The sequence below is a fragment of the Proteus sp. G2626 genome, from assembly GCF_009915985.1.
Classification (GTDB): domain Bacteria; phylum Pseudomonadota; class Gammaproteobacteria; order Enterobacterales; family Enterobacteriaceae; genus Proteus; species Proteus vulgaris.
The window spans coordinates 115344-173014 of record NZ_JAABNH010000005.1; the positions used below are offsets into that span (position 1 = coordinate 115344).

The 57671-nt window shown below is 38.8% G+C and carries 54 protein-coding genes and 1 pseudogene (2 of these 55 cut by a window edge); 23 read left to right on the plus strand and 32 right to left on the minus strand.

What is annotated here, in order from left to right; all coding sequences use genetic code 11:
• From GWJ05_RS01945 to GWJ05_RS01970, 6 genes are all read left to right on the plus strand, one after another.
• Positions 1 to 552 carry the final stretch of a glycosyltransferase family 4 protein gene (locus GWJ05_RS01945; RefSeq protein ID WP_123822471.1) on the plus strand. The gene continues 579 nt to the left of window position 1, outside the view, so the window shows 552 of its 1131 coding nt (coding positions 580-1131); its start codon lies off the left edge, out of view; its stop codon occupies positions 550 to 552.
• On the plus strand, positions 549 to 1664 hold the full coding sequence (locus GWJ05_RS01950) for a glycosyltransferase (protein WP_161680995.1): 1116 nt from the start codon (positions 549 to 551) through the stop codon (positions 1662 to 1664). The genes GWJ05_RS01945 and GWJ05_RS01950 overlap by 4 nt, the downstream gene beginning before the upstream one ends.
• Complete coding sequence (locus GWJ05_RS01955) at positions 1664 to 2752, plus strand: glycosyltransferase family 9 protein (protein ID WP_161680997.1); 1089 nt, start codon at positions 1664 to 1666, stop codon at positions 2750 to 2752. The genes GWJ05_RS01950 and GWJ05_RS01955 overlap by 1 nt, the downstream gene beginning before the upstream one ends.
• Positions 2743 to 3831, plus strand: a complete 1089-nt coding sequence (locus GWJ05_RS01960) for a glycosyltransferase (RefSeq protein ID WP_161680999.1) — start codon at positions 2743 to 2745, stop codon at positions 3829 to 3831. Before GWJ05_RS01955 ends, GWJ05_RS01960 begins: the two co-directional genes overlap by 10 nt.
• Positions 3831 to 4793: a polysaccharide deacetylase family protein gene (locus tag GWJ05_RS01965; RefSeq protein ID WP_161681001.1), complete on the plus strand. Its 963-nt coding sequence runs from the start codon at positions 3831 to 3833 to the stop codon at positions 4791 to 4793. Before GWJ05_RS01960 ends, GWJ05_RS01965 begins: the two co-directional genes overlap by 1 nt.
• A 148-nt stretch (positions 4794 to 4941) precedes the next feature.
• Positions 4942 to 5868: a glycosyltransferase family 9 protein gene (locus GWJ05_RS01970; protein ID WP_237585067.1), complete on the plus strand. Its 927-nt coding sequence runs from the start codon at positions 4942 to 4944 to the stop codon at positions 5866 to 5868.
• Positions 5869 to 5889: 21 nt separating this feature from the next.
• Here GWJ05_RS01970 and rfaC read toward each other — a convergent pair whose 3' ends face one another.
• From rfaC to rfaD, 3 genes are read right to left on the minus strand one after another with little or no spacing between them, the layout of a single operon-like run.
• Positions 5890 to 6849, minus strand: a complete 960-nt coding sequence (gene rfaC, locus GWJ05_RS01975; RefSeq protein WP_161681005.1) for a lipopolysaccharide heptosyltransferase RfaC — start codon at positions 6847 to 6849, stop codon at positions 5890 to 5892.
• Positions 6846 to 7895, minus strand: coding sequence for an ADP-heptose--LPS heptosyltransferase RfaF (gene rfaF, locus GWJ05_RS01980; RefSeq protein WP_161681007.1), 1050 nt, complete (start codon positions 7893 to 7895; stop codon positions 6846 to 6848). The genes rfaC and rfaF overlap by 4 nt, the downstream gene beginning before the upstream one ends.
• 9 nt (positions 7896 to 7904) lie before the next feature.
• Positions 7905 to 8843 carry an ADP-glyceromanno-heptose 6-epimerase gene (gene rfaD / locus GWJ05_RS01985; protein ID WP_036933367.1) on the minus strand — a complete coding sequence of 313 codons (939 nt, stop codon included), beginning with the start codon at positions 8841 to 8843 and terminating at the stop codon, positions 7905 to 7907.
• A gap of 265 nt (positions 8844 to 9108) precedes the next feature.
• On the opposite strand from rfaD, the gene GWJ05_RS01990 reads away from it, so the two are divergent.
• Complete coding sequence (locus tag GWJ05_RS01990) at positions 9109 to 10308, plus strand: glycine C-acetyltransferase (RefSeq protein ID WP_036933365.1); 1200 nt, start codon at positions 9109 to 9111, stop codon at positions 10306 to 10308.
• Positions 10309 to 10317: 9 nt separating this feature from the next.
• The gene (gene tdh / locus GWJ05_RS01995) at positions 10318 to 11343 is read left to right on the plus strand and encodes an L-threonine 3-dehydrogenase (protein WP_115351297.1); all 1026 of its coding nucleotides are present in this window, start codon (positions 10318 to 10320) and stop codon (positions 11341 to 11343) included.
• 50 nt (positions 11344 to 11393) lie between these two features.
• Here the strand turns inward: tdh and GWJ05_RS02000 are convergent, their stop codons facing one another.
• From GWJ05_RS02000 to rimO, 3 genes are all read right to left on the minus strand, one after another.
• Positions 11394 to 12359 (minus strand): divergent polysaccharide deacetylase family protein, encoded by a 966-nt coding sequence (locus GWJ05_RS02000; RefSeq protein ID WP_161681009.1) that lies wholly within the window; start codon positions 12357 to 12359, stop codon positions 11394 to 11396.
• Positions 12360 to 12361: 2 nt separating this feature from the next.
• Positions 12362 to 13654, minus strand: a complete 1293-nt coding sequence (envC, locus tag GWJ05_RS02005; protein ID WP_161681011.1) for a murein hydrolase activator EnvC — start codon at positions 13652 to 13654, stop codon at positions 12362 to 12364.
• 215 nt (positions 13655 to 13869) lie between these two features.
• Positions 13870 to 15198, minus strand: a complete 1329-nt coding sequence (rimO, locus tag GWJ05_RS02010) for a 30S ribosomal protein S12 methylthiotransferase RimO (protein WP_036933359.1) — start codon at positions 15196 to 15198, stop codon at positions 13870 to 13872.
• Between the two features lie 359 nt (positions 15199 to 15557).
• Here rimO and GWJ05_RS02015 point away from each other — a divergent pair, with 359 nt between their 5' ends.
• The 5 genes from GWJ05_RS02015 to GWJ05_RS02035 all read left to right on the plus strand — a co-directional run bounded on the left by GWJ05_RS02015 (position 15558) and on the right by GWJ05_RS02035 (position 19045).
• Complete coding sequence (locus GWJ05_RS02015) at positions 15558 to 15995, plus strand: rhodanese-like domain-containing protein (protein WP_087803811.1); 438 nt, start codon at positions 15558 to 15560, stop codon at positions 15993 to 15995.
• Between the two features lie 69 nt (positions 15996 to 16064).
• Positions 16065 to 16535 carry a protein-export chaperone SecB gene (secB, locus tag GWJ05_RS02020; protein ID WP_006534205.1) on the plus strand — a complete coding sequence of 157 codons (471 nt, stop codon included), beginning with the start codon at positions 16065 to 16067 and terminating at the stop codon, positions 16533 to 16535.
• Positions 16535 to 17551 carry an NAD(P)H-dependent glycerol-3-phosphate dehydrogenase gene (gene gpsA / locus GWJ05_RS02025; protein WP_036933354.1) on the plus strand — a complete coding sequence of 339 codons (1017 nt, stop codon included), beginning with the start codon at positions 16535 to 16537 and terminating at the stop codon, positions 17549 to 17551. The genes secB and gpsA overlap by 1 nt, the downstream gene beginning before the upstream one ends.
• Positions 17552 to 17666: 115 nt before the next feature.
• Positions 17667 to 18488, plus strand: coding sequence for a serine O-acetyltransferase (gene cysE, locus GWJ05_RS02030; protein WP_036933352.1), 822 nt, complete (start codon positions 17667 to 17669; stop codon positions 18486 to 18488).
• The gene (locus tag GWJ05_RS02035; protein WP_087803810.1) at positions 18488 to 19045 is read left to right on the plus strand and encodes a serine acetyltransferase; all 558 of its coding nucleotides are present in this window, start codon (positions 18488 to 18490) and stop codon (positions 19043 to 19045) included. Before cysE ends, GWJ05_RS02035 begins: the two co-directional genes overlap by 1 nt.
• Positions 19046 to 19120: 75 nt before the next feature.
• Here GWJ05_RS02035 and trmL read toward each other — a convergent pair whose 3' ends face one another.
• The 8 genes from trmL to cpxR all read right to left on the minus strand — a co-directional run bounded on the left by trmL (position 19121) and on the right by cpxR (position 26764).
• The gene (gene trmL, locus GWJ05_RS02040; RefSeq protein WP_036933349.1) at positions 19121 to 19624 is read right to left on the minus strand and encodes a tRNA (uridine(34)/cytosine(34)/5-carboxymethylaminomethyluridine(34)-2'-O)-methyltransferase TrmL; all 504 of its coding nucleotides are present in this window, start codon (positions 19622 to 19624) and stop codon (positions 19121 to 19123) included.
• A 30-nt stretch (positions 19625 to 19654) separates the two neighbouring features.
• Positions 19655 to 20446: a glycosyltransferase family 2 protein gene (locus tag GWJ05_RS02045; protein WP_156732959.1), complete on the minus strand. Its 792-nt coding sequence runs from the start codon at positions 20444 to 20446 to the stop codon at positions 19655 to 19657.
• A 34-nt stretch (positions 20447 to 20480) separates the two neighbouring features.
• Positions 20481 to 21647, minus strand: a complete 1167-nt coding sequence (locus GWJ05_RS02050; protein ID WP_161681013.1) for a nucleotide sugar dehydrogenase — start codon at positions 21645 to 21647, stop codon at positions 20481 to 20483.
• Positions 21648 to 21685: 38 nt separating this feature from the next.
• Positions 21686 to 22810 (minus strand): DegT/DnrJ/EryC1/StrS family aminotransferase, encoded by a 1125-nt coding sequence (locus GWJ05_RS02055; protein WP_161681015.1) that lies wholly within the window; start codon positions 22808 to 22810, stop codon positions 21686 to 21688.
• Between the two features lie 9 nt (positions 22811 to 22819).
• A complete protein-coding gene (locus GWJ05_RS02060; protein WP_161681017.1) occupies positions 22820 to 23275 on the minus strand; it encodes an acyltransferase in 456 nt (151 codons plus the stop codon).
• 80 nt (positions 23276 to 23355) lie between these two features.
• Entirely contained in the window at positions 23356 to 24225 is an 870-nt protein-coding gene (rfbA, locus tag GWJ05_RS02065; protein WP_161681019.1) for a glucose-1-phosphate thymidylyltransferase RfbA, read from the minus strand.
• Positions 24226 to 24673: 448 nt separating this feature from the next.
• The gene (cpxA, locus tag GWJ05_RS02070; RefSeq protein ID WP_036933327.1) at positions 24674 to 26053 is read right to left on the minus strand and encodes an envelope stress sensor histidine kinase CpxA; all 1380 of its coding nucleotides are present in this window, start codon (positions 26051 to 26053) and stop codon (positions 24674 to 24676) included.
• Positions 26054 to 26065: 12 nt separating this feature from the next.
• Positions 26066 to 26764 (minus strand): envelope stress response regulator transcription factor CpxR, encoded by a 699-nt coding sequence (gene cpxR, locus GWJ05_RS02075; protein WP_023583423.1) that lies wholly within the window; start codon positions 26762 to 26764, stop codon positions 26066 to 26068.
• A gap of 186 nt (positions 26765 to 26950) precedes the next feature.
• Between cpxR and cpxP the strand changes: the two genes are divergently transcribed.
• Positions 26951 to 27484 carry a cell-envelope stress modulator CpxP gene (cpxP, locus tag GWJ05_RS02080; RefSeq protein ID WP_036933324.1) on the plus strand — a complete coding sequence of 178 codons (534 nt, stop codon included), beginning with the start codon at positions 26951 to 26953 and terminating at the stop codon, positions 27482 to 27484.
• 143 nt (positions 27485 to 27627) lie between these two features.
• Here the strand turns inward: cpxP and fabG are convergent, their stop codons facing one another.
• Positions 27628 to 28383, minus strand: a complete 756-nt coding sequence (fabG, locus tag GWJ05_RS02085; protein ID WP_036933318.1) for a 3-oxoacyl-ACP reductase FabG — start codon at positions 28381 to 28383, stop codon at positions 27628 to 27630.
• Between the two features lie 533 nt (positions 28384 to 28916).
• Between fabG and pfkA the strand changes: the two genes are divergently transcribed.
• Together pfkA and GWJ05_RS02095 are read left to right on the plus strand one after the other, a co-directional pair.
• A complete protein-coding gene (pfkA, locus tag GWJ05_RS02090; protein ID WP_036933316.1) occupies positions 28917 to 29894 on the plus strand; it encodes a 6-phosphofructokinase in 978 nt (325 codons plus the stop codon).
• Between the two features lie 259 nt (positions 29895 to 30153).
• A complete protein-coding gene (locus GWJ05_RS02095; RefSeq protein ID WP_161681021.1) occupies positions 30154 to 31155 on the plus strand; it encodes a sulfate ABC transporter substrate-binding protein in 1002 nt (333 codons plus the stop codon).
• Positions 31156 to 31260: 105 nt separating this feature from the next.
• Here the strand turns inward: GWJ05_RS02095 and tpiA are convergent, their stop codons facing one another.
• Both tpiA and GWJ05_RS02105 read right to left on the minus strand, forming a co-directional pair.
• Positions 31261 to 32031 (minus strand): triose-phosphate isomerase, encoded by a 771-nt coding sequence (gene tpiA / locus GWJ05_RS02100; RefSeq protein WP_161681023.1) that lies wholly within the window; start codon positions 32029 to 32031, stop codon positions 31261 to 31263.
• 106 nt (positions 32032 to 32137) lie between these two features.
• Positions 32138 to 32773, minus strand: coding sequence for a DUF1454 family protein (locus tag GWJ05_RS02105; protein ID WP_036933310.1), 636 nt, complete (start codon positions 32771 to 32773; stop codon positions 32138 to 32140).
• Positions 32774 to 32870: 97 nt separating this feature from the next.
• Between GWJ05_RS02105 and GWJ05_RS02110 the strand changes: the two genes are divergently transcribed.
• Positions 32871 to 33302: a DUF805 domain-containing protein gene (locus GWJ05_RS02110; protein ID WP_036933309.1), complete on the plus strand. Its 432-nt coding sequence runs from the start codon at positions 32871 to 32873 to the stop codon at positions 33300 to 33302.
• A 70-nt stretch (positions 33303 to 33372) separates the two neighbouring features.
• Here GWJ05_RS02110 and fpr read toward each other — a convergent pair whose 3' ends face one another.
• On the minus strand, positions 33373 to 34119 hold the full coding sequence (fpr, locus tag GWJ05_RS02115; RefSeq protein WP_036933307.1) for a ferredoxin--NADP(+) reductase: 747 nt from the start codon (positions 34117 to 34119) through the stop codon (positions 33373 to 33375).
• Positions 34120 to 34453: 334 nt separating this feature from the next.
• On the opposite strand from fpr, the gene emrD reads away from it, so the two are divergent.
• On the plus strand, positions 34454 to 35638 hold the full coding sequence (gene emrD, locus GWJ05_RS02120) for a multidrug efflux MFS transporter EmrD (RefSeq protein ID WP_036933305.1): 1185 nt from the start codon (positions 34454 to 34456) through the stop codon (positions 35636 to 35638).
• Between the two features lie 101 nt (positions 35639 to 35739).
• On the opposite strand, the gene glpK is transcribed toward emrD, so the two are convergent.
• Together glpK and GWJ05_RS02130 are read right to left on the minus strand one after the other, a co-directional pair.
• Complete coding sequence (glpK, locus tag GWJ05_RS02125) at positions 35740 to 37272, minus strand: glycerol kinase GlpK (RefSeq protein ID WP_036933303.1); 1533 nt, start codon at positions 37270 to 37272, stop codon at positions 35740 to 35742.
• A 42-nt stretch (positions 37273 to 37314) separates the two neighbouring features.
• A complete protein-coding gene (locus GWJ05_RS02130) occupies positions 37315 to 38130 on the minus strand; it encodes an MIP/aquaporin family protein (RefSeq protein ID WP_036933300.1) in 816 nt (271 codons plus the stop codon).
• Between the two features lie 294 nt (positions 38131 to 38424).
• Here GWJ05_RS02130 and zapB point away from each other — a divergent pair, with 294 nt between their 5' ends.
• Positions 38425 to 38667: a cell division protein ZapB gene (zapB, locus tag GWJ05_RS02135; RefSeq protein WP_036933299.1), complete on the plus strand. Its 243-nt coding sequence runs from the start codon at positions 38425 to 38427 to the stop codon at positions 38665 to 38667.
• Between the two features lie 82 nt (positions 38668 to 38749).
• Here the strand turns inward: zapB and rraA are convergent, their stop codons facing one another.
• The 7 genes from rraA to priA all read right to left on the minus strand — a co-directional run bounded on the left by rraA (position 38750) and on the right by priA (position 46779).
• Positions 38750 to 39253, minus strand: coding sequence for a ribonuclease E activity regulator RraA (rraA, locus tag GWJ05_RS02140; RefSeq protein WP_036933297.1), 504 nt, complete (start codon positions 39251 to 39253; stop codon positions 38750 to 38752).
• Between the two features lie 109 nt (positions 39254 to 39362).
• A complete protein-coding gene (locus GWJ05_RS02145) occupies positions 39363 to 40280 on the minus strand; it encodes a 1,4-dihydroxy-2-naphthoate polyprenyltransferase (protein ID WP_036933295.1) in 918 nt (305 codons plus the stop codon).
• Positions 40281 to 40377: 97 nt separating this feature from the next.
• On the minus strand, positions 40378 to 41712 hold the full coding sequence (hslU, locus tag GWJ05_RS02150) for an HslU--HslV peptidase ATPase subunit (RefSeq protein WP_036933293.1): 1335 nt from the start codon (positions 41710 to 41712) through the stop codon (positions 40378 to 40380).
• A gap of 12 nt (positions 41713 to 41724) precedes the next feature.
• Positions 41725 to 42255: an ATP-dependent protease subunit HslV gene (gene hslV, locus GWJ05_RS02155; RefSeq protein WP_036933292.1), complete on the minus strand. Its 531-nt coding sequence runs from the start codon at positions 42253 to 42255 to the stop codon at positions 41725 to 41727.
• Positions 42256 to 42367: 112 nt separating this feature from the next.
• Positions 42368 to 43168, minus strand: a complete 801-nt coding sequence (ftsN, locus tag GWJ05_RS02160) for a cell division protein FtsN (RefSeq protein WP_036933290.1) — start codon at positions 43166 to 43168, stop codon at positions 42368 to 42370.
• A gap of 70 nt (positions 43169 to 43238) precedes the next feature.
• A complete protein-coding gene (gene cytR, locus GWJ05_RS02165; RefSeq protein ID WP_036933288.1) occupies positions 43239 to 44270 on the minus strand; it encodes a DNA-binding transcriptional regulator CytR in 1032 nt (343 codons plus the stop codon).
• A 307-nt stretch (positions 44271 to 44577) separates the two neighbouring features.
• Positions 44578 to 46779: a primosomal protein N' gene (gene priA / locus GWJ05_RS02170; protein WP_036933286.1), complete on the minus strand. Its 2202-nt coding sequence runs from the start codon at positions 46777 to 46779 to the stop codon at positions 44578 to 44580.
• Between the two features lie 203 nt (positions 46780 to 46982).
• On the opposite strand from priA, the gene rpmE reads away from it, so the two are divergent.
• Positions 46983 to 47195, plus strand: coding sequence for a 50S ribosomal protein L31 (rpmE, locus tag GWJ05_RS02175; protein WP_006534140.1), 213 nt, complete (start codon positions 46983 to 46985; stop codon positions 47193 to 47195).
• 135 nt (positions 47196 to 47330) lie between these two features.
• On the opposite strand, the gene metJ is transcribed toward rpmE, so the two are convergent.
• Complete coding sequence (metJ, locus tag GWJ05_RS02180) at positions 47331 to 47648, minus strand: met regulon transcriptional regulator MetJ (protein ID WP_036933283.1); 318 nt, start codon at positions 47646 to 47648, stop codon at positions 47331 to 47333.
• A gap of 283 nt (positions 47649 to 47931) precedes the next feature.
• On the opposite strand from metJ, the gene metB reads away from it, so the two are divergent.
• Together metB and GWJ05_RS02190 are read left to right on the plus strand one after the other, a co-directional pair.
• Positions 47932 to 49092, plus strand: a complete 1161-nt coding sequence (gene metB, locus GWJ05_RS02185; protein WP_103005221.1) for a cystathionine gamma-synthase — start codon at positions 47932 to 47934, stop codon at positions 49090 to 49092.
• A gap of 9 nt (positions 49093 to 49101) precedes the next feature.
• Positions 49102 to 51540: a bifunctional aspartate kinase/homoserine dehydrogenase II gene (locus tag GWJ05_RS02190; protein WP_036933280.1), complete on the plus strand. Its 2439-nt coding sequence runs from the start codon at positions 49102 to 49104 to the stop codon at positions 51538 to 51540.
• Between the two features lie 408 nt (positions 51541 to 51948).
• Here GWJ05_RS02190 and GWJ05_RS02195 read toward each other — a convergent pair whose 3' ends face one another.
• Positions 51949 to 52686, minus strand: a complete 738-nt coding sequence (locus GWJ05_RS02195) for a cyclase family protein (protein ID WP_036933277.1) — start codon at positions 52684 to 52686, stop codon at positions 51949 to 51951.
• A 657-nt stretch (positions 52687 to 53343) separates the two neighbouring features.
• Between GWJ05_RS02195 and ppc the strand changes: the two genes are divergently transcribed.
• Complete coding sequence (gene ppc / locus GWJ05_RS02200; protein ID WP_036933274.1) at positions 53344 to 55980, plus strand: phosphoenolpyruvate carboxylase; 2637 nt, start codon at positions 53344 to 53346, stop codon at positions 55978 to 55980.
• Between the two features lie 97 nt (positions 55981 to 56077).
• Here the strand turns inward: ppc and GWJ05_RS18490 are convergent, their stop codons facing one another.
• The 3 genes and pseudogenes from GWJ05_RS18490 to phrB all read right to left on the minus strand — a co-directional run.
• The gene (locus GWJ05_RS18490; RefSeq protein WP_224215415.1) at positions 56078 to 56440 is read right to left on the minus strand and encodes a hypothetical protein; all 363 of its coding nucleotides are present in this window, start codon (positions 56438 to 56440) and stop codon (positions 56078 to 56080) included.
• Positions 56441 to 56455: 15 nt separating this feature from the next.
• Positions 56456 to 57019: pseudogene (locus tag GWJ05_RS18495) on the minus strand (glycosyltransferase).
• Positions 57020 to 57058: 39 nt separating this feature from the next.
• Positions 57059 to 57671: the end of a deoxyribodipyrimidine photo-lyase gene (phrB, locus tag GWJ05_RS02210; RefSeq protein ID WP_161681024.1), read on the minus strand. It continues 818 nt past the right edge of the window; the window shows 613 of its 1431 coding nt (coding positions 819-1431); the start codon falls outside the window, past its right edge; it ends in the stop codon at positions 57059 to 57061.

Below are 57671 nucleotides of genomic sequence, written 5' to 3' on the forward strand. Positions count from 1 at the left end.
CAATTACGCCAGCAATACCATATTCCTGTTGAAGCAAAATGTTTTATTTATGTGGGCTCTGGGTTTGAACGTAAAGGCTTAAAAGCGGCCATAGAAGCAATCAGTTGTACAAGTGTACATTTGATTGTGGTTGGGCAAGATAAAGAGCAGAAAAAATATCAGCAACTTGCTTATCAATTAAAAAGTCATGATCGAGTTCATTTTTTAGGTGTGCAAAAAGACACCTTACCTTTATATCAAATGGCAGATGGTTTATTGTTGCCTACTTTATATGATCCTTTTCCTAATGTTGTTTTAGAAGCAATGGCATGTGGTTTACCAGTAATCACTAGTTATACTTGCGGTGGCTCTGAATTTATTGAGCAAGGTGTTAATGGTTTTGTCACTGATGCACTAGATATTTCGGCAATGGTAAGTGCAATAGAAACAATTTCTGCCGATAATCTTGATAATAGAATGTCTAAAGCTGCCCGAAATAAGATATTGCCTTATACGCCAGAGCATTTATCTCAACAACTGATTGGGCTTTACCAAAAGGTTCTTAGTTTATGAAGGAACATATCCTTTTTATTATTGATGGATTACCTGGTGGTGGTGCTGAAAATGTCACTATAAGGTTATGTTATGGTTTAAGCCAACGTGGTTATACCGTTACGTTACTCTCTTTAGCAGAAAAATGTGATTATTCTATTCCCGCTAATATTGAGTTATTGATTGATGCAGATAGTTACCGTGGGTTGTTTCATCGACAAACTGAACTGAAACGTCGGGCAAAATCAATGGATAATACGCTAAAATCGTTATTTGCACGTAAAGGTATTCCATCTCTTGTTGTTTCGAATTTACATAAGACAGATAGGATTGTTGCTTTATCTAAAGAGCTAGCAGATAAAAATACGTGGTATTGCATTCATGGTATATTTTCTCAATCTTATTTAGGTAATAAAACCGGTTTTTCTCGTTGGCTAAAACAAAAAAAGATCCAAAAAGTATATCAAGGGAAAAATATTATTACGGTTTCTAATGCGGCAGGGCAGGATTTGATCCAAAATGTGGGAGTATCACCACAACAATTAAAAACAATTTATAATCCGTTTGATATTCAAGAAATCAGAAATCTGGCTTTAGAAAGTAATTCTTATCAAGGGCAAGATTATTTATTGCATATCGGTCGTTTTCATGAAGTTAAACGACATGACAGGTTGTTAGAGGCATTTGCATTAGCGAATTTACCTTGTAGATTATTTATTGCAGGGCAAGGCTCTTCTGAAGTGACAACTAAAATTAAAAATAAAATAGCAGAGCTTAATTTAGAAGATAAGGTGAGTTTAATTGGTTTTTTAGCAAACCCATTCGCTGTTATTAAAGATGCAAAAGCGGTTGTTTTAAGCTCTGATAGCGAAGGTTTAGGCAATGTGTTGGTTGAATCTTTGATTTGTAATACACCAATTGTGAGTACCAATTGCCCCGGTGGTATCGGTGAAATTATGGAAGGTGAGCTTGCTAATTATAAAGCAGAACTAAATGCAGCATCGTTAGCAGAAAAGATGCGATTAGTTTATTTTACACCACCTAAAATCATACCAAAAATGTACCAAAAATTTGATATTAATGAAGTAATTGATCAGTATATTGAACTTATAGTTATTAGAGCGCACCAATAATGGGAAGTAAAAAATTCAGTACGCTTAGGCGATTAAATAGACAAAAAAATTACTTTTTTAAGCGAGTGAAATTTGTGATTGCCAAGTTTTTTATTGATTCTATTTATCGTAAGAGTTTTTCTTTAAAAAAAGATCCTAAAGTACTTTTTTTAAGAGATGATAATAAAATTGGTGACATGGTTGTTTCAACATCAATTTTAAGGCAACTAAAGAATAATGGGTATTCTGTAGATATCGTTTCTGGAAATAATAATTTTTGTGTTATTGAGTACTCTGATTTATATAATAAAAATTACACATATGAAGAAAATTTTTTTTCTATCATAAAATTAGCACTCAGATTAAGAAAAGAAAGTTACGACTTAATTATTGATATGGGAGAGTTACTCCCAATATCTTATTTGTTATTTATAAGAATAATTAATGCTAAGAATGCTGTAGGTTTTAATAAAAAAAGTATTAAAGTTTATAATTTAAATATAGATTATAATGAATATCGTTCTCATATTATTGAAAGATATAAGAAAATGCTTAATGTTCTTAATGTGCCTTTTGGTGAACTTAAATATGAGATTACGATCCCTTATGTAGTTGATGATAAGATAAAAAGTTTTATTAATAATCTGCCGTATAAAAAAACGGTAGTAATCAATCCATTTTCTGCATCTAAAAAAAGAGATATATCAAGAGAACAATTATTATTTATAATTTCTTATTTCAAGGAATATAAAGTAAATATTATCTTTATTGGGAAGCAGAGTGATTTAAAAAGTCTGCAATTCGAAAACATTTTGAGTAATCCCATTGGGAGCTTTATTAGTGCATCAGCAATTATAAAATATGCTGATTTAGTGATAACGCCAGATACATCCATTGTTCATGTTGCTACAACTTTTGATAAACCGACACTTGCATTATATGGCAATGATTATCATGGTTTATATGTAAATAATTATCAATGGTCACCGAATAATAAAAAGGCAATTCAAGTAACACAAGATAAAATAGACAGTAAAGTCAGTGAGATATCAGTAGATGTAATTAAATCTAAACTAGATATTCTTGTAGGTAAATATTTATGTCAATAAAAAAGATAACAATAGTTGGTATCGAGTTACAAGGTTTAGGTGGTATGGAAGTTGTTTTTAATAAATTAAATAATTTATTAAAAGATTTTTATCCTCAAGTGGAATTATCCATTATCCTTTTGAAGGAACGAGATATTTGTATTAATGAAAATTGGTATGAAAATTTAAATGTAAAATTTATTAATTGTAAAATTAAAAACCATAAAGTAAGAAGGTTTATATTTTCATATAAATTATCAAAAATTTTAAGAAAAAAGAACCCAGATGTTATCATTGGTTCAGATGTTATAGGGTGTTATATTGCTAATTTGGCATCTAAGTTCTCACTAAGAAATATTCCAGTTTTTTCTTGGATACATACATCACTGTGGACAGCATATAAAGCAATCTATACATTAAATGCGCAATATCATATACCAATTAGTTCAGGCAATAAAAAATATTTACTGAGTAAGAATGTACCGGAGTCTCGTATTAATGTAATTTACAATCCTGTGGATAGAACGGATAAAACGATCCCACGCCCTCAAGATAAAGCAAGATTTCTCTATATCGGGCGATTATTATCTAAAGAAAGTAAAAATCTTGAATTTATGTTTTGTTCATTAAGTAAGTTAGAAGGAAACTGGGAATTACACCTAATTGGAGATGGTAAAGATAGGGCTAATTTACTTTTGCTTGCAAAAAATTTAAACATTGATAAAAAAGTAATCTTTCATGGTTGGCAAAATAATGCTTGGGATTATGTATTAAATAATATTAAAGAAGTTACCGCCTGTTTATTAACATCAACCCATGAAGGGCTTCCTATGGTTTTAATTGAAGCTCAATCTTATGGAATTTATTGTATTAGCTCTGATTGTTTAACTGGGCCTTCTGATATTATTAATGGAAAAAATGGGCAATTATTCCCTGTTGATGATGAATCATCATTCTTAAAGATATTAGATAATGTTATCAATAAAAGATTAAATTTGCCTGAACATTGTGAAATAAAAAAATCTATTGAGCCATTTTATGGTGATATATATATAAAAAATATGATGGATTTTTTTGAAATAAAGGGTAATAAAATATAATGACTAAACCAGCATTTATTATCACATTAGATACCGAAGGCGATAATCTTTGGGAAAATGAGGGTGAGATTACCACTCAAAATACGCATTTTTTACCCCGTTTTCAGCAACTTTGTGAGCGTTTCGATTTTAAACCCGTCTGGCTAACAAACTATGAAATGGTTATGGATGAAGCTTATATTGAGTTTGCCCGTGATGTTATTGCACGTAATACCGGTGAAATTGGTATGCACTTGCATGCATGGAATAGCCCACCATTGACACCTTTAACGGATGATGATTTACGTTATCAGCCTTATTTAATTGAATATCCCAAAGATCAAATGCGAGAAAAAATCGCATTAATGACGCACTTACTTGAAGATAAACTACAAACTAAAATGTTAAGTCATCGTGCAGGTCGTTGGGCATTTAATGAGATTTATGCACAACTCTTGGTTGAGTTTGGTTATCAAGTTGATTGCTCTGTCACGCCTAAAGTGGATTGGCGATTTACTAAAGGTGATCCAACACAAGTAGGTGGGACAAATTACACTGATTTTCCAAGCCATGCTTATTTTATGGACTTACAGAATATCACTAAAGCGGGAAAATCTTCGCTACTAGAAGTGCCAATGAGTATTCAATATAAGTACTCGCCTTTAATGAATAAATTTAAGCAGGGTTACGATAAATTAAGAGGTAAGCAACGAGCGCCTTCTGTGAATTGGCTTCGCCCTAAAGGTGGTAATGCTCAACAGATGATTGATGTTGCTGAAAAATCTTTGGCTCAAGGTCATTCTCATATTGAATTTATGTTGCACTCATCTGAATTTATGCCGGGAGGTAGCCCAACATTTCGTACTGAAAAAGATATTGAAGGGTTATATCACGACTTAGAAACGTTGTTTAATTTCTTATCAGATAAAGTACAGGGAATGACATTAGCTGAATATTATCAAAGTAAGGTGCAGGCAAAATAAGATGAAGTTGAAGAAATTAAAATGGGTACATAACTTTCTAAATTTTTATAACCCACTTTTTGGCAAGATGAAAAAAATAGAGACATTTTCATCTGATATTCAATTTAACAGTATTCTTATTTTTTCCACGACAGCACTAGGAGATTTTATGTTTAATACTCCCGCGATAAGAGCGATTCGAGCGCACTATCCTGATGCACATATCACCTTGGTTTCAAGTGAGAAGAATAGGTTATTAGTTGAGAATTATGATCAAATAGACAGTGTGGTTTATTGGGATAATAAAATAAAAAATTTACTTCCCATTGCGTTACAAGCAAAAAAATATAAACCTGAATTAGCTATTATTCTACATTCACATCTTCCTTATGATGTGCTATTTGCTGTTATGTCTGGCTCCCAATATATTTTGCGTAATACATCAGACGTCATTCCTGAGTGGTTTCGAAAATGGATTATTGCTGATCATAAACCAGCATCTGGACATGTTATCCAAAGTAAACTTAATATTATTCGTTATTTAGGAATAGATAGTGCTGATACAAGAATGGAAATTCCTTGTAAAATAGAACAATTAGATAAAGGAAATTATCATATTGTTGGATTTCAGATGGGGGCATCAACACAAGAGCGTAGATGGCCTATTAAATACTTTGTAGAGTTAGCTCAAAAGCTTATTGAGAATGACCCATCGTTACAGGTTAAGTTAATTGGTTCACCTAGAGAGTTAGAATTACCCGAAGCATTTTTTGTATTGTTGCCGGAGCAATATCATAACAATATTGAAAACCTAGTAGGTAAAACTTCATTACCTGATTTGTTAAGTCAAATAAAAATAATGGATGTATTAGTCACTGGGGATACTGGGCCTCTGCATTTGGCGATCACACTACAATGCCCAACAGTAAGCTTATTTGCGACAGCAAACCCTAAATGGACGGGGCCTTATCAGGATCTTCATTTACATACCATTATCAATAAAAAGCCTAGTCCAGATAAGGGAATACCCGATTCAATGGAGCTTATTGCTGTTGATGAAGTTTTTAATGCCGTCAATAAAACCCTAAAAGGCTAATAACTTTTAGGGCTTATAAGACTAAATATCGAGAATATTGATAACTTGTTGCGCACTTATCTCCCTAATATCCCCACCTTCTGCTTTTATAGAGGTTTGGGCTTTACCGTAACCGCCTATTAGGCCGGGATCGGTAGGGCCAAATAAGGTGATATTGGGTTTATCTAATGCAGCCGTTAAATGGCTTAACCCTGTATCTACAGATACGACACTTTTGGCGCCCGCAATCACTTGAGCCACTTGGGCTAGAGACATCTTCGGTAACACATCAACGTAGTCAAAATCTTTTGCTAGACGTATTGCACGTTGATGCTCATGTTCGGCACCCCAAGGTAATTTAATCCGCAATCTTGAATCGGCAAGTAAGGCGATTAACGCTCGCCAATGAGACTCCGGCCAATGTTTTTCATCACGTGTTGTTGCGTGCAAGAAGACCAGATAAGGACGCTCATCAAAAGGGGGAAGTGAGAGAAAATGTTGTGCAATGCCATAATCACCTTGAGATTGTGGTATGGAATAACCCAAGCTTAGTGCAAATAGCTGGCGAATACGTTCAACCGCATGCATTTTTCTACTGACATCGTGACGAATATCGTAAAAGAAACTGGCTAAAGGCTCTCGGGCACATTGACGAGAATAGCCGTGTTTAGTGCCTTTGGCGTATCGAGTCACTAAAAATGCACTTTTCAGTAAACCTTGCGCATCAATAACAGCATCATAATGATGGGCTTGAATAGCGCGACGAAATTGCACGCGCTCTGCACGAATAGGCGCACTAAACCAATTTTTACGCCAACGACGTATCGCCACAGGAATAACGGTATCAACCGCTTGATGCCAGCTTGGAATTTGTGCAAAACCCTCTTCAACTGCCCAGTCAAAACGGATATCAGGATACGCATTTATTGCATCAGTTAATGCTGGCAATGTATGTAACACATCGCCCATGGAAGAGGTTTTAACGATTAATACCCGCTTCACGCTGATGGCTCCGTTGACAGTAAATTTTCTAATTCAGCAAAAACCTTCTCTGGCTGAATATCTATTAAGCTTTGGTGATAACCTTGTTCTGCATTCCCTTTACGTACTTTGTGATAGCCCGTAATCAAACGGATCACGCGTGCTTTATGGGATAATGGTGGCGTAAAGTCAGGGCTACTTGGGCCATAAAGGGCAACTAACGGGCGCTCTAATGCCGCCGCCACATGCATTAAACCAGAGTCATTACTGACGACAGCTTTACAAGATGCAATCAAATTCACCGCTTGTTCAAGGCTGGTTTCACCTGCAAGATTAAAACAGGCTTCACGGGCTTCTGGCGTTAAAGCTTGTTTTATCTCTTCACCAGCTTCTTTATCTTTTTGAGAGCCAAATAAGAAGATTTGATAACTTAGTTCAATCAGTTTCTGTGCTAAAGTAGCATAATGATAATGAGGCCAACGTTTTGCAGGACCAAATTCAGCACCGGGGCAAAAACCAATCGCAGGGCGTTGGGTAGATAATGCAAATTGGGTCAATGTGGTAGAGATATCATTTTCAGTAACTGATAACTTAGGCCATAACAGAGGTTGAGGTAAATCAGTCGCTTTTTGCACCTTTTGTTTGTCATAAGCCAGGGCAACATAGCGTTCAACCATTAAAGGAAATGCGTCTTTGTCTAAAGGGCGCAAATCATTTAATAGCCCATAGCGCATTTCTCCATGCCATCCTGTGCGTTTAGGAATATCGGCAAAGAAAGGCACTAATGCTGATTTTAATGAGTTTGGTAATACATAAGCGTGAGTATAACCATTCTCTTTTAATTGTTTTCCTAAACGGCGACGTTCACCAATGGCTAACACACCATGTCCTAATGGCATTGAGATTGCATTATCAACCTCTGGCATTTTTTCTAATAATGGACGGCACCACGCTGGTGCCATCACATCAATCGTTGCCGCAGGATGTAATGCTTTCAATGTACGATAAAGGCTTTGGGACATCATCATATCCCCGACCCATGAAGGCCCTACCACAAAGATTTTCATAAACAGAGATTACTTACCTTGATTTAACCATTGCATATAAAGCTCGACGCCTTCTGCTACCGTTTTAAACGGTGCGGTATATCCTGCTTTACGTAAATTCGTTAGGTCAGCTTGAGTAAAGGCTTGGTAACGGCCTTTCAATTTCTCTGGGAACTCAATATGTTCGATAGAGAGATCTTTATCTTTATGATGAGCAATCACTGCGTCCGCAACAGCTTGGAATGATTCCGCACGACCTGTACCACAGTTAAAAATACCAGATACATTGTTGCGCCAGAACCATAAATTAACCGCAGCCACATCACCTACATAAATAAAGTCACGTTGGAAGGTTTCGCTACCTTCAAATAATTTTGGATTTTGACCTGCATTTACTTGGTTATTTAAATGGAATGCAACACTGGCCATACCACCTTTATGTCCTTCACGAGGGCCATAAACATTAAAATAACGGAAGCCACAAATCATGGAATCAGCTTCAGGTAAAATCTGACGTACATATTCATCAAATAAGAATTTGGAATAGCCGTAGACATTTAAAGGTGCTTCGTACTTTCTCTCTTCAATAAAGTTATCAGTGCGACCACCATAAGTGGCTGCAGAAGAGGCATATAAGAACGGAATTTGGCGATCTAAACAGTAGTGGAGTAGCTCTTTAGAATATTGATAGTTGTTATCCATCATATATTTGCCATCCCACTCAGTGGTAGAAGAGCAAGCACCCTCATGGAAAACAGCATCGATATCACCGAAATCATCCCCAGCAACAATGCTTGCAATAAAATCTTCTTTATCCATGTAATCAGTGATATTTAGATCGACCAAATTTACGAACTTGGTGCCATCTTTGAGGTTATCAACAACCAAAATATCGGTATAACCTTCATCATTTAATGCTTTAACAATATTGCTGCCGATAAAACCTGCACCGCCAGTGACGATAATCATATGGCTACCCCTTCATATAAAATCTAAAAATTAGCTCTGAGTCTATAATAACACTGAACAGCGTTAACGGTAGTATTCATCAAGGAACAACAGACTGAAATTCTCGAAAAAAGCAGTGCATATTAGTGATCTTAATTACACAAATAACATTATTTATTTACATTTGTCGTTTTTAATAGAGTAAAGGCATAAAATAAGAAACAATATGATTATATTATAGTCAATTATAACTATTGCTTCTTTTTGTCTCTGTTTAGGAGAAAGTATGTCCACCCACTCTTTCTATCAACAAATTAATCAACAACTCGAACAAACTCGTCAAGATGGCCTCTTTAAAAATGAGCGCATCATCACTTCTTCACAACGTGCTGAGATTGCCGTTGCTGACGGAAGCCATGTTATTAATTTCTGTGCTAATAATTATCTCGGTTTAGCAAATCATCCCAAGCTGATTGAAGCGGCGAAAACGGGTATGGATAGCCACGGGTTTGGTATGGCATCTGTCCGTTTTATCTGTGGTACTCAAGATTCACATAAAACATTAGAAAATAAAATTGCTGAATTTTTAGGTATGGAAGATGCCATTTTGTATTCATCTTGTTTTGATGCCAATGGGGGATTATTTGAAACATTAATGGGGCCAGAAGATGCGATTATTTCTGATGCCTTAAATCATGCATCTATTATTGATGGTGTGCGTTTATGCAAAGCAAAACGCTATCGTTACGCGAATAACAATATGGCTGAACTTCGCGCACAACTTGAAAAAGCGAAAGCAGAGAATGCTCGTCATATTATGATAGCGACAGATGGTGTGTTTTCAATGGACGGTGTCATTGCTGATCTAAAAAGTATCTGTGATTTAGCGGATGAATTTGGTGCCCTAGTCATGGTTGATGATTCGCATGCCGTCGGTTTTGTGGGGGCACAAGGACGAGGTACACATGAATATTGTGATGTGATGGAGAGAGTTGACATTATCACCGGTACTTTAGGTAAAGCGCTAGGTGGTGCATCGGGGGGGTATACGGCGGCACGCAAAGACGTCGTTGAGTGGTTACGCCAGCGATCTCGTCCTTATCTATTCTCGAACTCGTTAGCACCTGCGATTGTTTCGGCCTCTATTGCCGTTTTAGATATGCTGAAGTCAGGTGATGAGATTAGAGCTCGTTTATGGCGTAACGCTTCACTTTTCCGTGAAAAAATGAGTGTGGCGGGTTTTACATTGGCGGGTGCTGATCACGCGATTATTCCCGTGATGTTAGGTGAAGCTAAATTAGCGCAAGAATTTGCAACTCGTTTACTTGATGAAGGTATTTATGTCACGGGATTCTTTTATCCTGTTGTACCGCAAGGGCAAGCACGTATTCGTACACAAATGTCGGCAGCGCATACTCCAGAGCAAATTGAACGGGCAGTGGCTGCATTTATTAAAATTGGTAAGCAACTTAATGTGATTGCATAAGGCTCTCCTATGAAAGCATTGTCAAAATTAAAAGCACAAGAAGGTATCTGGATGACTGATGTTCCAGTACCTGAACTTGGTCATAATGATGTGATGATCAAAATTCGTAAAACAGCGATTTGTGGCACGGATGTTCATATTTATAACTGGGACGAGTGGTCACAAAAAACAATTCCTGTTCCTATGGTCGTCGGTCATGAATATATTGGCGAGATTGTTGCGATAGGACAAGAAGTTAAAGGCTTTAATATTGGTGATCGTGTCTCGGGTGAAGGACATATCACTTGTGGTCATTGCCGTAATTGTCGTGGTGGTCGTACGCATTTATGTCGTAATACTATCGGTGTGGGTGTAAACCGTCCGGGTTGTTTCGCTGAATATCTAGTTATTCCTGCTTTTAATGCGTTTAAAATTCCAGATAACATTCCTGATGAGTTAGCAGCCATTTTTGATCCTTTTGGTAATGCTGTACATACCGCATTATCTTTTGATTTAGTGGGTGAAGATGTGCTGGTTTCTGGTGCTGGCCCTATTGGTATTATGGCGGCTACCATTTGTAAGCATGTTGGAGCCCGTCATGTGGTGATCACTGATGTTAATGAATATCGCCTTGATCTCGCGAAAAAAATGGGTGTCACTAGAGCTGTGAATGTTAGCAAAGAAAACCTAATAGATGTTATGAAAGAATTGGGTATGACCGAAGGATTTGATGTGGGGTTAGAAATGTCAGGTGCACCACCTGCGTTTCGTACCATGTTAAACACCATGAATCATGGTGGTCGTATTGCGCTGTTGGGTATCCCACCTTCTGATATGGCAATTGATTGGGGGCAAGTTATTTTTAAGGGGCTGTTTATTAAAGGTATCTATGGGCGTGAGATGTTTGAAACATGGTACAAAATGGCGGCACTTATTCAGTCTGGCCTTGATCTCTCTCCGATTATTACTCATCAATTCCCAATCGATGAATTCCAAAAAGGCTTTGATATCATGCGTTCCGGTCAATCAGGTAAAGTGATTTTAGATTGGCAGTAATGAGTGATCATTAAGCAAAAAAGAGCCTTGAAAGGCTCTTTTTTATTGCGTTACTTTTCAATTTCATCCATTGAATTAGGATTAGGAGGGTTGGGTAATTTCTTTTTTTCTGATGAGCTAAATCCATTGGATAACGTATTAATCAGTGTACTTTTTTTTATCGAAATAATCGCTTCTTGTGCGGGTTTTAACCATGAAGCGGGTTTTGGCTCTTGCGGTGATTTTGTAGGTGGTACCACTTTGGGTGGTTCAGGCTGTACTGGTTTTTCTGTTTGTGGTTTTAATAAGCTACTTGGTGCGACGAGTTGAATATCAGCAGGTAGTAAAGGCAGTTGTTGTTGCAATGCTCTGACGGTAGAAGGGTGAGGGTGTCCAATAGCGATGGCTGAGCCATTTTTCCGCGCTAAAGCAATTGCTCGGGCAAGTTGTTGGCGAGTCTCAGCTTCTGTTTGTACGTTATCGAGAAAAACATGGCGACGCAAAGAGGGAACACCCGCGGCTTTAGCAGCAATGGTAGCTTGTGTATTACCAATGGTTACACTATCTAAAAAATAGAGGTTTGAGTGATTAAGTGCTTTTATCACTCTATCCATCGCTTGCCTATCTGATGTCATTGCACTACCCATATGGTTATTCATACCGACAGCGTAAGGAACATTGTTAATAGCATGTTGAATAATACGGTTAATTTCAGCCTGATCCATTGACGGTTTTAGGGTGTCGCGCTCTAGAGGTTGTTTGCTAATGGGCGCCATGGGCATATGAATGAGAATTTCCCGCCCTTGTGCATGGGCTTTATTCGCCACTTCTTTACCATGAGGAGAATCAGGCAAAATGGCGATAGAAACCGCAGTTGGAAGTTGTAAAATTTGGTTATCTTCTTTTTTACGATAACCAAAATCATCAATCACAATAGCTAATTTGGCCGCAAATGCAGGTGTGCTCACAACCAGGCTTAGCAACATTAAACTAAGTAAAAAAGCACTCTTGTGTTGTAATGTGCCAAGTAATTTCAAACCTACCTCCCAAGCCAAGGAACTGGGTTTACCGCTTTCCCTTGACGTCTAATTTCAAAATAGAGTGCTGAACGCTCTTGTCCACCACTGTTACCGACTAAAGCAATAGGTTGACCCGCTTTAACTTGTTGACCGACATTCACTAAAGCACTTTGGTTATAACCGTAAAGGCTCATATCACCTTTACCATGCTCAACCACAACCACTAAACCATAACCTTGAAGCCAATCCGCTAATAACACTCGCCCATCCGCAATTGCTTTGACTTCGGTACCTTGTGTTGCGGGGATGACAATGCCTTTCCAGCGTAATTCTCCCGAGCCAGAAATAGATTCACCAAAACGGTGTAATAAAGTGCCTCTGATTGGCCAAATTGCTTGTCCCGTAGGTTTACCTAAACCGCCTGTACGTGACATCAATGATTGTTCTTCAGCTGTTGGTTTATAGGTTGAACCGCGCTGTTGGGCTTCTCGTTGTTTGGCGGCGATGCGCGCAGCTTCCCGGGCTTCACGCTCTGCGCGGGCTTTGGCTTCTCGCTCTGCTTGAGCGATTTTATTTCTTAATTGCGCTTCGTTAGCTCGCATAGTCGCTAAGTTTTTTTGATCCGCTTTTAAGGTGGATTCAAGTTGGGTCAGTGTTTTTTGTCGAGCTATTAATGCGTTATCAAGCTTTTGTTTTTCTTGCTGTTGTTTAGTTAAGACTTGCTTTTGCTCGTTCTGTTTTGCTTGTTGTGCGGCTTTTTCTGCTTCCAGTTCTTTGGATGTTTGAGCCAGTTCGGCCATTGTTTCTTTACGAGCATCATTAATATAGCTGTAATACGCTAAAATACGCTCTTCACGCTGACCTTCTTCACCACGAAATAGGAGTTCAATACCTTGGTGTTTGCCTTGACGATAAGCCGCATCCATTTGACGGGCTAATAACGCTTGTTGTGAATGATATTGTTTTTGTAGGCGTGCAATATTCGCGGTAATCGTTTTGATCTCTTTACTTAAAGTTTGTAAGCGGTTTTGTGTTTCATGCACAGAACGACCTGCATTAGAGATTTGTGTTTCTTGTGTTTTTAATTGATTAAGCAGTGCTGTACGTTGTTTTTGTTGTTCTTGAACTCGTTTTTCTTTTTCTGCAATTGTGGTTTGTAGATCTTTTAGTTGATTGCGATTATCCGTTAATGAGTTGGCAAAAACAGGGGCAACTGAAAAAAGAGTTGTGCTAATTAGCAACGCGATTAACGGTAAAGAAAATACACGATAAGGCTGAGGTGTTTTTTTTTGAAGATCCATTTTCTCTGCCATCTGACCAACGTACCTTTCATAACAGTTTGTAAGATTATTTCATGCCACAAAACAACTGACCAGCTAACATGAAATAAAGCCGAAATTTCAGATAATACCTAACAGGTAATCTATTCAATTAATAAGAGATTATAAAGCAATAATAGAGGGAAAGAGGAAAAAAGAGACAATCCGTGTGACAGCGCAATAAAATATCACGCTGTCCACGAGAGCGATTATTCGACGATAGTACCCCAAAGGTCATATTCATCTGCATGTTCAATCAGAACACGAACGATTTGCCCTGGTTCAACGTCAAACTGCTCGTTAAGATAAACCGCACCATCAATTTCAGGTGCATCAGCCATACTGCGACCAATCGCACCTTCTTCATCCACTTCATCAATCATAACAAGCAACACTTTGCCGATTTTCTCTTGCAGGCGTTCAGTCGAAATTTGCTGCTGTAATTGCATAAAGCGATGATAACGCTCTTCTTTCACTTCTTCAGGTACTTGATCGGCTAATTCATTTGCTTGCGCGCCATCAACAGGGCTGTATTTAAAGCAACCAACACGGTCTAAACGTGCTTCGCTGAGGAAATCCAATAACATTTGGAAATCTTCTTCTGTTTCACCTGGGAAACCAACAATAAAAGTAGAACGTAAGGTTAACTCAGGGCAAATTTCACGCCAGCGTTTTACGCGCTCTAAAGTTCGTTCAACAGAGCCTGGACGCTTCATCAGTTTTAAAATTTTCGGGCTTGCGTGCTGTAATGGAATATCTAAATAAGGCAAAATTTTGCCTTCAGCCATTAAAGGAATAACATCATCGACATGTGGGTACGGATAAACATAATGCAAACGAACCCAAATCCCCAATTTTGCAAGCTGTTCACATAGACTCACCATACTGGTTTTGACTGGCATCCCATCCCAAAAACCCGTTTGATGTTTCGTATCAACACCGTAAGCGGAGGTATCTTGAGAGATAACCAGCAACTCTTTTACTCCAGCATTAACTAATCTTTTAGCTTCACCTAATACATCACCAATTGGACGACTATCTAAATCGCCTCGCATTGATGGAATGATGCAGAACGTACAGCGGTGATTACAGCCTTCAGAGATTTTTAAATAGGCGTAATGACGCGGTGTTAATTTGACACCTTGTTCAGGTACAAGGCTGAGAAACGGGTTGTGATCAGGTTTAGGGACATAGTGATGAATATGTGATAAAACTTGCTCATAACTATGAGGCCCTGTGATTTCGAGTACTTTGGGGTGCACTTCACGAATTTGGTTCTCTTTTGCACCTAAACAACCAGTAACAATCACTTTACCGTTTTCATCGAGTGCTTCACCAATCGCTTCTAGCGATTCTTGTACTGCGCTGTCAATAAAGCCACAGGTGTTGACGATGACTAAATCAGCATCATTATAGGTAGGAACAACTTGATAACCTTCTGTGCGCAGTTCGGTTAGGATACGTTCAGAGTCCACTAAATTTTTAGGGCAACCTAATGAAACGAATCCGATTTTAGGCACTTGATTTGTTTGCGACATGCTCGTGTTCTCAATACTTTTAAATAAATAACAGACAGTTGTTGTTTCTCAGACAGGTATAAATCTTACGCAATATAGGTGATTTTATACGTAAATAGCCATTATTTGGGATGCTGATTTATTAATAGCTTGCCTGAAGAGGGTTCCTGTAGAGTAAAAAGGTACGGCCTTTTAAATTCATCATTTTTTATGGAACGGATGCTAATGGTACATAAATCCGTCAATAAAAAAAATGATTGTTGAGAAACTTTCCGCAAAAACTGAAAGAGAAACGCAGGAATAGGCTGTAATTGCGCCATGACAAAGGTATACTTTGGCTCTTTGATACTATTTTTAACCAACGAGAGTGATTGCATCCTATGCTGCAAGAAGTAATGCAATTTTTCAACCGGCATACCCTGTTAAGCTTTATCTGGGTTGCGCTGCTGGTGGCGGTCATTGTATTGACCTTTAAAGGACTTTTTTCTAAGACGAAAAATATTACCCGTACAGAAGCGATTTCTTTGATAAATAAAGAGAATGCGGTATGTGTTGATATCCGTAGCCGTGATGAATTCCGTAAAGGACACATCATTGATTCTATCAATTTAACGCCTTCTGAAATTAAAAGTAATAATATTGCTGAGCTGGAGAAATATAAGTCACAGCCAGTGATTGTTGTTTCACCATCAGGTATTGAAGGTGCAAAACCTGCTGAAAGCCTAATTAAACTCGGTTTTGAAAAAGTCTTTATTTTAAAAGAGGGTCTTTCTGGCTGGAGTGGTGAAAATTTACCACTGGCTAAAGGTAAAAAATAACGAGCAGGCAGATTGAGTTCTATACTTACTGCTATTCAATTAATAAGGATATAAAAAGGTAAGATTATTATGTCAGAACAGCAAAACCAAGAGATGACTTTTCAAATTCAACGTATCTATACAAAAGATATCTCTTTTGAAGCGCCTAATGCTCCACAAGTTTTCCAAAAAGAGTGGCAACCAGAAGTTAAATTAGATCTGGATACATCTTCTAATACTTTAGCTGAAAACGTCTATGAAGTTATTTTGCGAGTCACTGTGACTGCAACGATGGATAACGAGACTGCATTCCTGTGTGAAGTACAACAAGCGGGTATCTTTACTGTTGAAGGTATTGAAGGCACTCAATTAGCACATTGCTTAGGCGCATATTGCCCTAACGTTCTGTTCCCTTATGCTCGTGAATGTATCACTAACTTAGTCAGCCGTGGTACTTTCCCACAACTGAACTTAGCACCAGTTAACTTTGATGCGTTGTTTATGAACTATTTACAACAGCAACAAACTGATGCTGCTAATGAAGGGGCTGAAGAAGCTTAATGAACGCTTCTATGACAGTTATCGGTGCCGGTTCATACGGCACCGCTTTAGCGATTACCTTAGCACGCAATGGCCATGATGTTGTACTTTGGGGTCATGATGCTGAACATGTTGCGGCGTTAGAACAAGCACGTTGTAATCAGGCATTTCTGCCCGATGTTTCTTTTCCTGATAGTTTATACATGGAAGCTTCTTTGCAAAAAGCCATTGAAGCTAGCCGTAATATTCTGGTTGTGATCCCAAGCCATGTTTTTGGTGACGTATTACAGCAGATCAAACCCTTTTTACGTCAGGATGCACGTGTTGTTTGGGCGACAAAAGGACTTGAGGCTCATACTGGTCGCTTGTTACAAGATGTGGCGCGTGAAGTATTAGGTAATGAAATCCCGCTCGCAGTTTTATCTGGTCCTACTTTTGCCAAAGAGCTTGCAGCAGGTCTGCCTACTGCGATATCTGTTGCATCAACAGATAATACATTTTCTGAAGAGCTTCAACAGTTGTTCCATTGTGGTAAAAGTTTCCGTGTGTATAAAAATCCTGACTTTATCGGTGTGCAATTAGGTGGCGCGGTAAAAAACGTGATTGCTATTGGTGCTGGAATGTCTGATGGTATGGGGTTTGGCGCGAATGCACGTACAGCACTAATTACCCGCGGACTTGCTGAAATGAGCCGTTTAGGTAAAGCATTAGGTGCAGATGCTGCGACGTTTATGGGAATGGCCGGGTTAGGCGATCTCGTTTTAACTTGTACCGATAACCAATCCCGTAATCGCCGATTTGGTATGATGTTAGGCCAAGGGCTTGATGTTGATACTGCCCAAGAGAAAATCGGGCAGGTGGTTGAAGGTTATCGGAACACTAAAGAAGTTCGCGCCTTAGCAGAACAAGTCGGTGTTGAAATGCCTATCACTGAGCAGATCTACCAAATTTTATACCAACATAAAGACGCGAAAGAGGCGGCACTATCTTTATTAGGTCGCGCAACAAAAGATGAAATAGACAGCACTCTGTTCTAAGTCTATTTTAAATAATCGCTACTTAACGCATTGGTTTAAAGTGTCTGTTTCGGTTTTCAACATAAGAAGCTTAAGTTGTTACTTAGGTTTCAATGTAAAAAGAATGAGAGTGAGTATGTCGCTAGAAGAACTAAAAAGAGTCTGGGATCATATTAAAAATGAAGCAAGATGTTTGGCTGATTGCGAGCCGATTTTGGCGAGTTTCTTCCATGCGACATTACTCAAACATGAAAACTTAGGTAGCGCCTTAAGTTATATGCTAGCGAATAAGCTGGCGACACAGACAATGCCTGCGATTGCCGTTCGTGAGATTGTTGAAGAAGCGTATCGTAGCGATGATTCCATGATCGAATCTGCGGCTTATGATATTTCAGCTGTTCGTTTACGCGACCCCGCAGTTGATAAATACTCCACACCGTTGCTTTATTTAAAAGGCTTTCATGCGTTGCAGGCTTATCGCATAGCACATTGGTTATGGGGACAAGATCGCAAAGCGCTTGCTGTTTACCTACAAAACCAGATTTCTGTTACGTTTGGTGTCGATATTCACCCAGCTGCACGTATTGGCCACGGTATTATGCTTGATCACGCAACAGGCATTGTAATTGGTGAGACAGCTGTTGTTGAGAATGATGTTTCTATTTTACAATCTGTGACTTTAGGCGGAACAGGTAAAACCTGTGGTGATCGTCATCCTAAAGTGCGTGAAGGTGTGATGATTGGTGCGGGTGCTAAAATACTCGGCAATATTGAGATTGGTCGCGGTGCTAAAATTGGTGCGGGATCTGTCGTATTACATGCAGTGCCTGCACATACCACGGTTGCGGGGGTTCCTGCTCGCATTGTTGGTAAGCCGACGAGTGATAAACCTTCACTCGATATGGATCAACACTTTAATGGTGTAGTACCTGGTTTTGAATGTGGTGATGGCATTTAATGGCATTAACAGAAGTTACATTTTCTGAACTTAAGGCTTGTTTACACGCTGAATATATCGGTGATAACAAGCCTTTTAGTTGGATAAGACTTTTTCATCGCGTCTTTTTCTGCCAACGTTCACGTTATCTGTTTTGGTGGCGTGTCGCTCAATTTTTTTATTTCTCTAAAAATCGTTTTCTCAAAAAATTAGGCATTTACATTGGTGCTAAAAACAATCGTAAATATTGCAATGATATCTCATTAAGAACGCGCATAGGAAAAGGCCTTTCATTACCACATCCTATCGGTATTGTGCTGACTAATTACTGTCAATTAGGTGAGAATGTGACGTTAATGCAAGGTGTGACCATCGGAGTAAAAGAAAAGGATGGTAAAGCAGATATTCGAGTCGGCAACCACGTTTATATTGGTTGTAATTCTTCGATTATCGGCGGTGAGATAGAGATTGGTGATAATGCAGTGATTGGTGCTCACGCATTGGTATTGAAGGATGTAGGGGAAGGGTGTAGGTATCTCACGAAGGTTGTTGCTGAAATAAAACAACTCTCAATGTAATAATAAATTAAGTTTTTAGTCATTTGAAATTAAAAAAGCGCTTGCTCATTATTTATGATCAGCGCTTTTTGCATTTCAGTCTCTTAATAACGCACCAGGATAACCAAGTTGACGCCATGCTTCAAAAACCACAACTGCAACGGTATTTGACAGGTTCATACTGCGACTATCAGCAAGCATTGGAACTCTGATTTTCTGCTGTGTTGGCATATTATCTAACACATAAGGTGGCAAACCACGGGTTTCAGGGCCAAAAAGGAGATAATCTCCATCTTGATAGCTTACATTGCTATGTGCTGGTGTACCTTTTGTCGTTAACGCAAATACACGCGCACCCGTTGGTGATTGTGCATTATCAGGGTTTAAACCTTCACTTTCTAAAAAAGCATAGTAATCGTGATGCTGTTTAATATCAGCAAATTCACGATAATCAAGTCCTGCACGACGAAGACGTTTATCATCCCAAGTAAAACCCAAAGGTTGGATCAAATGAAGATGAAAGCCTGTGTTAGCACACAGGCGGATAATATTACCCGTATTCGGTGGAATTTCGGGTTCAAATAAGACGATATTGAGCATATAAAGCCTAAGACGATGTAGAAACTAATATTATTCTAAAAGACCCAGTTTTTTAGCTAGAGAAGGAAATTTAGATCTAAAAAAACCATTAAAAGCATAATGAGAAAAATAATAGGAGGCTGAAAATAGGTTAAGATTCTCTATATCTCGATAAATCCGCCATTGGTGCTTTGCTGCATCAAGTTTATTAGAGGAAATTGAATTTTCTCTTACATTATAAGAACCAAGCGACTCATTTATCCCGTAAGCATACGGTGTTTGTTTCAGTAGTTTTAACCAGAGAGCATAATCCTGTCTTTTTCTTATTGATGGCATTGAAAAATCAGTAAATTTATCTTTATCAAACATTACTGTTAAACAACCGATAGAACAGACCTTTAGCATATCTGAATAACTTACTTTTTCAGGAACCCCAATTTTACAGATAAAAGCGTCATCTTCAGAAACCCTATCATAAGCAGAAAAACAAAAATCTATATTATTAGATAGCATAAAACTAAGCTGTTTTTCTAACTTATCATCTCGCCAATAATCATCGCTATCTAAAAAGCAAATAAAACGTCCATTAGCAAGTGATAATCCTTTATTACGAGTAATTCCTGCACCTTGATTAGCTTCATTTTTTAATATTTTGATCCTCTTATCTTTATAAGAGGATACTATTTCAATAGTATTATCATTAGAGCAATCATCGATAATAATTAATTCAAAGTTTTTATAAGATTGTCTTAGAACTGAATCTATAGACTTACGTATATACTCTCCTGAATTATAGGATGGCATAATGATGGATATTAAAAAATTAGTATTTTTGGATAACATCAGAACTACAGCCTAGTTTGAGGGTAATATATAATTAATCGTTACCAAAGAGGTCGCGAGTATAAACTTTTTCTTCAACGTCGTTTAGTACAGATGACATTCTATTAGTAATAATGACATCAGAGATTGCTTTAAACTCATTTAAATCACGAATTAATTTTGAGTTAAAGAAAGTCTCTTCTTTCATCTCTGGCTCATAGATTACCACCTCAATCCCTTTGGCTTTAATGCGTTTCATAATGCCTTGGATAGAAGAAGAACGGAAATTATCAGAGCCAGATTTCATAATTAAACGATAAACACCTACGATTTTTGGTGATTTAGCGATAATTGAGTCGGCAATAAAGTCTTTACGTGTACGGTTAGCTTCGACGATTGCACTAATAATATTATTAGGCACCGAGTCGTAGTTTGCTAATAGCTGTTTAGTATCTTTTGGTAAGCAGTAACCGCCATAACCGAATGATGGGTTATTATAATGATTACCGATACGTGGATCTAAGCAGACGCCTTCGATGATTTGTTTTGCATTTAAGCCATAAGCTTGAGCGTAGCTATCTAATTCATTAAAGTAAGCAACACGTAGTGCTAAATAAGTATTGGCAAATAATTTAATGGCTTCTGCTTCTGTTGAGTCAGTGAACAGAACATCAATATCTTTCTTTAATGCACCTTGTTGTAAAAGGTTGGCAAATTTTTGTGCTCTTTCTGATTGTTCACCAATAACAATACGCGATGGGTATAAATTATCGTAAAGTGCACGACCTTCACGTAAGAATTCAGGAGAGAAAATAATATTATCCGTATTATATTTTTCTCTCATTTCTTTCGTAAAACCAACAGGAATGGTTGATTTAATAATCATTGTCGTGTTTGGGTTATATTCTAAAACATCACGGATAACAGACTCTACAGAGGAGGTATTAAAGTAATTTGTTTTAGGATCATAATCAGTTGGTGTAGCAATGATAACAAAATCCGCATCTTTATAAGCGAACTCTTTATCTAAGGTTGCAGTAAAATCGAGCTCTTTGGTTGCTAAGAATTCTTCAATTTCTTTATCTGTAATTGGAGAGATTTTTTTGTTCAGTAATTCAACTTTTTCTTTATTGATATCTAACGCAACAACTTTGTTGTTTTGGGAAAGAAGTATTCCGTTAGATAGACCGACATAGCCGGTACCTGAGATTGTGATTTTCATTTTTTTCCTATAGGCCAATATACTAGATTATTTTTATATTATTTTAATGAGAATTTGTTACAAAAATATATAACTGTCTTAATTTCTTCTTCTGATAGAGTTGGATCCATAGGAATACTTAAAACTTGATTATGAATATTTTCAGTTAAAGGTAAACATAGATTATTAAATTCTTTATATGCAAGTTGCTTATGTGGTGGTGTCGGATAATGAATTAAAGTTTGTATATTATTTGCATGAAGATATCTTTGTAACTCTTTTCTATATTTAGTTTGAATAACAAAGAGGTGCCATACATGACTTTCTTTATTTTTCTCATAGTCTTCTAAAGAATTAAAAGGTAGTTTTATAAGTGGATTTTTTATCTCTTTTAAATATCTAGATGCAATAATTTTTCTTACGGTTGTATATTTATCTAAATACTTTAATTTTATGGCGAGCATGGCCGCTTGTATTTCATCAAGCCTACTATTTATTCCTTTATATAAATTTTTATATTTTTCGTGAGAACCATAATTTCTTAGAGCAAATATAGTGTCTGCTAATTCTGTATTATTTGTAGTTATTGCCCCAGCATCACCTAATGCTCCTAAATTTTTTCCTGGATAAAAACTAAACCCTGCAGCATCTCCCCATGCTCCTGTTTTAATTCCATCAATACTAGCACCATGTGCTTGAGCAGAGTCTTCTAGAACTAACAGATTGTGTTGTCTTGCAATTTTCATTATTTCAGGCATAGGAGAAATCCTTCCGTATAAATGAACAGGAAGAATGACTTTTGTTCTATTTGTAATAGCTTGAATTATGTTTTTAGGGTCTAAATTATAACTGTCAGGATTAGGTTCTACTAATATTGGAACTAAATTATTTTCTGTAATTGCAAGTATTGAGGCAATGTATGTATTGGCGGGAACAATAACCTCATCACCGTCAGATATTTTACCTAATTCCCTCCAAGCACGTAAAACTAAGTTTAATGCATCAAGGCCATTTGCAACACCAATGGCATATTTAGTATTACAGTATTTAGCAAAATCATTTTCAAATAGTTCTAATTCTTTACCAGCTATATACCAACCAGAATCAATAACTCGAGAACATGCTTCTTTTAATTCTTTATTGTTTAATCCATTGATTTTTTTTAAATTAAGAAAGTTAATCATGATTATTCTCTACTTTATAAAACGAATTATTCTTGCCGGATTACCTATAACAACGGCATTGGCAGGAATATCTTTTGTAATAACACTACCGGCCCCAATCATGCAATTCTCACCCAATGTTATACCAGCAAGTATGGTTGCATTAGCTCCGATAGAAGCGCCTTTTTTTATAATAGTATTTAAAAATTTTTCAGGATACTGCTTAGATCTTGGAAAGATATCGTTAGTAAAAGTAACTGATGGACCAATAAAAACATTATCTTCTATTCTCATACCATCCCATATATATACACCTGATTTTATAGTTACATTATTACCAATAACAACATCATTCTCTATTAAAGTATGAGCACAAATGTTGCAGTTTTCACCAATCATAGCTCCTTCAAAAATGATGCAGTATTGCCATATTTTTGTATTTAAACCAATGTTATTACTTTTTACATCACTTAATTTGTGTATCATTTATCACCGTATCATTTGTAATAAAATATAGAGTGAAATATATATGTAGTTATATGAGTTTTTAAATGAATTAAAAATTATTAATTTGAAGATATCATTTTTAAAAGATATTTTCCGTAATTGTTTTTTTTGCAATTTTCAATTGATTTATATATTGTCTCTTTTGAAATCCATTTATTTCTATAGGCAATTTCTTCTAAGCAAGCTATTTTATATCCTTGCCTTTTTTCTATTGTTTCGACAAATGTTCCAGCGTCTAGTAAACTATCATGAGTTCCTGTGTCTAGCCAAGCAAACCCACGCCCTAATAACTCAACACTAAGTTTTTTCTTTTGTAAATAAATTTGGTTAATACTAGTAATTTCTAATTCACCACGTTCTGATGGCTTAATATTTTTTGCAATACTTATTACTTCATTATCATAAAAATATAAACCGGTAACGGCATAATTTGATTTTGGTATTTTGGGTTTTTCTTCAATAGAAATTGCATTAAATTGATTATCAAATTCAACAACGCCAAATCTTTCTGGATCTTGAACTTCATAGCCAAATATAATAGCTCCATCAATCTTATTCGCTGCGTTAGTTAGCTTCAGAGAGAATCCCTGACCCCAGAAAATATTATCACCAAGGATTAAACATACATTATCTTTACCAATAAATTCTTCGCCAATAATAAATGCTTGTGCTAATCCTTCGGGTTTAGGTTGAATAGCATATTGAATGGAAATTCCAAACTGTTCTCCATTTCCTAATAAACGATGAAAACCATCTTGATCTTCTGGTGTCGTAATAATAAGTATTTCTCTAATACCAGCAAGCATTAATACGGATAGCGGGTAATAGATCATAGGCTTATCATAAATAGGTAGTAGTTGTTTAGATAAACCCATTGTGATTGGATAAAGCCTTGTTCCTGAACCACCCGCTAAAATAATACCTTTCATTTTTAGACCTTAAGAATAATGTACTCATTCATTCTATAAAAATATTTACTAATTTCGTATAATTTAAATATTTTATATTAAAGATACTATAAATTTTATATAGCCTTTTTTACATAGCTACCGCACTGGGTTTACGGCCCCCAGAGCGCCAAAACTTATCTCGAAAAACCCTTATCTTTTTGTAATATAAGAGTTTTGTTATATAAGCACATTTTAACAATATGCGAAAAACCGCACTGAGAGTAGACTCTTCAAACCAGACGGTCAAGTAATAGCTGGGTATTTTAGCATTGATTGTAGATATATAAATATCGGAATAGCGGTCGATTCAGCCAGATCATTCTGAATTGCATCATTAGATGCTAACAAAAAGAATATGCCACCTATTCTTCAATAGATGGCAGGATATTTTGATACAACAGTTTAATTACTCTATCTAGGCTATTGGCTATTTATTACCGGCACTTCCCCTCGGCAACCAAATCTCTACTCTCAGCCCACCTAATGGGCTGTCATCGGCTTTAACATGGCCTCGATGTTGACTTACTGCTGTCTCAACAATCGCTAATCCTAAGCCTGTACCACCTGATTCGCGATCTCTTGCTTCGTCAGTGCGATAAAACGGTCGGAAGATATGCTCTCTGTCTTCAGGGCTAACACCTGGGCCATCGTCATCAACAATAATGGTGATGCCTTGATTTTGCTCTGTGAATGCAACTTCAATGCGAGAATTTGAATAACGTAAGGCATTACGAACAATATTTTCAAATGCGCTAGCGAGTGAGTAAGGGTTACAGTAAATAGGCCATGCACCTGGAGGTGTTGTCACTTGTAGTGTCTTATTACTCTGTTCAGCCTCAAATTTAGCGTTATCTAAAATATCATCCCACAACTCATTTGCTTTTACAGTTTCTCGTAACAACTCATTTTTATATTGATTACGTGAAAGCACCAATAAGTCATTAATCATCCCATCAAGGCGTTGAGTCTCAGTTTCAATGCGTTCTAATTCTTTACTTTCTCCGTTGCGGCGACGTAACAATGCACTGGCTAATTGTAAGCGTGTTAATGGAGTTCGTAATTCATGAGAAATATCAGAAATTAAACGTTGCTGTGCTTCAACCATGCGTTCGAGTGCGCTTATCATCTGATTAAAACTAGTACCAGCAGCTAAAAACTCTTGTGGGCCGGTTTCTAGCTCTGGATGAGGGCGTAAATTACCTTTCGCAACATCATCAGCTGCGTTTTTAAGTTGTCTTGCCGGTTTTGCCAAGCTCCAAGAAAGCCACACTAATAACGGTGTGCTAATAAGCATAGTGAATATGAGTAGCAATAACGGTTTATCAAATAATAAGTTGATAAAGTCAGATTGAGGGCTACTTGATGGACGTACAAGATAAAGCTGATAATGATCTTCACCATCCCTTACTGAAAATGGCCCTAACATCTCAGAACGACCATATTTTTTCTTTTTAGGATGATCGGCGTTATCAGATTGGCCAATAAAGTTTCTGACAACCTGCATTTCATTACGTTGAGCGCCGATAATACGTCCTTCACTGGTTACGATAATTAAACGCTGGCCAGGAGGGGCCCATTTATCAATGGCACGAATTAATCGACGCCACCAAAGGAGATCGTTAGCGGGATCTTGCGCTAATTCCGCTTCGATATGTTGTTCTAGCATAACACCTTGACGGTACTCACTCTCTAAAAGAGGGGTAAGCTGGCGCGAGTCCAGCTTTGGAACCATCATAACTAGCATAAGAACTAATGCTAGCGTCAGCCAGAATATTGCAAAAATACGCGCTGACAGACTATTTATCATAAAGAATATTTATCAAGTTATTGAAACCATCAGATAACCACGGCCACGTAACGTCTTGAACCACGGTTGCCCATCTGTTCTTTCTGGTAATTTACGGCGTAAATTGGAAATATGCATATCAATCGCTCTATCAAAAGGTGTTAAGCGCTTACCAAGCACTTCTTGACTGAGATGTTCGCGTGATACGACTTGGCCCAAATGCTGAGCAAGAAGATAAAGTAAGGTAAACTCAGTTCCCGTTAACTCTAACGGCTCATTATCAAAACTCGCCTCTTGTCGGCCAGGGTTAAGTTGTAGTTTATCAACCTGTAATGTTGGAGATGTATTACTATCAGTCTGTTTTTGTTCGCTCCAGTTAGAGCGACGTAAAATAGCTCTGATACGAGCAACAAGCTCTCTATCATTAAAAGGTTTTGGTAAATAGTCATCAGCACCAAGCTCTAAGCCGAGCACTCGGTCAAGATCACTGCCTCTTGCCGTTAACATAATGACAGGTGTCTGGAAATTTTGGCGTAACTCTTTGAGTGTCTCAATCCCGTTTTTACGTGGCATCATAATATCCAGTAATAACAGGTCGATAGAAGCATCCAAAAGTTTAAGTGCTTGTTCGCCATCAGAGGCGATTACAACATTAAAGCCTTCCATTTCAAGCAGTTCTTTCAATAGCGATGTTAATTCGCGATCGTCATCTACTAATAAGATTTTATGCATTCGTCAATTCCTCCAAGAGAAAAATACGATAATAAATAGCGCGAATCTATGACTTTACGTTCTTTTACACGCTCTGACGCTAGTTTGCAGCCGTAACGGTATAGTAATCCACATAGCAAAGAATTACACATATTTAGGTAGTATTAATTAGGTCGGTATTAATCGCCGAGTTTAGGAGTAAGAGCAATGCGTAAAGTAGCAGTAGTTGCATTAGCATCAATGTTTTTGGCAGCTCCGACGGTAGTATTAGCTGAAACCGCAAATACCAATCCGCCTACTGAGCAACAATATAATGGTAATTATCACTGCGGTTATGGCTATGGTATGCATGGCGACCGTGATTATAGAGGTCACCGCGGACAACGTGGACATATGATGGATCGCAATTATGGTGAATCTCGTATGTTTAACGGAATTACATTAACAGAGCAACAACGTACTCAGATGCGTGATTTAATGCGCCAGCATCATCAAGACAGATATAACGGAAACTACCGTCAACGTCATGAGAATATGCATAAATTAGTTACTGCACCTCAATTTGATGAAGCGGCTGTTAGAGCACAAATACAAGATATGGACAAACAAGCGATTGAGCGTCATGTTGAAATGGCGAAAGTTCATAATCAAATGTATCAGTTATTAACCCCAGAACAGAAAGCGCAGTTGGAAAAGAATTACCAGCAGCGAATGTCAGATTTTGACCAACAAGGTCAATAGAATCCGTAATGAAGTAAGTAAGAGTGTAGTACAGCAGTACCTAGTTAGAGAGTAAGTAGCAACAACGAAGTTTTTTCCTTGCCATAGACACCATCCCTGTCTTTTGCAGCCCCTCTGGAGAGGGGCTTTTTTTTGTCCAAAATCTACAACAATGCTTCTGGAGATTCAGGTAAAATTTGTCCGCCATCGACGATAATTGTCTGGCCTGTAATATATTTTGCTTCATTGGAGGCAAAGAAGGCGGCGGCGTAGCCGATATCTTCTGGCTCACCTAAAGTATGCGTTGGGATAGAAGCCTTCATCTGATTTAAATAGGCTTCGCCTTGGGCTTGTAAGCCTTCAGTGAGGATATTTCCCGGCATCACTGCATTAATCGTAATACCGTGGCGTGCATATTCTAGTGCTGCGCTACGCATAAAGCCTAATTGACCTGCTTTACTTGCGCCGTAGTGGCTCCAACCTGGATAGCCTGTGATTGCTCCCGTAATGGAGGACGTGATAATCACGCGACCTTGTTTTTGTTTCTCCATGACACGAAGTGCAGCTTTCACTAAAAAGAACATACCTTTAAGGTTAACAGTATGCATTTTATCCCAATCCGCTTCGGTCATCTCTTTAATGGTTGCTTGAGGAAAAATACCCGTATTGGAACAAAGAATATCGAGTTTACCATACTCTTTTACGACATCATCAATCACTGTTTCACAGGCAGATTGATGAGTGACATCAAGGTGCATAAATTCAACATTTAATTCTTGTTTTGTTTTATTGCCAGCAACATCATCAATATCCGCAATAATTACTTTAGCGCCACTATTTTTTAGGGCGATGACAATACCCTTACCAATACCTTTTGCACCACCTGAAACCAAAGCGATTTTACCCGTTAAATCAAACATAAAACCTCCTATGATAGTATGAGTTCTACTGTATCAGTCTAGGTTGAAAAACGGTAAATCAACCAGAAAACTTTGTAGTGGGTCACAAATGTACCTTAGATCATTTTTTTCTTTAAAAGGATGACATCACAAAATAGAGAGATAAATACCAGATAGAACATTGCATCAGGGAAAACGGAATATTTATCAAAATACGCGGATGCTATTTTTTAGCATAAATAGTGTTTTTTTGAGGTGAATGCAAAAAGGCAGTAAATTGTCTGTATAAAAAGTGTTAACTTATTAGTGAAACACATTTGAGATAAGCTAGTCTAAACTTTATACAGGCTATCTGATTAATTTAATGCGCATCAAGTTTATGAAAAAAAATGTACGATAATGATGAACTGGTAAAAAATATGCGTACAATGGTATTGTTGAATCAATTCAGCATTTACAATATCGGAAAATAACACCAGATAAGCCGGTATTGAAATAAAAAGTTATTCCAACAATTTTGCAATAATTACATCGAATAAGAATCAGAGGTAATCATGGTCAATGGGATCAAAAGAATTGGGGTTTTAACAAGTGGTGGTGATGCACCCGGAATGAATGCCGCGATCCGTGGTGTTGTTCGTGCCGCACTAAGTGAAGGTTTAGAGGTTTATGGGATTTTTGATGGCTATATGGGGCTGTATGAAAACCGCATGAAAAAACTCGACCGTTTTAGCGTGTCAGATATGATCAACCGCGGTGGTACGTTCCTTGGTTCTGCTCGTTTCCCTGAATTCCGTGAAGACAATGTGCGTGCTGTTGCTATCGAGAACATGAAACAAAATGAGCTTGATGCCTTAGTGGTTATTGGTGGTGATGGTTCTTATCTTGGTGCGAAAAAACTGACGGAAGCAGGTTTTCCATGTATTGGTTTACCAGGCACAATCGATAATGACGTAGCGGGTACTGACTACACAATCGGTTATTTTACAGCATTAGAAACGGCAGTTGAAGCCATTGACCGTTTACGTGATACCTCAACGTCTCATAAACGTATCTCTATCGTGGAAGTCATGGGACGCTATTGTGGTGATTTAACGCTATCTGCTGCAATTGCTGGGGGATGTGAGTTTGTTGTTCTACCTGAGTCCGAATTACCATTTAATCGTGACGAACTGCTCGCAGAAATCAAAGCGGGTATTGAACGTGGTAAACGCCACGCAATCGTCGCAATCACAGAACACGTTTGTGATGTGCATGAATTAGCTCGTTTTATTGAAGCTGAAACTAAACATGAAACACGTGCAACAGTATTAGGTCATATTCAACGTGGTGGTTCTCCTGTCGCTTATGACCGTATTCTTGCTTCTCGTATGGGGGCTTACTCTGTTCAACTGCTATTAGAAGGTTACGGTGGTCGTTGCGTAGGTATTCAAAACGAAAAACTGGTTCACCATGATATTATTGATGCGGTTATGAATATGAAACGTGTCTTTAAAGCCGATTGGTATGAAACAGCGAAAAAACTGTATTAGTTAATAGATTTCTCGTAATACCCAAGTCTTTCTGAGTGCTATCCTTATTCGCGAACTGCTCTGATACATGATGTGTCAGAGTAGCTTCTCGAGTGAAAACATTTCATTTTATAATCCTATTCTTCTTCAATTCTTTCTAACATCCCTTGTATTAATAGTTATATTCCCGTTGTGTATATCAATCAGTTTTTTGTTATTTCATCGTTATAAAACTTTCTGTCAGCCTAGTTAAATACTTAACGACAGGGGATGGATAGACATGTTTAAACAATGGGGTTTAGTATCAACGACTTTAATCGCATTACTTTTTTCTAATAATCTATGGGCTAAAGATATTCAATTATTAAATGTCTCTTATGATCCGACAAGGGAACTGTATCAACAGTATAATCAAGCATTTAGCCAGTATTGGGAACACAAAACAGGAGATAAAGTCACAGTACGTCAATCACATGGTGGATCAGGAAAGCAAGCAACATCGATTATCAATGGTATAGACGCAGATGTTGTGACATTAGCGCTTGCCTATGATATTGATGCGATTGCACAAAGGGGAAATCTTGATAAGCAATGGATAACTCGATTACCTGATAACTCAGCACCTTACACTTCAACAATTGTTTTTCTGGTGAGAAAAGGAAACCCTAAGCAGATAACGGATTGGGACTCACTGATAAAACCGGGGATCTCCATTATTACACCAAACCCTAAAACGTCTGGTGGTGCAAGATGGAACTATCTTGCTGCTTGGGGATATGGATTAAAAGCCAATCATCAAGATAGCGAAAAAGCAAAAGCCTTCGTGAAAGCGCTCTATCAGCAAGTTGAAGTACTAGATTCAGGTGCACGAGGCGCTACAAATACATTTGTTGAACGAGGTATTGGTGATGTATTGATTGCATGGGAAAACGAGGCTTTATTAGCAATTAATGAATTAGGGGCAGATCAATTTGAGATAGTTACTCCATCCGTATCTATTCTTGCAGAGCCTACAGTATCTGTTGTTGATAAAGTGGTTGATAAACGAGGAACGCGAGAAATTGCAACGGCTTACTTAAATTATCTTTACTCACCACAAGGGCAAGAGATTGCAGCAAAAAACTATTATCGCCCTAGAGACAAAGTGATTGCTGAAAAATACCAAAGCCTTTTCCCAAAACTCGAACTATTTACTATTGATAAGGTTTTTGGTGATTGGCAATCTGCGCAGAAAATACATTTTGCGACAGGGGGGGTATTTGATGAAATTAGTCGTCGTTGATGTGTAATAAAGCGAAAAACAAAAAAATCACCTTCTGGTTTATATTCAGTAAGGTGATTTTATCTATTTTTTATCCTTTAACGGTATAAGCCGGGAAGATAAAAATTATTTTTTCGCTTTCGCTTGTGCTGCTGCTTTAACGATGACGGCAAATGCATCAGCTTTTAGTGAAGCACCGCCGACTAATGCGCCATCAATGTCGGGTTGACCAAATAGTTCAGCTGCATTCTTATCGTTAACAGAGCCACCGTATTGGATAATAACTTGTTCAGCGATAGCGGCATCTTTCTTCGCAATATGATCACGAATAAATTTATGAACAGCTTGAGCTTGTTCTGGAGTAGCAGATTTACCTGTACCGATAGCCCAGATTGGTTCATAAGCAATCACGGCATCTTTAAATGCCACTGCACCGTGTGCATTTAAAACAGCATCGATTTGGCGAGCACAGACTTCTTGTGTTTTACCCGCTTCGTTTTCTGCTTCGGTTTCACCAATACACAATACTGGCGTTAAACCTAACTCTTTCAACACGCCAAATTTTTGAGCGATAAACTCGTCAGATTCTTTATGATAAGTACGACGCTCAGAGTGACCAATGATAACGTATTTAACATCAACGTTTTTCAGCATTTCTGCCGAAGTTTCACCAGTGAAAGCACCAGATAAGTTAACACCTGTATCTTGAGCACCTAATGCAATACGGCTTCCACCAATTTCATGGCGTGCTTGGCATAGGTAAACTGCGGGTGGTGCGATGGCAACATCACAACCTGCAACACCGCTAACTTCTTTACGTAGTGCAGCAATCAACTCATGAACCATATGAATGCTACCGTTGAGTTTCCAGTTACCCATGACTAATGGATGGCGCATAACTTTTCCTCCAACCGAGTGGTTTAAATTTAGTTTGCTAATAAACTTGAATTCTGTTGATGCACAACAGTATAGAGAACATTGAATAGAATAGCTTTGTTTTTTATCACGGAATAGCTGAAACGATCTTGCTATTTAAAGAAAGCTTAATCGGTTCAATGGCGAAGGTCGTTAATTTATCATCTTCATGTGCAATAATGTAACGAATAGCCCCAACGTTATGGCTAATGTAAGCGGGTGTTTGGTTTTTAAATGCAAACAAATCGAGCACTTCTTGAATTTGTGTTGGTGTTATTGATGGGTCAAATTGAGCGACCAAAGTGATAATGTATTGTGTGGTGATCTCACGGTTTATTTTTTCTAATTCAGGTGAGTCTGGTGTGTGGATAAGTGTCAGTTGTAGGCTTTTAATTTTTTCACTACCACGCTCTAATATTGCAGATGAGTAAAGATAAGGTGTGATACGAGTTGCTGCTCTGACAAGTGGGATCGCAATATTATGGTTGGTGATAATTTTATATTCATTAAGAAATAATAACGGATTTTGTTGGTTGAACTTTGCTCGTAGCTCAGGGATCGTTATCTCAAAAACAGGTGCATCTTGTTTAAGATAAGCAATATCATCTTTAGTGGGTTGCTTTTGTGCGACGGACATCCCTGTTGCGAAAACGGAAGTTGGCAAACAAAGAGCAATGCTTATGATTATCAGGTATAACGTAGAAAGTGTACTTTCTTTTATCATCTGTCCTCCGTTTGTCTGTGCTGTTATTGGCTAGTCTGTATTATTTGATACTAAATGGACAGTGTCATTCACACATTAAGTAAATTATTGAGAATTTATGACCTTACAACATTGGGCATTTTCATTCAAAGGGCGAATTGGGCGTCGTGATTTTTGGGTCGGTTTTGGTGTCTGTTTTGCTCTTTTTTTGGGCCTTTTTATTATTAATGAAGTGATTTATCCCTTACCGGCTATCGTAATGTGGATATCGATCTTCTTTATTCTCTACCCTTTTTGCGCGATTTTTACCAAAAGACTCCACGATAGAAATAAAAGAGGAATATGGCTTTTATTGCTTTTACTTGCAGTGATGTTGGGACTCACTGATACAAGTAGTTTAGAACCATTTTGGCAATGGGCGATGGGGCGTTTTCTTCCTTCCTTTATCGGGATGATTATGTTGTTAGATTGCGGTGTGTTTATTGGCAATCAAAGTGAAAACTACTTTGGTAAACACACGGAGCAAGTGAATTACCGTCGCTGGCGTTAATACTTTTTATTAAAATAAATCCAATAAGGGCAAAAGAGAAGATTGCCCTTATTTATTTTGCTTTTTCATATTACCAATACTGTTCGCTGGTGATATGCCCCGGTTTACGTCGTAAATGTTTACGCATTTCTCGTTGTTCTTTTAATAGTTGTTGGGTATCTCTTACCATTTGTGGATTACCACATAACATAAGGTGGCTCTCTTCTGGGGAGATGGTTAAGCCAACGGTTTTTTCTAAGGCACCACTTTCAATTAATGCAGGAATACGACCTGTTAATGAGCCAATATGATTTTCACGGCTAACAATAGTTTGAATGCGTAATTTTCCTGAGTAATGTTCAACGAGTTTTTCCATTAAAGGGAGATAACTTAAGTCATTAGCATAACGAACTGCGTGAACAAGAACGATATTCTCAAATCTATCCAGATCTTGCCCTAATTGTAAAATCGATAAAAAAGGCCCTATGGCGGTTCCTGTAGAAAGCATCCAAAGGGTATTAGCACTAGGTACTTCTTCTAATACAAAAAAGCCGCTGGCTTGCTCGGTGACAAGTAATTCATCCCCTATTTCTAGAGCGCTTAATTTAGGGCTTAATTTTCCTTCGGGTACAGTCACCAGATAAAATTCTAAGTTAGGATCATTCGGTGCATTCACATAAGAATAGGCACGTTGCACTCGTTCGCCATCAATATCTAATGCTAATTTTGCAAATTGTCCCGCTGTAAATTTATCAACAGGGGCATTTACAACAAGACTTATTAACGAGTCAGTCCAGCGATTAACTTGGATAACTTTTCCATTCACCCAATTTGCCATAGAGGTTATCTCCTTACGATAAATGCGTTGATGTCGCTTATTCATTCTAAGTAGGAAGTGATTTTTTATTTATCAAGATGATGTGGTGATATTATTTATCTGAAATTTTGTCAATGAATGACACAATATGTACATTTATATTGACAACTATGGTGTTTTTCTCTGACATTAGGTGTCATGCAAAAATTGCTGGCTATCTCGCAAATTTCTCCAAATTTGTTAACTTAGTCTCATTCTTAAAAGGTGTACATTTTGCAGAGTTTATTTTTTATAAATTCTCTGTGGTGTGCGTCTGTCTGTTAATTTATTTGAAATTTCTGAGCAAAGAAAAGAAATGAGAAAGTTAGAACATGCAAATCTATTATTATTGATAATTGCACTGGTTGCTGTGGGTCAAATGACGCAAACCATCTATGTGCCTGTGATCGCGGATATGGCGGTTTACTTTGGTGAGCCGACCGGTGCAGTACAGCAAGTGATGGGCGCCTATCTTTTTTCTTATGGTTTTTCACAACTCATTTATGGGCCTATCTCTGATAAAGTAGGACGTCGCCCTGTGATTTTGGTCGGGATGACTATCTTTTGTTTATCGACACTAGTGGCGATTTTCTCACAAAATTTAACTACATTGGTTATTGCAAGTACTTTACAAGGTATGGGGACAGGGGTTGCGGGCGTGATGACACGGACACAACCTCGTGACTTATATACAGGTACTGCATTACGTTATGCCAATAGCTTATTAAATATGGGTGTTTTAGTTAGTCCATTATTAGCACCAATGATTGGTGGCATCGTCGCACACTTCTTTGGTTGGCATGCGTGTTATATCTTTTTGTTATTATTAGGAACGAGTGTTCTGTTTTGTATGTATCGCTGGATGCCAGAAACACGTCCTGTACAAGTTGAAAAACGTAACATGCTGTCATCATTTTACTTATTGCTTTCAAACAGTACCTTCAGTGCATTTTTAATTATGCTGATTTGTGCTTTATCTGGTATTGCGGTTTTTGAGGCATCGAGTGGTGTCTTAATGGGCGGGGTATTAGGCTTAAATAGTATTACTATCAGTATATTATTTATTTTGCCTATTCCTGCAGCATTCTTTGGTGCTTGGTATGCTGGTCGTGAAGGTAAAACCTTTGTGCAATTGATGTGGCACTCTGTCTTTTGTTGTTTATCAGCCGGTATTTTAATGTGGATCCCTGGTTGGCTAAATGTCATTAATATTTGGACTTTACTGGTACCCGCTGCATTATTTTTCTTTGGTGCAGGCATGTTATTTCCGCTTGCAACAACGGGGGCTATGGAACCATTTCCTTATCTAGCAGGTTCTGCGGGTGCGCTGGTAGGGGGATTACAAAATGTGGGATCAGGTGTTGCAACGTGGTTTTCCGCTTTATTACCACAACATAATCAATTTAGCTTAGGCATGATTATGTTCGCTATGTCAGTCGCTATTATGCTTTGTTGGCTTCCGTTGGCTCATCGTTTTAGCCATGAAGAACATACTATTTAGATTAGCGATGCCGCAAATTAGATGAAAAATGCCGAGATTTTTATCTCGGCATTTTAGTTTTGTAGCCTAGGCTACTTCTCTCTCAACCTGTTTTACTGCAATTAACCGCGATCTTCCCATTCTTGGGCACGAGCAACGGCTTTTTTCCAACCGTTATAACGATAGTTACGTTCAGTGGTTTCAATTCCAGGGCGGAATTCTTTATCGATAGCGGCTTTGTTTCTGACTTCCTCTAAATCATTCCAGAAACCAATCGCAAGGCCAGCAAGGAATGCCGCACCTAATGCTGTACTTTCACGAACAACAGGGCGTTCTACACGCGTACCCAAAATATCGGACTGGAATTGCATTAAGAAGTTATTGGCAACTGCACCACCATCAACACGCAATGATTGTAAACGTGCGCCTGAATCGGCTTGCATTGCATCCAAAACATCGCGAGTTTGGTAAGCGATAGATTCTAAGGTTGCACGGATAATATGATTACGGTTAGCACCACGGGTTAAACCGAAGATAGCACCACGCGCATACGGATCCCAATAAGGAGCACCTAGGCCAGTAAACGCAGGAACAACATAAACACCGTTTGTATCATTAACCTTAGTCGCGAAGTATTCAGAGTCAGTCGCTTCATCAATGAGTTTTAATTCATCACGTAGCCATTGAATAGATGCACCACCAACGAATACTGCACCTTCTAAGGCGTAGTTTACTTCACCACGCGGGCCACAGCAGATTGTTGTTAACAAACCATGATTAGAACGAACGGCTTCTTTACCTGTATTCATCAGTAAGAAGCAACCTGTACCATAGGTATTTTTCGCCATACCACTTTGTACGCAAAGTTGACCATAAAGTGCAGCTTGTTGGTCACCCGCCATACCCGCGATAGGAATACGTGTACCACCTTTACCACCAATATTTGTTTGGCCATAAACTTCTGACGATGGCACTACTTTTGGTAACATGTTGCGAGGAATATCCAGCAGATCGAGGATTTTCTGATCCCAATCTAACGAGTGGATATTAAATAACATTGTTCGTGAGGCGTTAGTGAAATCAGTAACGTGAACACGACCTTGCGTCATTTTCCAAACTAACCAAGTATCAACAGTACCAAATAATAACTCGCCTTTTTCTGCTCTTTCACGAGCACCTTCGACATTGTCGAGGATCCATTTTAATTTTGTACCAGAGAAATAAGGGTCAACCATTAAGCCTGTATTTTGGCGAATATATTCTTCGACACCTTCTTTATCTTTTAAACGAGTACAGAAGTCGGCAGTACGGCGACATTGCCATACAATGGCATTATAGACAGGTTTACCCGTTTCTTTATCCCACACAATGGTGGTTTCACGTTGGTTTGTGATACCAATACCTGCGACATGATCAGATGGAATATCTGCTTTTGCTAAGACTTCAACTAAGGTTGCACTTTGTGTTGCCCAAATTTCCATTGGATCGTGTTCAACCCAGCCTGGCTTAGGATAAATTTGAGTGAATTCGCGTTGTGAAATACTGACGATGTTAGCATCGTGATCAATCACTACAGCACGAGAGCTGGTTGTTCCCTGATCAAGCGCAACAATGTATTTCTTTTCAGTATTTGATGTATTTGTTTCTGTTGTCATGTTAGTAACCTGTTTTGATAATCAACAATCTTGCTCTAAGTATTATTTATCGTCTTCAATTTTGCAGGTATCGCAAGGTAAGTGACGGCCAATTAATTTACGGTAAGCCAATGCACCTAAGATACCACCGATAAATGGAGCAATCATTGGCACTAAGAAATAAGGAATATCACGTCCACCAGTCAGCGCAATATCACCCCAACCAGCAAAGTACGCAACCAGTTTTGGACCAAAGTCACGAGCAGGGTTTAAGGCGAATCCAGTTAATGGACCAAATGCACCACCGATAACAGCAATTAAAATACCAATCAGTAAAGGCGCTAATGGGCCTTTAGGTACACCGTTACCGTCATCAGTTAAGGCTAAAATTAAGCCAACTAAAATAACGGCGATGATAACTTCAACAAAAAAGGCATGTACAACGGAAATTTGAGCTGCAGGATAAGTCGAAAATACACCAGCAGTGAAGAGACTTTCTTGTGAGCCTCTGACAATGCCATTAACTTGTTCGTAGTCGAGGAAAACATTGTAGTACATAAAGTACACAATGGCTGCGGCAAAGAAGCCACCTAACATTTGTGCAATAATATAAGGGATAACTTTTCTGCGTTCAAAGCAAGCGAATAACCAAAACGCAACAGTAACTGCCGGGTTCAAGTGAGCACCCGAGGTGCCTGCGGTAAGATAAACGGCTAAGGCAACACCCAGCCCCCAGATAATACTTATCTCCCATAGTCCTAGCTCTGCACCTGCAATACGTACCGCAGCTACACAACCGAGGCCGAAGAAGACTAGCAACGCAGTTCCGATAAATTCAGAAATGCATTGACCCATAAGAGAGGTTTTCGTCTGGCTCATATATTCTATCCTGAAAGAGGGTTATTTATTGTTAGTATTCTTTTCGAATTGAAAAGATAACTGTAAATTTATCGTTAATGAGCGTAAACGAGAATAAGCGAAATTGAAATTTGTGTGTCTCATCAAGAAAATGAGTGAAAACGCTCTTAATTAGTGACTTGTTCGACATTTGTAATGTGATCTGACCAGTGTTTTTGATAAATTGAAAAAAGAATGTAATTCCACGGAAGATGCTAGACAGTTGTTGATAGGCTACTTACAATCGGAAGTATCGATTATATGGGGGATTACAGTATGTCATTTGAAGTTTTCGAAAAGTTAGAATCAAAAGTACAACAGGCTATTGATACCATCACGTTATTACAGATGGAAATTGAAGAGCTAAAAGAAAAAAATGATGCGCTGAACCAAGAAGTTCAAGAAGCGAAAGGATCACGCGAAGCCCTTGTTCGTGAAAACGAAGAGCTAAAACAAGAGCAATCAAGCTGGCAAGAGCGTTTACGTGCACTGTTAGGTAAAATGGAAGACGTACAGTAATGGTTTTTTAAGCCAAAAATACAAAAGCCACCAGACGGTGGCTTTTGTGTCTTAAATCGTAAGAAAGCAGATAAAAGTAAAATTAATCTTCAATTAAATCTTCATCTAAGCCTAAAGGCTCTTCTGATAAAATGATCCCTGTGTTATCCGCATAAAGATAATCACCAGAGAAGAATGTAACACCGCCAAAGTTAACGCGGATATCACTTTCACCAATGCCTTCACTCGGGCAACCCGCAGGTATGGCAGCCATCGCTTGAATACCTAAATCAAGTTCTGACAATACATCAACTTGACGTACTGCACCATAAACGACAATGCCTTCCCATTCATTCGATACGGCAAGTTGTGCTAATTCACCATCAATTAAGGCTTTACGTACAGAGCCACCGCCATCAACTAAAAGAATACGGCCTTTGCCATTTTCTTCTAGTAAATCATAAATCAGACCATTATCTTCAAAGCATTTCACGGTGATGATTTGACCACTAAAGGCGCTTTGACCACCAAAGTTTGAGAAAAGCGGTTCTACGACATTGATATCTTCTTGATAGATATCACAGAGTTCAGAAGTATCATATTTCATAGGAGATTACGTCAGGTTGCCACAGGAAGAGCCAGTATATCCCTTAACAGGGGCTGTTGGCAAAAGACTCACTGAAAATTCAGTGAGTCAAATCAACAATCGGACTAAATTATTCTAAAATTAAACCTAAAGAGAAGAGCACGTTAGTGAGTAATGCCGCTTTTACCATATGTTCAAGTAAAGGACGCATCGCTTCGCCAGAGTGGTCGGCATTAACACGTTTAATATGCAGTAAAAGCATGGGGGTGGCGAGTAAGAATAGCCATGCTGTCCAGCGGTGCATATAAAGAAGTGTGAAGATAATTAAGCACGCAATAGAGAGAAAAATAACACACGTATGGTAGGTTCGAGAGCCTGAAGGGCCTAAACGAACGGCTAATGTATTTTTACCGGCTTGAATATCACTTTCTAGATCGCGCATATTATTAATATTTAGGACGGCAACAGAAAGTAAACCACAGGCTGTGGCGGGGAGAAGGGTAACAATATCAAAAGTATTCGATTGTAAGTAATAAGTCCCGATTACGCTTAACCAGCCAAAGAATATTAAGACGGAGATATCACCTAATCCCATATAGCCATAAGGACGTCGGCCTACGGTATAGGTAATGGCTGCAACAATGGCAAGTAACCCCATCACTAAAAAGCCAATGGCGTCTTCTGGTTTTTTGCATGCGACAATAATCAGTGCGATACCTGAAATACATGAGATGATGACATTTAGTATTAAGGCTTTTTTCATTTGAGCTGGCGTTATTACGCCTTTTTGCATTCCACGAAGTGGCCCTAAACGCTCTTCTGTATCCGTGCCTTTTACAGCATCACCGTAGTCATTAGCAAGGTTGGATAGAATTTGTAATGTCCCTGCCGTCAAAATAGCAAGCAGTGCAATAGGTAGCTCAAAATGACCCATCCAATACGCTAATGCGGAGCCAGTCACAATGGCAATTAACCCTAAAGGCAGTGTTTTGGGTCGTAAACTTTCAAGCCAGGCTTGTGTCCGGCTAGTGGAATTTAGAGAGCTCATGCTGAAATTCGATACTCATGTTCATTGTTATTATAAAAATAAGAATGGGAGGCAAGCCTCCCACGTAAATATTGCTGATAAGGATCGCACAAGTTGATTATAAAATAAATCGACTCAGATCTTCATCTGCTACAAGCTCATCCAGATGCTGTTTCACATATTCTGCATCAATCAATATAGATTGACCTTGTCGTTCGCTTGCATCGTAGGAAATTTCTTCCATTAAGCGTTCTAAAACGGTATGTAAACGACGAGCGCCGATATTTTCAGTTGTCTCATTAACACGCCATGCTGATTCGGCAATTTTGCGAATACCGTCTTCAGTAAAGCTAATAGAGACCCCTTCAGTTGCCATTAAAGCTTCATACTGTTTTGTTAGCGATGCATTAGGTTCTGTAAGAATACGCTCAAAATCTTCTGCTGTCAGCGCTTGAAGCTCAACGCGAATTGGCAGACGTCCTTGCAATTCAGGAATTAAATCAGAAGGACTGGAAACTTGGAAAGCACCTGATGCAATAAACAGAATATGGTCTGTTTTCACCATACCGTGTTTTGTTGAAACTGTACAACCTTCGACCAGTGGTAAGAGGTCACGTTGCACCCCTTCACGAGAAACGTCAGGGCCAGAACTTTGACCACCACGTTTACAGATTTTGTCTACTTCATCAATAAAGACAATACCGTGTTGCTCTACTGCATCAATGGCTTGTTGCTTTAACTCTTCAGGGTTAACCAGTTTAGCGGCTTCTTCTTCAACAATAAGCTTAAACGCATCTTTGATTTTCATCTTACGCGCTTTTTGTTTTTGTCCCGCTAAATTTTGGAACATAGATTGTAATTGGTTTGTCATCTCTTCCATTCCTGGAGGAGCCATGATTTCAACACCCATTGGTGTTGCAGATAACTCAATTTCAATCTCTTTATCGTCTAATTGGCCTTCGCGTAATTTTTTACGGAAAGATTGGCGAGCAGCAGAAGGTTCAGAGGCTTGCTCTGCGACACCCCAGTTATTTTTTGCTGGTGGAATAAGTGCATCCAGAATGCGTTCTTCCGCCATTTCCTCAGCACGGAAACGGTTTTTATCAATCGCTTGGCTACGCACCATTTTGACCGCAGAGTCGGTTAAGTCACGGATAATAGAATCAACTTCTTTACCCACATAACCTACTTCAGTGAATTTAGTTGCTTCAACTTTGATGAAAGGTGCATTGGCTAATTTTGCTAAACGGCGTGCAATTTCAGTTTTACCCACACCAGTAGGACCAATCATCAGAATATTTTTAGGGGTGACTTCATGGCGTAGCGCTTCATCAAGTTGCATACGGCGCCAGCGGTTACGTAGGGCAATTGCCACAGCGCGTTTCGCTTTATCTTGACCAATAATAAATCTATCAAGTTCGCTGGCTATTTCGCGAGGAGTCATTTCAGACATGCTCTCAAATCCTTACTCTTTTGAAGAGAGTTCTTCAAAGTTGACATTATGGTTAGTGTAAATACAGATATCTCCAGCGATGCTCAGTGCTTTTTCAGCGATTTCGCGTGCAGAAAGTTCAGTATTTTCTAGCATGGCTCTTGCCGCTGCTTGTGCATAAGGACCACCAGAGCCGATAGCAATGAGATCGTGTTCTGGTTGAACGACATCACCATTACCAGTGATGATAAGAGATGTATTTTCATCTGCAACAGCAAGTAGTGCTTCTAATTTGCGTAGCATTCTGTCTGTGCGCCAATCTTTTGCGAGCTCTACCGCAGCTTTGGTTAAATGCCCTTGGTGAAGTTCTAATTTGCGTTCAAACAGTTCAAAAAGAGTAAAAGCATCAGCAGTGCCGCCAGCAAATCCCGCAATGACTTTGTCGTTATAAAGACGGCGTACTTTGCGAACATTGCCTTTCATGACGGTATTACCCATCGTCGCCTGTCCATCACCACCGATTACAACTTGGCCCTTACGGCGAACACTTACGATTGTAGTCATGAGTCAGCCCCTGGTTTAATCAATAAAAATGAGACGGAAAGTGCTTATCTTTGAGATAAAGCACGGCCCGTTATGTGAATTAGAATTATAGGTGGGGGAGAAAATTTATTTTTCAACCCCCAGAAGAGCGAAGAATACAACCTGATACGCCAGCGCCAGCTGCTTGTTTACTGACTGAATTGGCTTGTTCTTTACTGTAAGGTCCTGATAATACGCGTATCCAGCCATCATTGCCTTTTGTTACTCGACTTTCAATACCGGAAAAAGCCAGTGTTGCTCTTACTGATTCGGCTTGTTCTGTATTTTTAAATGAGCCACATTGCACTAAAAAATGCGTTGTAGCCACAGCCGGTTTTGGTGGTTGCGTCACGGTTGCAGGGGCTGGCACTTGCTCGGATTGAGTCTGTGTCGGTTGTTGAACCACAGAAGGTAGGGTTGTTGCCGGTGGTGTTACGACCACTTGTGAGCGCGGAACTTCCCCATTGTAAGGGACTTCAGGTAACTGAACGGCCGGCTGACGCTTATCTGCTTCAATTTGCTGTAAAAATCTCAATTGTTCAGGTGAAAGTGTTGCTTTCGGATTAATCTGGCTACCTGAAGAGGAAGATTCGGGCAATAAAGGCGTACCCACCTGACGATTTTCCAGTTCTTTAATGTACTGCCAACGCTCTTGCGGTTTAGGCGGTAAGCTATTCGCTGGATGCTGCCCAGTGATTGTTGGTGCTGTTTCTATGGCTTCTTTTTTATTATGCGTAATAAAATAGAGGCCACCGATAAACAGCGCCACAATTGCGATTGCCGCGATAAGTGTTGTCAAAGGCAACCCTTTAGCAGCCTTTTTATTTTTACTTTTCGTTGTCTTTTTACGACGAGCAGATGTCTGCCCTCGTCCCACATAGTCTCGTTGTGCCACAGTTCGATTCGCTGATAATTAAAGGAATAGGTATCACGAGCGATATGTTACTTAACATAGTGTGTTTTGCCTAGCTTTTAAGCTGACAGACACTATCTCTTATAATTAGCTCACAATCTAATAAGCGAGAACCTGGTGCAACAGGTCTACCTTGTAATTGATCGAGCAATAACAGCATAGATTGACGTCCAATTTCATAACGAGGTTGTTCCATCGTTGTCAGAGCGGGTTCGCTGTAGCGTGTGATATCAAGATTATCAAAACCAATTACAGAGAGATCTTTCGGGAGCTCTAACCCTAGTTTTTTCGCCTGCCACATAACGCCAATCGCCATAATATCACTATGACAGAACACCGCTGTCGGTGGTTCAGGTAAAGAAATCAGTTTTTTCAGACTTTCTGCACCGCTTTCATGGGTAAAATCACCACGAATAATATAGTCTTCACGTAAAGGAACCCCTGTTCTACGCATAGCTTGAATATAGCCTTGTAAGCGATAGCGACATAAAGGCATATCTTCAGGGCCTGTAATACAAGCAATACGCTTATGCCCCATTTGCTGTAAATAGTGTGTTGCTCTAAAAGAGGCTGTGAGATTATCAATATGAACAGTAGGTAATTCGAGTTCGGGTGCAAATTCATTCGCCATGATCATTGGCGGTAGGTTTTTCTGCTCTTCTTTGGAAACATCAAAAGGAATATGTGATCCAAGCAGTAACATACCATCAATTTGTTTGGTGATAATGAGGTTAATAAATGCATTTTCGTGTTTTTGCTGATGCTTACAATCACCAATAAGAACAAGATAACCATGTTGTGCGGCGGTTTCTTCAATACCACATACGACATCAGTAAAAAAGGGATCACTGATGTTAGGGACGATCACAAGGATCGTTTTTGACTCGTTGCGTTTAAGATTTTTTGACAGGTTATGTGGGTAATAGCCCACGTCAAGAACAGCCTGTTCAACTTTCTGACGGGTTTGTGAGGATACTTTTTCCGGATTCATTAAAGTCCGTGATACGGTTGCTGTGGACACACCGGCTGCAAGGGCAACATCTTTCATTGTTGCTTGCGTATTATCTTTATTATTCTGTTGCAAACCCCATACCTCCCTTTTGGATGGTTTAGTTAAACGATTGCTTTTTTTATTTGTAAAAAAACCGCCGGTGCTCAAAAAAAGATTTTATCGACGGTTTTAGTTTGAGAAATATTCTAAATTGTTATTCTACCCGCTTTTTAAATAGATACTGTTACCTAGTTTGCATAAAAAGTGTGATACCAATCGTTTTTATGAGTTAGTTCGCAAAATTGATAAATAGTCTTGGACTGTAACAAGTATTTCATCAGAATTTTATTCTCAATATAAATTTGGCTGGAATATATTCAAATAGATATAATAAAAACGATTAACAATCTGTTGGGTCAACATCAATATTCCACTTTACTTTCTTACTCTCAGGCAAAGCCACAATTTGAGGGTAAGTGACAGACATTAATTTTTGTAAGTAACCTCGCGAAGGATGTTGTAGCAATAATTGCCAACGATAGTTTCCTCCTCGTTTAGCTTGAATAGCAGGAACCGGCCCCATAACCCATAAATTGGGATCTCGCATTGGATGTTGTTCAAGAAATTGTTTGAGTTGCCGTAAAAATTGAGGCGCACGTTGGTTATTATGATCTTCTGAACGGATCATTATATGACTGGAGTAGGGAGGCAGGAAAGTAGCTTGTCGTTCTTGTAACGCTTCTTTCGTGAAGGCATCGTAGCCCTTTTCTAATAACGTCAATAGCAGAGGATGATCAGGTTGGTGAGTTTGTAAATATACAGCGCCTTGCTTACCTGCTCGGCCAGCACGACCTGATACTTGTGTATAAAGCTGAGCAAAGCGCTCTGCTGCACGAAAATCACTTGAAAATAGAGCGCCATCAACATCGAGTAAAGCGACTAAAGTGACATCCGGAAAATGGTGCCCTTTGGCTAGCATCTGTGTACCAATAAGAATACGGGAGCCACCTTGGTAAATATCTTCAAGTTGTTGCTCTAAAGCCCCTTTACGGCTGGTGGTATCTTTATCGATTCGCGTAACGGGCGTATCAGGGAATAATTCACCAATCCCCTGTTCAAGTTGCTCTGTTCCTAACCCAACAGGCATTAAATTAGTTGAACCACATTGTGGGCATTGTGCTGGAATTCGTCGTTGACTATCACATTGATGGCAACGCAACATGCCATGCTTTTGATGTAGCGTGTAATAGTGATCACAGCGAGGGCATTCTGCTATCCACCCACACTCATGGCATAACAATGCAGGCGAAAATCCTCGGCGATTTAAAAAGAGCATGGCTTGGTTTCCAGCATTTAGGTGCTCTTTTATGGCTTTAATTAAAATAGGTGATAATCCCGTAGTGAGGGGCTGTCCTTTTAAATCAATTAAATGCTCAGTTGCAGGTTTGGCATTTCCTGCTCGTTGTGTAAGTGTTAGTTGTTGATATTTTTTTTGTTCAACATTAAAACTGGTTTCAATTGATGGCGTTGCTGTTCCCATCACGATAGGAATATTTTCTTGTTTCGCACGGAATACAGCTAAGTCACGGGCATGATAACGCCAACCATCTTGTTGTTTATAAGAGCCATCATGCTCTTCATCGATAATAATAATACCAAGATGCTGAAAGGGGGTAAGAAGGGCTGAGCGCGTGCCAATAATAATCGCATTATCACCGCGTTTGGCGCGTAACCAAACGGCTAAGCGTTCTGTATCATTTAATCCAGAGTGCAAAACATCTACAGGGGCATTAAAACGTGCTTTAAAACGACGAATAGTTTGAGGCGTTAAGCCAATTTCAGGTACTAGCACTAATGCCTGTTTACCTTGTGCGAGTATTTTTTCTAATACACTTAAGTAAACTTCTGTTTTGCCCGAACCTGTAATACCTAATAATAACCAAGGTGAAAATTGATCGGCTTGAGCCGTAATGGCACCCACCGCTATAGCTTGTTCGGTATTTAATTTAAATCGTTCACCTTGCACTGCAAAATCATTGTGCCAATGTATGGGGGCAGGTTGTATCGGACGTAAATCTGCAAACTCTTTCTTTTTTAGGTTATTGAGTGTTGCTGTAGTGATATCGAATTCATCAAGCTGATGGCGATATAAAGGTGTACGACGAAGTGCGGCTAAGGCTTGTTGCTGTTTTTTTGCCCCTTTTAAACGATTAAGGTCGAGATTAGCTCCCTCTTTTGTGGCATACCATTGCCATAATGGAGTAAATTCAGCCGGTTTCCCCTGCCGTAATAAAATGGGCATGGCATGAAATAATACTTCTCCTAAAGGGTAGTGATAATAAGCCGAGGCCCAATTTAACATATCCCATAAAACCCCCGGGAAGAGCGTCTCAGTATCGAGAATTTCCTCAATAGGTTTTAGCTTTTCGATTGGAAACTCACTGTGTGTAGTGAGTCCTTTGACAATCCCAAGAGAACGGCGTTTATTACCAAAAGGTACGATGACTCGACTACCGACAACTGGCGCATTGATCCCTTCTGGTAACAGATAATCAAAAGAGGAGAACAGTGGTACAGGTAAAATTACCTGAACTATAGTCATATCAGGGTTTCCGAGTGTTTTAGCGAAAAGGTAGCGTTAAGAATATCACAAAAAGTGTGCAGATTTCATTGCGCGTTTAGTAGATATTCTGTATGATCCGCCCCCTTTGGTAGATAAATTACCAGACACTTAATTTCAATCAACACGACGTGTGGTGTTCGGCTGTGGGCTGAATGGCGACACGGCCTTAGTAGAGGTTTTCCATGCAAAAAGATATTCATCCTAAATACGAAGAAATTACTGCATCTTGTTCTTGCGGTAACGTTATGAAAATCAACTCCACAGCAGGTCACAACCTGAATCTGGACGTTTGTGATAAATGCCACCCATTCTATACTGGTAAACAACGTGATGTTGCAACCGGTGGTCGTGTTGATCTGTTCAACAAACGCTTCAAAATCCCAGGTAGCAAATAAGATATTTGTTGCTACACGATATCAGCAAAGTCTGGTATCTTGCGGACAGTTTGGCACTAAAGAAAAGCCCAAAGTTTTTGCTTTGGGCTTTTTTATTCGTGTTAATCAAGCAATGAGTCAATAAATCGGCGCTGATTAATACTCCCAAGTATCGGGATCAACCCCGTGCTGGCGCATTATTTCTTTTGCCTCTTCAGGGATTTCATCATTACGTTCTTTACGTAAGTCTTCATCATTTGGGAGAGGCTGTCCGGTAAATGCGTGCAAAAATGCTTCACACAATAATTCACTATTGGTTGCATGTTTTAGGTTATTAACCTGACGGCGAGTGCGTTCATCGGTCAAAATTTTCAACACTTTCAACGGAATTGAAACTGTGATTTTCTTAACTTGCTCACTCTTTTTGCCATGCTCAGCGTAAGGGCTGATATATTCACCGTTCCATTCAGCCATGGATTACCTTTATTAATATCATTTAGTTGAAGTCAGAATAGGGTTAACCCACATTCTGATGTGGCAATACCAGTTTATCATGACTTTTCTAAAACCACCGACTCTTCTGACTGAAGGTGAGAGAAAAAGTAATGGTCACTGGTGATATCCTTAATTCAGGTATTATTCCATTACTTAATCTATCCGTAAAGGAGTTTAGATGTCTAGATGTATTGACGTCTTGGTGTCTAATTGGATATGCTGTTGTCGACTTTTCCATTTATCGCTGTGACAAGGTGCCTGCATGACGAAGAAAACAGCAACACTCGCTATCCATAATGGGCTAAATGAAGATACACAATTTGGTTGTGTTGTACCGCCTATCTATCTTTCTAGCACTTATAATTTCTTAGAATTTAATCAGCCTCGTGAACATGATTATTCTCGTCGCGGTAATCCCACACGTGATATGGTGCAAAAAGCATTAGCTGAGCTAGAAGGAGGGGTAGGCGCTGTTGTCACTAGCAGTGGAATGTCGGCAATTCATTTAATTTGTACGGTTTTTTTAAAACCAGGCGATGTTATCGTCGCACCTCATGACTGCTATGGGGGGAGTTATCGCCTTTTTAACAGTCAACAAGAGCGTGGAGCTTACCGGGTCATTTTTGTGGATCAAAATGATGATATTGCACTAAAGCAAGCTTTATTACATCAGCCTAAAATTGTTTTTATCGAAACACCAAGTAATCCTCTTTTAAGAATAACGGATATTCAAAAGATCAGTGAACTAGCTCATCAACAAGGTGCTTTAGTGGTTGCGGATAACACCTTTATGAGTCCGGTCTTACAAAAGCCATTAACATTAGGTGCAGATATTGTTGTGCACTCCTGCACAAAATATCTCAATGGTCATTCAGATATTGTTGCGGGTGTTGTTATCTGTCAGTGTCAGAAACAGCTTGAGGAGCTAAGCTGGTGGGCGAATAATATTGGCGTCACATCTGGCGCATTTGATAGTTATTTATTATTACGAGGTATAAGAACTCTCGTGCCTCGAATTCGACTTCAACAAGAAAATGCACAGACATTAGTGGCATTTTTACAAACACAGCCTTTAGTCGAAAAAATGTATTACCCCGCACTGGAAAATCATGCAGGCCATCAAATAGCAAAAAAACAGCAGCAAGGTTTCGGTGCGATGTTAAGTTTTGAGTTAAAAGGGGGGGTGGAGGTAATTAAACTCTTTTTATCTCACTTAACTCTCTTTACACTGGCAGAATCTTTAGGTGGGGTAGAAACCTTAATTTGTCACCCTGCCACAATGACACATGCGGGCATGTCAGATGAGGCGAAGAAAATAGCGGGAATAAGTCCCTCATTGCTCCGTATCTCTGTAGGTATTGAAGATAGCCAGGATTTAATCAACGATTTACAAAATGCGTTTGATGCAGCAACTAAAAGGTAACCATGGATCATGAGCGTAGTGGCAATTAAACAACAGGCGGAACCGATTTGCCGTCAGTTACATAAATTCGGTGGTAGCAGTCTTGCAGACATAAAATGTTATCAACGTGTCGTGAATATCATGACAAACTATAGCCAACCGAATGATCTCATGGTGGTTTCTGCGGCGGGTTCAACAACCAATCAGCTAATTAGCTGGCTTAAACTGAGTCAAAGTGATCGCATTTCAGCGCATCAAGTTCAGCAAACATTACGACGCTACCAATTGTCATTAATTGAAGGTCTTCTTTCAAAAGAAAATGCAGAGCTTCTCTCTCAAGCGTTTATTGCCGATCTTGAACGTTTAAGTTATTTACTTGATAAGCCTATGACAGAGGCGACTTATGCCGAAGTTGTCGGCCATGGTGAAATCTGGTCTGCAAGATTAATGGCAAAACTACTAACTGAACAAGGTTTACCGAGTATTTGGTTAGATGCTCGTGAATTTTTGTGTGCAGAAAGAGCCGCACAACCTCAAGTGAATGAAATATTATCTCGCCCATTATTGCAATCACTGTTAGCCAAACATCCTGAATGTCGTTTTGTTGTGACTGGTTTTATTAGCCGTAATCAACAAGGTGAAACGGTTTTATTAGGTCGTAATGGTAGTGACTATTCAGCTACGCAAGTGGGCGCGTTAGCTGATGTCGGAAAAGTGACCATTTGGAGTGATGTCGCGGGAGTATACAGTGCGGATCCACGTAAAGTTAAAGATGCCTGCTTATTACCCTTATTACGTTTAGATGAAGCCAGTGAGTTGGCTCGTTTAGCAGCTCCTGTTTTACATACACGGACATTGCAACCCGTATCAGGCAGTAATATTGATTTGCAACTTCGTTGTAGTTATCAACCTGAGCAAGGTTCAACACGTATAGAACGTGTTTTAGCATCAGGAACGGGCGCCAAGATCGTTACAAGTCATGATGATGTTTGTTTAATTGAGCTACAACTCTCATCTCATCAAAACTTTGAGCAAGTAGCAAAAGAAGTTGATGAATTACTTAAACGTGCGCAAATTCGTCCTTTAGCAACTGGCGTGGACAAAGACAGCCAACTTTTACAACTCTGTTATACCAGTGAAGTCGCAAACAGTGCATTAGATGTATTACAAGATGCGGTTTTGCCGGGTAAATTACATTTACGTGAAGGGTTCTCTTTAGTGGCGTTAGTTGGTGCGGGTGTGTGTAAAAACCCACTGCATTGTCATCGTTTTTATCAACAACTTAAAGACCAACCTGTTGAATTTATTTGGCATGCTGAAGATAACATTAGCTTAGTCGCTGTATTGCGTAATTATACCGAACATTTATTACAAGGTTTGCATCAAACGCTATTTAGAGCAGAAAAACAGATTGGTTTAGTGTTGTTTGGTAAGGGTAATATTGGCTCTCGTTGGCTAGAGCTTTTTGCACGAGAGCAAGAGCCGTTATCTGCACGCAGTGATTTTGAATTTATTCTTGCGGGGGTCGTTGATAGTCGTCGCAGTTTACTTGATTATCAAGGTATTAACCCTAGTCGTGCATTGGCTTTCTTTGATGAAGAAGCAACAGAGCATACTGAAGAATCACTTTATCTTTGGATGAGAGCACATCCTTATGATGATTTAGTGGTTGTTGATATTACGGCGAATGAGTCCCTTGCTACTTCTTATGAAGATTTTGCCAGCTATGGTTTTCATGTTATTAGCGCTAATAAAATTGCTGGCTCCGCATCAAGTTTGCGTTATCGGGCTACACGAGATGCCTTTTCTAAAACTGGCCGTCATTGGTTATATAACGCAACAGTGGGCGCAGGCTTACCGATAAACCATACCGTGCGCGATTTACGCGAAAGTGGTGATTCCATTTTATCAATTAGTGGTATTTTCTCAGGCACATTATCGTGGTTATTCTTACAATTTGATGGCTCGGTACCTTTTAGTGAATTGGTAGAACAAGCATGGCAACAAGGGTTAACAGAGCCTGATCCACGAATCGATTTATCAGGACAAGATGTAATGCGTAAGCTGGTTATTCTTGCTCGTGAAGCGGGTTATGATATTGAGCCAGAGCAAGTGAGAGTTGAATCTTTAGTGCCAGTAGAAGCTGAAACGGGTTCACTAGAAGCGTTTTTTGATAACAGTGCGTTGATCAATGAACAAATGGCACAGCGGTTAGCTGCTGCAAATGAAATGGATATGGTATTGCGGTATATCGCGCGTTTTGATGCCAATGGTAAAGCCAAAGTGGGTGTTGAAGCAGTAAGAAAAGATCATCCTCTAGCCTCACTGTTACCCGGTGATAATTTGTTTGCGATTGAAAGCCGTTGGTATCGTGATAATCCACTAGTTATAAGAGGGCCGGGAGCAGGAAGAGATGTGACTGCAGGTGCAATTCAATCAGATTTAAACCGTCTCTCTCAATTACTGTAATTTAATTATTTCTTTTTTATAAAGGTTATCAGCGGGTTATTTTTTGCTGATAACCTTTTGTCATTTTTGTGTCATATCACTCAATTTTTTTAAATTCTTTGGCTATACTTGAAGTATCTCTAGTCACAAAGGAGCGATTAATGTCAAAAGTAGTAAGACAGATTGTCCCACTAAGAAATGAAATGACGGAGGTGAACCATCAAGCTAAAGAGAACGATTGTCAGTAGCTCATGATGTGAAATTTTAGCGTCTTGAGTGGAAGTTGAAGTACAGTTACAACGTGTTTGAACGTTATTAAGAGTACAATTCTATTTACCACGTGTTTTACAACAGACAATTTAATTTACTGAAAGAATAATTTGTTATTCTTAATTTAAAGCGCTGATTTTTCAGCGCTTTATTCGTTTATTAAGGTAGAATGGCAAAAGAACGTACAGGGAAACCAGTGGCATTATTGGGTTTGGCGACAATATTAAAAATAACAGCCCCACGAGTGGGGAGTTGATCTAAATTAGTCATTAATTCAATTTGATAAGTATCCTGTTCCAATACGTAATACTCACCTAATAACGCATTGTTTTTATGGAATTCTTTTGCTGGATCTGTATCAAATGTTTCATGACCAATAGCTTTTATTTTTCGCTCTTCAAATAAGAATTTGAGAGCATCAAGCCCCCAGCCCGGAATTTGATTTTTTCCTTCAGCATCTTTGTTATCCATCGCCTCTTGTGAAGGCCAGCGCTTACTCCAGTCAGTACGTAATGCGACAAAAGTACCGGCTTCAATTTCACCGTGTTGTTTTTCAAATTCAAGAATATCATTTTTTGAAAATGAGAAATTAGCGTCAATTTTTGCGCGCTCTGATTGATCAATAACAATCAGTGGTAACACTAATTCTTTCAGTTCTAACTGATGCAGATAACGAGTATTAGGAACAAAATGACAAGGTGCATCAATATGCGTACCGTATTGGCCCGGGAATGTAAATTGCTGAGCAAAAAAACCATCTTGATAATCAAAAAGGGTTTTGAAGTTAGCTGCGTCAAACATAAAAAAATGAGGTGAATCTTTATCGAAGCTGTGTGTTAAATCTACCCATTTTTTAGATTTGATGATAGAAAGTGCATTCATTAATTCATTTGTCATCGGTTTCCCCTGTCTGATAACGGAAATAGTAATAGAGTGATTTGATCGTTTTTAATGTTATGGATGTTGAATTTGATTTTATTTTAAACAGAAATTAGTTTGCTTTAGTGATAATAAACATAAAGAAAAAACAAAATAAAGCGTTAAACCTGTTTGATAATAAAAATCTTAATCTGACAGAGTGAGTAAAAAAAGATAGGAAGAATAAGGTATGAGATAGCGTGAACGGTTATAACACATGGACGTAAAAAACTAAAAAGTACAAATCACACCAGACATTTCATCAATATTAAAAAAATTCATCCAAATTTTTAACCAGATAAATTCCCACGTATCTTCCCCTTCATAGTAAAAAACGCTTCTTAGCCGATAAGAAACAAAAAAATGTCCTTATTCTTGGCAAAATTGAGCTAAAACAACACGAATATTAGCCATTCTTATAAGACTAAAGCCGTAATTAAATTTCAGAAAAATCCCCCAAAACGATTATTTTCTGATATGAATAGTAGGCTAAGTAAAAAAAGCAGTGTGGCTTATCACAAAAATCAAAATAAAGTCACATTAGAGATGAAAGTTAATTACACAACTGGGAGGACATGACTTTTCTAATAGGAAGATGCATGTTGTTACCGCCACAAAGACAAGGTCAGGAGTCTCATGAATCAACAATATTCTGCTATGCGTAGCAATGTCAGTATGCTCGGCAAGCTACTTGGAGATACGATAAAAGAAGCACTTGGTGAGGAAATTTTAGATAAGGTTGAATCTATTCGAAAATTATCTAAATCATCGCGAGCAGGTAATGAAGTGCAGCGACAAAAGTTGTTGCTCACGTTACAGAATCTATCTAATGATGAATTATTACCCGTTGCTAGAGCATTCAATCAATTTTTGAACCTGACGAATGTAGCTGAACAATATCATAGTATTTCACCTCATGGCGAAGCCGCAAGTAATCCTGTGGCATTGGCAAAATTAATCTCCCGACTAAAAGATAAGAATTTTACCGATACGCAATTAAAAGAAGCCGTAGAACAAATCTCTATTGAGTTGGTATTAACGGCGCATCCAACCGAAATTGCACGTCGTACTCTTATTCATAAGCTGGTTGAAGTGAATACCTGTTTATCTCAACTCGATCATGATGATTTAGCTGATTATGAACGCACGAATATTATGCGTCGCTTACGTCAGTTAGTCGCTCAATCATGGCACACAGATGAAATTAGAAAAGTCCGTCCAACGCCGATTGATGAAGCAAAATGGGGTTTTGCTGTTGTTGAAAATAGTTTATGGGAAGGCGTTCCTGCTTTTTTACGTGAATTTAACGAACAGCTTAAAGAATCGATAGATTACAACTTACCGGTAGAAGCATCACCCATTCGTTTTACATCATGGATGGGAGGCGACCGCGATGGCAACCCAAACGTTACAGCAGAAATCACGCGTCATGCTTTACTGTTAAGTCGCTGGAAAGCAGCTGATTTATTCTTAAATGATATCCAAGTACTTGTTTCAGAACTTTCGATGACAGAAAGTACACCTGAACTACGTGAATTGGCGGGGGGGGCTGAAGTTGCAGAGCCTTATCGTGAAATCGCTAAACAGCTACGCACTCGCTTACAAGTGACTCGTGATTATTTAGAACAACGCATTAAAGGTCAACAATCATTACCACCAGAAGGTTTGTTGATTGATAACGCAGAGCTTTGGGAGCCACTATACGCATGTTATCAATCACTAAATCAGTGTGGTATGCGTATTATTGCTAATGGACAATTGTTAGATACATTACGCCGTATCCGTTGTTTTGGTTTACAGCTAGTTAAGCTCGATATTCGCCAAGAAAGTACCAATCACACCGAAGCGCTCTCTGAATTAACACAATATTTAGAGTTGGGTGATTACGCGGATTGGTCTGAAGAGCAAAAACAAACATTCTTATTGGAAGAATTAAATTCTAAGCGTCCACTTATCCCGACAAATTGGCAACCAAGTGCGGCGACCCAAGAAGTATTTGAAACTTGCCGTGTCATTGCACAATCACCGAAAGATTCTATCGCCTCTTATGTTATATCAATGGCAAAAGTACCTTCGGATGTATTAGCCGTAAAACTGTTATTGAAAGAAGCGGGTGCGGATATTCGCTTACCGGTTGCGCCGTTATTTGAAACACTTGAAGACTTAAATAACGCTGAAAGTGTAATGACACGTTTGTTTGATATTCCGTGGTATCGCGATTTAATTGATGACAAGCAAATGGTGATGATTGGCTATTCCGACTCTGCAAAAGATGCGGGTGTGATGGCTGCTTCATGGGCACAATATCGAGCACAAGATTCGTTAATCAAACTGTGTGAAAAATCAGGTGTGACATTAACGTTATTCCACGGACGTGGCGGTACAATTGGTCGCGGTGGTGCGCCAGCTCATGCAGCATTACTCTCTCAACCACCAGGAAGTTTAAAAGGTGGCCTGCGTGTGACAGAACAAGGCGAAATGATCCGCTTTAAGTTCGGATTACCACAAGTCACCATCAGTAGCCTTGCTCACTATGCAGGTGCAATCTTAGAAGCGAATTTATTACCACCACCAGAGCCAAAAGCGCCTTGGATTGAGGTAATGGATTCCTTGTCTGACGTTTCTTGTGCAATGTACCGTGACTATGTACGAGGACAAGAAGACTTTGTGCCTTACTTTAGAGCGGCAACGCCAGAAGGCGAGTTGGGTAAACTACCATTAGGCTCACGTCCTGCAAAACGTCGCCCTACTGGAGGTGTTGAAACTTTGCGCGCTATCCCGTGGATCTTCGCATGGACTCAAAACCGCTTAATGCTACCTGCTTGGTTGGGTGCTGGCGCTGCATTACAACATGAAATTGATAGCGGAAAACAGGCGGTATTAGACGATATGTGTGAGAACTGGCCGTTCTTTAATACACGTATTGCGATGTTGGAAATGGTGTACGCTAAAGCAGATTTATGGTTAGCGGAATATTACGACCAACGCTTAGTTGAAGAGCGCTTATGGCCACTAGGTGCAAAATTACGCCAACAACTTTCCGATGATATTAAGAGTGTCTTGGCGATTTCAAAGGATGAGCATTTAATGGCGGATTTACCATGGGTAGCGGAATCTATTGCGTTACGTAATGTGTATACTGATCCATTAAACGTACTTCAGGCTGAGTTATTACAGCGCTCTCGTACTCATAGCGAGTCTGATCCACGCATTGAACAAGCGCTAATGGTAACAATTGCTGGTATTGCAGCTGGTATGCGTAACACAGGCTAGAGCAATCCGTATTTAGAAACTAAAACAGCGCTTAATAACAGCGCTGTTTTTTTATGCTTACTTATTTCAAAGAGGCGATAAATAAAATGCAGTTAACTCAAAAAATAAACCAGCGTTGATGCCAATTATTTACGCTTTTATTGAGAGAGGAAAATAAAGAATAAGTAGAAAATTGTTTTGCGATTATTTTTTGATTTTTTGCATCACAACATTTACGAAAAAGAATAAAAAAACTGCCTAATTCACGAACTACCTGTTGGCGGAGTGCTTTTGCTAATAACTGATCAGATTGTTTATCGGTTTCTTTTAATAGTTGTAAGATTATCTGCAAATAACTTTGTGTTCGTTGAGCTTCTTTTTGTTGGTCGGGTTTACGTGTAATAGAGTCAGGATTAGCACAGTAATAATAGAGAGGTTGGTTATCAAAACCTATTCGCTCTGCAACAAGCGCTAATTGCATTGTCCACAAAATATTTTAATGGTAAAGACCTTCAATAAATTGAAGTTGATGTTTTTTTATTAAGTCATGCCGAGTTAACTGCAACCAAACGAAATGTGGCCATTGATGTTGAGTGACGGCATGAATGATCCACTCACTACCTTTTATGACTTTTTGATAAGGCTGTCGTTGATGGATGGTTTTTTGGTGCTTGTTAAGATCACTTGGATTGAATCGTTCATCATTACCAATTAAAACATCAACGTGTTGGGTAACAGCTAATTGATACCAATGTGCGAGTAATTCAGGTTTAATAAAATCATCACTATCAAAAAAAACTATCCATTCGCCTTGCGCATATTTTAAACCCGTATTTCTTGCGCTGGATAATTCTTGATTAGTTTATTGATAAAGCTTCACACGCGCATCTTTTTGGCAATAAGACGTGGCGATTTCAGCACTATTATCTGTCGAACCATCATTAACAATAATGACTTCAATATCGGTGAATGTTTGAGTGATCACACTATCCAATAATCTCGTCATACGAGACGCTTCATTAAACATAGGAACGATGACAGAAATTTGGGGTGTTTTCACAATATTGAGCCAGTTATCAATAAATAAAGTTTTACTATCTTATCCTTTTTTTGCCTTTTCATAAGACTCAATCGCTCTTATTCGTGCTTTGGCGTGATCAACTATCGGTAATGGATAATCAAGAGGATTATTGGTTTTTGCTGCCCACTCATGAGGTGTGTGAATATACCGATTAGGCACATTGGCTAGCTCAGGAAGCCACTGGCGGATAAATTCACCATCAGGATCAAACTTACGGCCTTGGGTTGTGGGATTGAAAATTCGAAAATAAGGTACTGCATCGGTTCCTGTGGATGCGGCCCATTGCCAGCCACCGTTATTTGATGCGAAATCGCCATCAATGAGTTGTGACATAAAATAACGTTCACCCCAACGCCAATCAATTAACAAATCTTTGATAAGAAAACTGGCTGTGAGCATACGTAAACGGTTATGCATCCAACCTGTATGATTAAGCTGTCTCATGGCGGCATCAATAATAGGAAAGCCGGTTAAACCTTGTGCCCAAGCATTAAATTCCGCTTTATCATTGCGCCAATTGATTTTTTCTGTCCAAAGCTGAAAGGCAATGTGTTTGCATAAATGAGGATTAGCCACAATTAAATGTTGGTAAAATTCTCGCCAAATCAATTCGTTAAACCATACGAAAGCA

What these genes read in the sequence shown, in the direction of transcription:
- GWJ05_RS01950 (WP_161680995.1), top strand. Translation starts at nt 549, where the DNA reads ATGAAGGAACATATCCTTTTTATTATTGATGGATTACCTGGTGGTGGT.
- GWJ05_RS01955 (WP_161680997.1), top strand. Translation starts at nt 1,664, where the DNA reads ATGGGAAGTAAAAAATTCAGTACGCTTAGGCGATTAAATAGACAAAAA.
- GWJ05_RS01960 (WP_161680999.1), top strand. Translation starts at nt 2,743, where the DNA reads ATGTCAATAAAAAAGATAACAATAGTTGGTATCGAGTTACAAGGTTTA.
- GWJ05_RS01965 (WP_161681001.1), top strand. Translation starts at nt 3,831, where the DNA reads ATGACTAAACCAGCATTTATTATCACATTAGATACCGAAGGCGATAAT.
- GWJ05_RS01970 (WP_237585067.1), top strand. Translation starts at nt 4,942, where the DNA reads ATGTTTAATACTCCCGCGATAAGAGCGATTCGAGCGCACTATCCTGAT.
- rfaF (WP_161681007.1), bottom strand. Translation starts at nt 7,895, where the DNA reads ATGAAAATCTTTGTGGTAGGGCCTTCATGGGTCGGGGATATGATGATG.
- rfaD (WP_036933367.1), bottom strand. Translation starts at nt 8,843, where the DNA reads ATGATTATCGTCACTGGCGGTGCAGGTTTTATCGGCAGCAATATTGTT.
- GWJ05_RS01990 (WP_036933365.1), top strand. Translation starts at nt 9,109, where the DNA reads ATGTCCACCCACTCTTTCTATCAACAAATTAATCAACAACTCGAACAA.
- tdh (WP_115351297.1), top strand. Translation starts at nt 10,318, where the DNA reads ATGAAAGCATTGTCAAAATTAAAAGCACAAGAAGGTATCTGGATGACT.
- envC (WP_161681011.1), bottom strand. Translation starts at nt 13,654, where the DNA reads ATGGCAGAGAAAATGGATCTTCAAAAAAAAACACCTCAGCCTTATCGT.
- rimO (WP_036933359.1), bottom strand. Translation starts at nt 15,198, where the DNA reads ATGTCGCAAACAAATCAAGTGCCTAAAATCGGATTCGTTTCATTAGGT.
- GWJ05_RS02015 (WP_087803811.1), top strand. Translation starts at nt 15,558, where the DNA reads ATGCTGCAAGAAGTAATGCAATTTTTCAACCGGCATACCCTGTTAAGC.
- secB (WP_006534205.1), top strand. Translation starts at nt 16,065, where the DNA reads ATGTCAGAACAGCAAAACCAAGAGATGACTTTTCAAATTCAACGTATC.
- gpsA (WP_036933354.1), top strand. Translation starts at nt 16,535, where the DNA reads ATGAACGCTTCTATGACAGTTATCGGTGCCGGTTCATACGGCACCGCT.
- cysE (WP_036933352.1), top strand. Translation starts at nt 17,667, where the DNA reads ATGTCGCTAGAAGAACTAAAAAGAGTCTGGGATCATATTAAAAATGAA.
- GWJ05_RS02035 (WP_087803810.1), top strand. Translation starts at nt 18,488, where the DNA reads ATGGCATTAACAGAAGTTACATTTTCTGAACTTAAGGCTTGTTTACAC.
- trmL (WP_036933349.1), bottom strand. Translation starts at nt 19,624, where the DNA reads ATGCTCAATATCGTCTTATTTGAACCCGAAATTCCACCGAATACGGGT.
- GWJ05_RS02045 (WP_156732959.1), bottom strand. Translation starts at nt 20,446, where the DNA reads ATGTTATCCAAAAATACTAATTTTTTAATATCCATCATTATGCCATCC.
- GWJ05_RS02050 (WP_161681013.1), bottom strand. Translation starts at nt 21,647, where the DNA reads ATGAAAATCACAATCTCAGGTACCGGCTATGTCGGTCTATCTAACGGA.
- GWJ05_RS02055 (WP_161681015.1), bottom strand. Translation starts at nt 22,810, where the DNA reads ATGATTAACTTTCTTAATTTAAAAAAAATCAATGGATTAAACAATAAA.
- GWJ05_RS02060 (WP_161681017.1), bottom strand. Translation starts at nt 23,275, where the DNA reads ATGATACACAAATTAAGTGATGTAAAAAGTAATAACATTGGTTTAAAT.
- rfbA (WP_161681019.1), bottom strand. Translation starts at nt 24,225, where the DNA reads ATGAAAGGTATTATTTTAGCGGGTGGTTCAGGAACAAGGCTTTATCCA.
- cpxA (WP_036933327.1), bottom strand. Translation starts at nt 26,053, where the DNA reads ATGATAAATAGTCTGTCAGCGCGTATTTTTGCAATATTCTGGCTGACG.
- cpxR (WP_023583423.1), bottom strand. Translation starts at nt 26,764, where the DNA reads ATGCATAAAATCTTATTAGTAGATGACGATCGCGAATTAACATCGCTA.
- cpxP (WP_036933324.1), top strand. Translation starts at nt 26,951, where the DNA reads ATGCGTAAAGTAGCAGTAGTTGCATTAGCATCAATGTTTTTGGCAGCT.
- fabG (WP_036933318.1), bottom strand. Translation starts at nt 28,383, where the DNA reads ATGTTTGATTTAACGGGTAAAATCGCTTTGGTTTCAGGTGGTGCAAAA.
- pfkA (WP_036933316.1), top strand. Translation starts at nt 28,917, where the DNA reads ATGGTCAATGGGATCAAAAGAATTGGGGTTTTAACAAGTGGTGGTGAT.
- GWJ05_RS02095 (WP_161681021.1), top strand. Translation starts at nt 30,154, where the DNA reads ATGTTTAAACAATGGGGTTTAGTATCAACGACTTTAATCGCATTACTT.
- tpiA (WP_161681023.1), bottom strand. Translation starts at nt 32,031, where the DNA reads ATGCGCCATCCATTAGTCATGGGTAACTGGAAACTCAACGGTAGCATT.
- GWJ05_RS02105 (WP_036933310.1), bottom strand. Translation starts at nt 32,773, where the DNA reads ATGATAAAAGAAAGTACACTTTCTACGTTATACCTGATAATCATAAGC.
- GWJ05_RS02110 (WP_036933309.1), top strand. Translation starts at nt 32,871, where the DNA reads ATGACCTTACAACATTGGGCATTTTCATTCAAAGGGCGAATTGGGCGT.
- fpr (WP_036933307.1), bottom strand. Translation starts at nt 34,119, where the DNA reads ATGGCAAATTGGGTGAATGGAAAAGTTATCCAAGTTAATCGCTGGACT.
- emrD (WP_036933305.1), top strand. Translation starts at nt 34,454, where the DNA reads ATGAGAAAGTTAGAACATGCAAATCTATTATTATTGATAATTGCACTG.
- glpK (WP_036933303.1), bottom strand. Translation starts at nt 37,272, where the DNA reads ATGACAACAGAAACAAATACATCAAATACTGAAAAGAAATACATTGTT.
- GWJ05_RS02130 (WP_036933300.1), bottom strand. Translation starts at nt 38,130, where the DNA reads ATGAGCCAGACGAAAACCTCTCTTATGGGTCAATGCATTTCTGAATTT.
- zapB (WP_036933299.1), top strand. Translation starts at nt 38,425, where the DNA reads ATGTCATTTGAAGTTTTCGAAAAGTTAGAATCAAAAGTACAACAGGCT.
- rraA (WP_036933297.1), bottom strand. Translation starts at nt 39,253, where the DNA reads ATGAAATATGATACTTCTGAACTCTGTGATATCTATCAAGAAGATATC.
- GWJ05_RS02145 (WP_036933295.1), bottom strand. Translation starts at nt 40,280, where the DNA reads ATGAGCTCTCTAAATTCCACTAGCCGGACACAAGCCTGGCTTGAAAGT.
- hslU (WP_036933293.1), bottom strand. Translation starts at nt 41,712, where the DNA reads ATGTCTGAAATGACTCCTCGCGAAATAGCCAGCGAACTTGATAGATTT.
- hslV (WP_036933292.1), bottom strand. Translation starts at nt 42,255, where the DNA reads ATGACTACAATCGTAAGTGTTCGCCGTAAGGGCCAAGTTGTAATCGGT.
- priA (WP_036933286.1), bottom strand. Translation starts at nt 46,779, where the DNA reads ATGACTATAGTTCAGGTAATTTTACCTGTACCACTGTTCTCCTCTTTT.
- rpmE (WP_006534140.1), top strand. Translation starts at nt 46,983, where the DNA reads ATGCAAAAAGATATTCATCCTAAATACGAAGAAATTACTGCATCTTGT.
- metJ (WP_036933283.1), bottom strand. Translation starts at nt 47,648, where the DNA reads ATGGCTGAATGGAACGGTGAATATATCAGCCCTTACGCTGAGCATGGC.
- metB (WP_103005221.1), top strand. Translation starts at nt 47,932, where the DNA reads ATGACGAAGAAAACAGCAACACTCGCTATCCATAATGGGCTAAATGAA.
- GWJ05_RS02190 (WP_036933280.1), top strand. Translation starts at nt 49,102, where the DNA reads ATGAGCGTAGTGGCAATTAAACAACAGGCGGAACCGATTTGCCGTCAG.
- GWJ05_RS02195 (WP_036933277.1), bottom strand. Translation starts at nt 52,686, where the DNA reads ATGACAAATGAATTAATGAATGCACTTTCTATCATCAAATCTAAAAAA.
- ppc (WP_036933274.1), top strand. Translation starts at nt 53,344, where the DNA reads ATGAATCAACAATATTCTGCTATGCGTAGCAATGTCAGTATGCTCGGC.
- GWJ05_RS18490 (WP_224215415.1), bottom strand. Translation starts at nt 56,440, where the DNA reads ATGCAATTAGCGCTTGTTGCAGAGCGAATAGGTTTTGATAACCAACCT.